Here is a 57671-nt window from a genome sequence, read left to right as displayed (position 1 = left end):
TTTCACTGCTGGCAGTTGAGTCCGCCGTTGAATCGTTGCCGCCGCCGCAAGCCCCTAATAAAAGTGCTGCACTTGCTGCAAATACTCCAAATGTTACTTTGTTTGCTTTCATCTTTTACGCTCCCTCTTTATAAAACAATTTTTTGCCCACGAGTGGGTAGTATTCTTTCACCATACGGATTTTCCAGTTTTTCTGGCTTCAAGGTATGGATTGGAACCAATAGTTTAGGCTGAATCCAAGCAATAATTTGCTCCAAATCAGCAGGAAAAGCATGCCCCGACACTGCTAGACGCAGAAATTCGATTTTATGATCCGCTAATAGCGCTAAAAAGACTGCATAAGCCGGATCAAAGTCCCCCAAAGGCTGAGCATCCAAGTGTAAATAAAGTCCCCCGGCCTGCAGCTGTTCAAAATCAGCAACTGCCTGCCACAAATATTTTTCATCGTCAGCTAATAAAGTTTGATAGCTGACTTCTAACTCTGGATTTAAATCAGGATTTATTTTGTCTTTGGCATAATAATAAGGCACTTGTTTGCCAAAAATCTCCTGTAATAAACTGGCTTGATTGGCTTCCAATACCACTGTCCGTGGCGAATGCTCAACGAGTTGTAGAAAGCGTTCGACATTGGCTGGATAGCCGTTAAAGGTAATTTGCCGTTTCGGGGTTTCCAACTCAACATCAACAACTCTTTGAATCAAGTCTGTTTCACTTAAAACTTTGATTTCTTCGGGATTTTCTTCCCGCTCTGGAAAACTAATGCTGACCCCTTCCATCATTAATAAATCTGTTTGGAAGGCGGCTTTGGCAAAGGCCTCCGTAATTTCCGGATGATACCCATGCAGGCGTAAATCTCCTGTGTAAGTGATCAATTGCTCCGGCGTACGAATCAATAGCGCTGAAGCACCGAAAGCATCGTGATCCACTGGCCAAATTTCCACCGAGATTTCACCAACTTGAATGACATCCCGCGGTTTTAAGCCAATCATTTCCCTGACAAAGTTTTTTTCAGCAAAGGGCGACGGGGTTAAAAAGTCGCCGTCCCGATTTAATTCTTCTAAAATAGCTTTCGTTTCCGCCAAAGTATATAAGGGAATCGATGGATCTAAATAATTGATAATTTTTGAATGGTCCAAATGAGCATGGGATAAAAAGACCGCTGTCTCTTTAAATTCCTGAGGTGCCTCCCCTTGATAGGAATAATTCAAGCGAGCGTCGTAAATTCCCGACAGCTCCGGCACCCAGCGATGATCGACAAGTGTTTGTAAATTCTCGTCCGGCAACGGCGTTTCTGGATGATATTCCGAACCAAAATCAAAGAAGATATGCGCGTCTTGATAAGCGACTTCAATAATCGTGCCGCCAATTGTTAAAATCCCGCTGTGAAAGGTCACAGTCGTCTTAGCCTTTGATGCCATCTTTTGCCACTCCTTTGATAATTTCTTTTCTGAAAATAAGATAAATAATTAAGATGGGAATGACCGTCAAGGTGGCAGCCGCCATTTGCAATTGGACATCACTGCCGCTTTCCGTAGTGAAGGCTGACAGCCCATTATTCAACAGTCGCAAATCTTTGGTATTGGTAACTAAAAGCGGCCACAGGAATGAATTCCAACTGGAAATAAAAGTTAAAATCCCCACAGTAACTAAAGCTGGTTTTGACATAGGAATTAAAATCCGGCGAATGTATTGCAGATCCGTCGCCCCGTCAATTTTGGCAGCTTTATAAAAAGTGCTGGAAATCCCTTTAAGATAGCCGTTCAAATAATAAATATAGAAAATACTCGTCAGAAAGGGAATAATCAAAGCCGTGTACGTATTCAGTAAGCCCAGTCTGGCAATTGTGTTGTAGTTGGTAAAAATAATCGACTCATAAGGCACCATCAACAGGGAAACCATAATCGCCATCACAACTTTTTTAAAGCGAAACTCTAAGCTAGTTAATGCAAAGGAAGCTAATACGGCGGTAATCAAGGTAAAGATAGTCGTCACTGTTGAAACAAAGACGGTATTGATAAAATATTGCAGAAACGGTGCCCGTTCAAAGACCGTCGTGAAATTGCTCCATTGCAGAGCTTCTGGGATAAAGGTCGGCGGAATACTCGTCGCTTCCCGATAAGTCATCAAGCCCGCTAAAATCATATAGACAAAGGGGAAGACGGTGATAATCGCTAATAAAACAATAAAGACATAACTGATAGTCGTCAGCACTTTACTCATCTTAATTGCCCACCTTTCGCAACAATTTATTTTGGATAAAGGTGACCGCCAGAATAATTAAGAACAGCACGACCGTCGCCGCCATCGCCACACCCGGTCGACCGGCAATATGAAATTTATCATAGATATAATAAACCGCTGTGGTCGCACTGTTGGCAATCCCAGCTTTTCCGCCAAATAAAGCATAGACCTGCGTATAAACTTTAAAGGCGCCAATCACATTGACTGTCAGTAAAAAGGCAATCGTTGGAATCAATTGCGGGAAGGTGATTCGGCTGAAAATTTCCCAGCTATTTGCGCCAAACATTTTGGCAATTTTATAATGTTCCTTATCGATATTTCTGAGGCCCGCCAGCAAAATAATAATATTGAAGGCTAGACTGCTCCAAATCCCAAAAATAATCAAGGTTGGCATGCTCATCTTGACATCGTCCAGCCAATTGACTCCGGGAATTCCGAAAAATCCTAAAATATAATTGACAATCCCATAAGAGCCGTTAAAGAAATAACGGAAGACAATCCCGATGGCAATTGTTGAGGTCACATAAGGCATAAAGAAAATTGTTTCAAAAAAACTTTTGAATTTCACTTTTTCAAAGATGACCCAAGCAATTGCCAAAGAAATAATCAAGGCAATCGGCACCACAGTAAAGGTGTAGAGGGCCGTATTTTTTAGCGCCCGAAAAAAGACCGGGTCGCTGAGAATTCTTTGATAATTTTCGATGCCGGCCCACTGCTGATTGATTAAGCTGCCGCTTTGAAAACTCATCCAAAATGAACGAATCAACGGATAAATGCTAAAGAATACAATGACAATCAACGAGGGCAACAGGAAAAGCCAAGCTTTTGGCTGGTTCTCTGGATTGTAATTCTTCTTAAATTTAAACATTAGTAGATGCGCGCCCCTTCTTTTTCAAAGATAAAGGCCTTGTTCAGATTAAAACGGAAGCCTTGGGTATTGCCTTCTTCAATGGCGACTTCAATTGGCACTAAAGACTTGGAGTGAATCTCATTAACATCAAAATTCAAAATCCGTTCCCGGCCAATCAACTCTACGCTTTTAATATTAGCCGTGAAATCCGGCTCAACATCGGCTGGAATCACATCCTCAGGTCGAATACCAATATAGTATTGGCCGTCTTGATAGCCTTTTTTAAAGCGCTCATCACTGAAGCGCTCCAGCGGAATGCTAAATTCCGGATGCAGCATCTGACCAGCTTTGATTTCCACTGGTAAAATATTGATAATTGGATTCCCGATAAATTTAGCCACGAATAAATTGCTAGGCTCCAAATAAAGATTTTGCGGATCATCGTCTTGTTGAACGACACCTTCATTTAGCAAAATAATTTTATCGCTGATGGAAAGAGCTTCTTCTTGGTCGTGGGTCACGAAAATTGTGGTGATGCCGACTTCTTTGACGAGACGGCGAATTTCTTCTCGAATCTTCAAACGCAGGCGGGCATCTAAATTACTTAACGGTTCATCTAATAATAAAACTTCAGGATTTTGGACCAAAGCCCGGGTAATCGCTACCCGCTGTTGTTGCCCACCAGATAGAGTCCCTGGTTTTTTATCCTTTAATTCTTCAATATTGGTCAGCTTCATATACTTTTCAGCAATCGGCTTGGCCTCTGCTTTTTTCATTTTTTTGTCACCGACAGTCAGTGGAAACATGACATTTTCCTCAACCGTCATATGTGGATATAAGGCATAATTCTGGAATACAAAGCCAATATTGCGGTCCTTCGGTTCAGTTTTCACAACCGATTTCCCATCAAAGCGAATGTCGCCTTCTGTTGGTGTCAACAAGCCGGCAATCATATTTAAAATCGTCGACTTGCCGCAGCCGCTTGGCCCCAGCAGACAAACCAAATCCCCTTTTTCAATCGTAAAGTCCACCGACTTCAAGGCTTCAAACCCATTTTCAAAGACTTTTTTTAAACCGACAATTTCAATCAATGTCGAATCCCCCATCTATTTATCAAAATCAAATTTATGTAAAACAAAAAATTACAGCAGCTATTTTTATTTTAAAACTTTACTTATTTCAAATGGTCTTTATGAGATATTTTTTAAAAACTTATCCTTAAAAATTTATAGAATTACCAGCTCCCCTTCGGCAATATTTCTAAAAAACGATTCAGCTTATTATCAGCTTTTTTTCGCAAAAAGAAAATACTTTATTTAAAATTATTTTGCTAAGGTGCTCGGCCAAGCCAATGTACCGCCGGCAACATTAGTGACATCATAGCCCGCTTCTGCTAAAAACTCACTGGCTCTTTGTGAACGCTGACCGCTGCGGCAAATAATGTAATATTTTTGGTCCTTTGACAACTGAGCTAAATTTTCCGGCAGCTCCTCCAGCGGCAAACTCACTGCGTCGGGCACATGCCCAGCAAAAAAGCCCTCCACCGGGCGAACATCCAGAATATGTAATTTTTTCTGTGTTGCCTGTTGATAAAAATCCTTCATCGAAATCGTTTGATACATGTTGAGCCTCCCATTTTTCTTTCTTATGTTGATAATATACAATAAGCCTAGTTATTACCACTAATTGTTCTTTGGAATGACTGAGTGCTTCCATGGAAATTGCAAACAAATTTAGGAGGAATCCCTATGAAAGTTGTCTTTCACATTGATGAAAAAGAAAAATGGCCGGAAGCCCGCAGTAATGTTAAAAATCTGCTACAAGCCACAGCCACAATTGAAGTGATTGTTTTAGTAAATGGTGGAGCTGTCACCGGTTATCTTGAACCGGCTTACCAACACTTTATCAGCAATCCCAAAATTAGTTTCCACGCTTGCCACAATGCGTTAAAAGCGAATGATATCGCTGAGGAACAACTGCCGAAAAATGTCGAGGTGGTTCCCGCTGGCGTTTTAGACTTAGTTAAGTTGCAGTCGAATGGCTATGCTTATATTAAGCCTTGAGGGAGTAAATCCCCCCTCCTTTACCAAGAAGTTTATAAAAAAAGACCAGCAACAGCGAATTTTTTAAGTTCAAGCTGTTGCTGGTCTTTTTTTAATATGAGAAATTTTCATATGGTCCATTGATTTGTTAAATTGAACGAAATTTTACTCAGCCAAAAGCTACACAGATTTCAACGCCTCATCAATCTCATCTGATCCGCCCATCATGGAAATAACCTTTTTAATCGTATTAGGATATTTCAATAATTCTGCTAAAGTTTTAGCGACATCGGGGATTGGATTGGGGCCCATCGCTCCGCTGTTTACGGAAATTTTGCCTGTTGCGGTAGTTTCTTCTAGACTGCCCGGCTGTAAAATTGTGTAGTCCAGCTGGGTGTTATCGACAAGCCAATGGTCAGCGAACATTTTGGCGATATTATAGTTCATGATTTTTTCTAGACCAGTGCCCCGCCATTTTTCCGGTTCCATGGAATACGTTGAGCTCAATTGGATATAGCGTTTGATGCCTTGTTTTTCGGCTGCCTGCATTAATTTGACTGCGCCGAATAAATCCGTTTGTAGTAAATCTTGGCCCCGAGAGCCGGCGACAAAATAAACGACTTCGGCATCCGCTAAAGCTGCGGCCATTTCGGCGACTTCCCAGTGTAAATCAAAATGGACGGGGGTGATTTTAGCGCCCGTTTTAATTTTTTCAGGGCTTCTAGCCCCAGCTAATACTTCATGGCCGTCTGCAATCAAATCGGCAATCAATTCTTCAGCTACCCGACCGGCTGCCCCTACGATAAATATTTTCATTTTCTGTCCCTCCTGTTTGACTATTTGACCTAAATTAAGCATACCCTAAAGACTTTTTTTCTTCAAAAGTGCTGTTTATTGATTAGGTGCGGACTTGGCATACGTGCGATTTGTAAAATATTTCAAAATCAACGGTGAAACGAGGGTTGTCACTAGAATAATTAAGACCAGTGAGGAATAGTAATCACTGGCAACTACGCCGGCATCTGTCCCTAATTGTAAAATGATTAAGGCCATTTCCCCTCGTGAAACCATTCCTGCGCCAATCATCCAGCTGCTGTTATTAGAAAAACCCGAAAGCTTGGAGCCGATAAAGCCGCCAATCATTTTAGCGGCAATTGCCACCAAAACAAAGGCCACGACTAGAACAATTTGGCTTTTTAATTGTCCGAAGGAAACGCTCAGACCGATGCTAACAAAAAAGACGGGAATAAAAACAGCATATCCAAGGGCCTCCACATTGCGGTGGACCTCTGTTTTATCTTTGGTTTGACTGATGGCAACGCCGGCAAAAAAGGCCCCAATCACTGAGCTAAGTCCGACTAAATCCGCCAAGTAAGCCATCGAAAGACAAATGACCAACGACACGATAATAACGGCCGCCGGTGCATACACTTTGCGGCTGAGGTTCATTAGATAAGGTGCCAACCATTTGACTAAACAGTAAATCAATAGAAAATACAGTAAATCTTCTAACACAATCAAAAGAATTGATGGAGAATTGCGGCTGTTGTCAGGTGCTAAAAAAGTAAAGCTGAAGCTGACCAATAGCACCGTCAAAATATCATCAATTACTGCCGCTCCTAAAATTGTTGAACCTTCTTTAGTATCTAAGGCCTTCAATTCCTTTAGCACCTCCACCGAAATACTGACGGAGGTAGCGGTCAAAATAATTCCAAAAAAGATTGCTTCGGTAGTGGAAATCGCCAGCGCTTGTCCTGTACCAAAGCCCAAGAAAAGCGGCAACAGGATGCCAAAAGAAGCAACGAGCAAAGCCGGTCTCAAATATTTTTTTAGCTGGCTCAGATTACTTTCCATGCCAGCAATAAACATCAGCAAAATGACGCCGATTTCTGAAAATTCATGAATCAAGGTATCCGGATGCAACCAATTGAGAACCCCTTCCCCTAAGATTACGCCAATCAGCAGCTGCCCGACGACTGCCGGGATGCCAATTTTTTGCGAAAAATGGGAGGCGATGGTAGTTGCTAATAAAATAAGACATAAGACTCCGATAAATTCCATTATCATAACTTCCTTTTTCTATATAATTCATCACCAAAAGCATAGCACTTCTTGATTAAAAAGACGAAAAAAATCCCCCAAACTTGAAAATGTTTGCGGGATTTTTTCTATTCACATTTTTTAGCGATTATTTCGCGGAAAGTTTTCCTGCAGCCATTGAATCAGCATCGTCGCCACTTCAATTTGTTGCTCGCCATTGGACATTTCCGCTGGATTGTCCCCTTTTTGTTCACCGTAACTGCCAAAGCCGGCATGATTGCCGCCAACAATTGATTGGTAATTGGTATCACTTGGCAGATATTCCTTTGCCGCTTCATAATTATCCCAGTCTAGGACACCATCATCACTTGCGGTCAAAGAAAGGACCGGCAAATCACTCGTAGCTAAGCTCCCCTTTTCATCAGGGTAGCTGGCCAAATAAATCATACCCGCTACTTGATCCAAGTGGTTGGCAGTAAAACGGCTCGCCATCACACCACCTAAGGAATGTCCCGCTAAAATATATGTGTCGGCGGGATTTTCTTCGATAATTTTTTCAGCTGCGTTTTCTCCCAGAACAGCGAGATTCAAGGGGAGTTTCAAAAGGTACACATTGTAGCCGGCTTGGGCCACCTGCTCGGCCCAGATACTGTAGCTATCCGCCTCCACCAGTGCTCCTTGATAGAAAATTAAGTTGATGTTACTTTTCTCCGGTGCGGAAAAATAATAATAATCCTTTGATTCTTGGCTCACTTGCTCCGCATTCACAGCTGCCGTTGAGGCACTGTAGGTACTTTTTTCGAGGTACAAAAAGCCCCCGGCAAAGACTAAGACAATCGCCAATAAAGCACCAAGCAGAACTTTTTGCCATCTGGCTAGTTTTTTCATTTTATTTCCTGACTTTCTTTAGATATTTTCCAACTGCCAGATGATCGTAGCACAAAAAACAATTTCTGACAGCAATTGTGACTGCTAATCCGTTTGTCTCAGACCATAATTTTTTGATTGTCTTAGCAAGTAAAACGTGCTCACTCAACTTCAGTAAATATCAAAGAAAATAAAAAAATGAAGAAAATTTCCACTTGGCTCACCTGTCAACAGTTAAAAAACGGCTGCACAACTAGTTTAAATCGCGCTGAACCTTGCGATTTAACGAAAACATCCAGTAGGAACAGTTAATCATTTTCAATTTGCTATGAGAACCTCCTAACTTGTAGGAGCATAGGTACTTTCTGTCTTACGCAACCACTGAACCACAAAAAAATGCAATATAATTCGGGCTTTCAGCTGCAAAAAAAGGCTAATCTCACAGCTCAGCAAAAAAGCTGCTGTTTTATCACAATAACAGCAGCTTTGTAGGGACAAAGTTTGGTACAAGAATTTGCTTGTCAGTTAAATCGGCTTTAAATTTTCTAAAGCCTGACCATCACAAATTAGCTTACTCACTTTTAATCATCCAATAATCCAATCGGGAAATAGACATCTACTTGATTTTCATCAGCTGCGACTTGACTTGGGTCAGTTTGATAAAACTCAAAAGGAGCTTCAATCAGTTGAAAATTATGCTCTTCAAGCCATTGCGACAAGGCTCCATAGACTGACGGCATCTCTTGATAATTGCCTTTAAAGATTAACCGGGCAGCTTGATAAGCTGGTAAAGTGCGAGTGGCTTTCGTTGCTTCGGCAATCGGTACCGCCCATTCCACATCGTAATTTTCTGGCGTGTATTCATCGCTGTGATAAAAAGCCATTGGGGCACCAATTGGCGTGACTCCAGTGGCACCAATTTGTTCAAATAATTCCTGCAGCAAATTCCCGAAATCTTTGACATCCATCGTTTTTCGCAGACTGAATAAATTCATGGCGGGGCTATTTACAAGTTCAATTTCATTTTGGTAAGACATAAAGTCTCCTCCTTCAGCTAAGGTTTGCAAATCTTTGGTCAGTTGTAGTTGGAGGGTCTGATAATTTGCCATTTTTTCCTGCAATTGTTTTTCCTTCTCAGTCAACAGTACAGGCAGCTGCGTTGCATCAAGGAGTACTCCTCGAATCTCCGCCAGACTGCAGTCATAAATTTTCAAACGCTGGATTAAGGCAACATCGGCTAATTGGGTGACCGCATAATAACGATAGCCATTGTCCGGATTAACTTTCTGCGGCGACAATAACCCAATCTCATCGTAATACCTTAATGTTTTGGCGGTAATCCGCCCGGCTTTTGAAAATTGACTGATGGTTAACATCTTGCTCCTCCTCTTTAACTGCCACATTCCTAGCTTAAGCCTTCCTGTTACTGGAAGGTCAAGGGGAAAATAATCTTTTTTTCAGTATAGCAAAATTTAACCAGCTATCTGAAAGAAATCGTAACCACCCTTCGTAAAATAAATTTTTTCAAAACTATTATTCGACAAAAAAACTGCGCCGTTGAGAAACTAGCCAACGGGCGCAGGATAAATTTTTATTTTTAATTTTAATTAATTAGAGTACCGCCAGTCACGCCGTAAATTTGGGCGGTAACATAGCTGGCATCATTCGAGGCTAGAAAAACATAGACTGGGGCCAATTCAGCGGGTTGGCCAGCCCGTTCCAACAGGGCTTCTTGTCCAAATTCTGGCAATGCATCCGGCAGCTGGCCGCCATCTAATTGCAATGGTGTCCAAATTGGGCCTGGGGCAACTCCATTGACGCGAATGCCTTTTGGCGCTAAAGACTGCGCCAAGTTCATGGTGTAGTTGGCGATGGCAGCTTTGGTTGCTGCATAATCCAATAATTGCGGGCTAGGTTGATAGGCTTGGACCGAGGTCGTCGTAACAATCGCACTACCGGCTGGTAGATGAGGCAGCGCCGCTTTGACCGTCGCAAACATCGAAATAATATTGACCATAAAACTATCTTTAACTTGTTCCAACGGTAAATCTGCAACATTCGGCTGGGCAATTTGCTGAGCCGCATTTAAAACTAAAGTATCAAGACCATCAAAAGCGGCCACCGTTTTTTCAACCATGGCTGCCGGAGCGGCTTCATCCCGTAAATCATAAGGTAGCAGCAAGCTTTTTTGACCAGCCGCTTCAATTAGCGCTGCAACTTCCTTGGCATCTTCATCTTCTCCGGGCAGATATTGAATGGCAACATCAGCACCTTCTCTAGCGTAGGCGATTGCCGCCGCCCGACCGATCCCCGAGTCGCCGCCGGTAATTAAGACTCGGCGACCAAATAATTTTTGGCTGCCGACATAGCTGTCCTCGCCACAATCTGGTTTGACCTTCATTTCATCTTGAAGGGCCGGTGTCTCTTGCTCTTGTTCAGGAAATTGCCAATCGTGAAATAACTTTCTCGGGTCCTTTAAATCTGGTTTTGCCATAAAAAATCTCCTCCCATTCTGCTATTAGCCTAATTTAAAAAAACATTTTCTCCTAGTTAGCAAATTCTGAGAAGTTAATTTATTGACAGCAATTACTTCATAACAGTGGTATAGATTTTAAACATGTCCTCAATAACAAAGAATTAAAGATAACAAAAATACCCTCTCAGTCAGCTTCAACATTTCTTTTCAGCTGTTAAAAAAAGAGCGTCTGTTTTTTTAACGACTTTTACTGAAAAATTTTTTGACAAATAAAAAAGCATTTGAGACTGTCCCCACTGCTAAGCCAAAGATTGAGCAGGGCACAGGTCAAATGCAATTTGTTTGGTATAAATTATTCTTTAATCGAGCCGAATAAAACATTGAAGAAAAAGCCTAGCCCGATGGTGATAATAATGTGACCCAAGCCGGCAATACCAGAAATTGCCGCTGAATCAGCGTAGCCTAGAACAGTCAAAGTGCCGTGAACTAACAGCATCAACAAGGTGACACCCAAGCCGATATTATAGATGATAAAAAACTTTTTGAAATTTTTGTGTTGGCTGAGTTGAAAATTTTTCTCCAAGAGCAACACGATTAAAAAGAAAAACATCCCTAAAATCAACGTATGGGTGTGGAGCACACTCAATTGTGTCTTGTCTGTAAAATCATTGAACTTGGTAAACTCCCGATAATAAACACCAAACACCAACCCTAAAATCATGTAGGACATACTAACCCGTGCTAATTTTTTCATTGTACTCTCCTTTAGATAATAATTTTTCTAATCTAAGAAAAGCCTAGCATATTCAATTTTGACTGTCATTTTTTTTAAACACATTTGCAAAAAGTGTTTATTTCCACTAAAAAACTTGAAGCCTCCTATAGCTGAGACTTCAAGTTGCCATTCATTCTTTGCTTTGCGTTGTGCCGCCTTCAACAAAAGCCACCGGCAAGACGGTCCGTTGTTGCACGTCTTGTCTGTTGATGACCTGCAAAATTAAGTCCACGGCCGTTTTCCCCATTAACTCTACCGGCTGGGCAATGGAAGAGACTAGATATTTTTCACCTTCACGATCCCGCTGACCATCAAAACCGATAATCTGCACATCTTCTGGCACTCGTCTACCTAATTTTGTTAAAACCCGTCGGACATCTAACGCCATCGAATCATTGATGGTGAAGATACCGTCTATGTCGGGATGTGCCGTTAAAAATTCGCTTAAACGGTCTGCTAAATCCGTCAAAGGCTCTAGCATATCTAAAATTTCATAGCTTTGTTGCAAACGTTGGCATTCAATTTCAAAATACTTGCGGCGGTTCTTGGTTTCATTCGGGGTTTCTTGATAGCCTCCGATATAGGCCAGCTTTTGACAACCACGAGCTCGCAATTCATCAACAGCCAAGCGGCCGCCAGCTGAATTATCGGCGGTCACATAGATAACATCTTCGGTAAAATAACGGTCAATACTGACAAAGGGCAGATTGCTGGAAATATATTGGTCAATATCCGAATAGGTGATGCCAATGATGCCGTCAACTTTATTTTGGACGACCATCTGAATATATTCTTGCTCCTTGTCTGCATTGCCGCTTGAATTACAGAGATATACTTTGTAATTATTTTTTTCTAACTGATGCTCCACATGCCAAGCAAATTCTGAAAAGAAGGGGTGCCAGACAGTCGGAATAATTAGCGCAATCGTGTTGGTGCGGTTGGTTTTAAAGCTGCGGGCATATAAATCCGGCTGGTAGTTTAATTCCTTCATCGCCGCTTCAACTTTTTTGCGGGTGCTCTCCTTGACTGAGCCGTTATTTAAAACTCGTGAGACTGTGCCGACACCAACGCCGGCTAATTTTGCGACTTCCTTCATCGTAATCTTCATTATTTTCCTCCAAAAGTCCAATCACTTCATTATAACGAGGAAAATTTAAAAAAACTAGCGGTTCGCCATTTTTGTTGGCGACAGTTGCTGTTGTGCCAAAGCGATACAGCCCAATAAGCCCTGTAAATCAGCTAAGCTGTCTGTTTGCAGATAGTCATCTAAATTTGGCAGGCTCAAATAATTTTGATTGAGCAGCGCCAGCTTTTGGCGGATTTTCGGTAGCAGCTGCGCTTGTTTCATCACACCACCGCCAAAAATAATCACCTCTGGACTGAGAATCAAGGACACATTAAAGGCCGCCTGAGCTAGATAGTCGCTGACAAATTCCCACGTTTGGTCAGCTTCTGCTAATAGATGACCGGCTTGACCAGCTCGAGCCGCAATCGCCGGACCACTGGCTAAGCCCTCCAAACAATTTTGGTGGAAGGGACAATTTCCTGCATATAAATCAGCGGGATGTTGCCGCAACAGCATATGACCCATTTCCGGATGGGACAGACCTTGAATAAATTGCTCTCCTTGGATACCGCCAGCGCCCACTCCTGTGCCAATCGTAAAATACACTAGACTAGTATAGTCTTGAAATGCGCCAAAGGTTTTCTCTCCCAGACAAGAGGCATTCACATCTGTCGTCAGAAAAACCGGCACATTTAAACTGCTTTTTAAACTGCCTAATAAATCAAAATTTTGCCAGGCCAATTTCGGCGTATTAGTGATAGAGCCATAGCTTTTTGAGCTGGGATTTAAATCCAGCGGACCAAAGCTGCCGACGCCAACGGCAGCCAGCTCGTAGTCGGTAAAAAAACTTTTTATTTTCGGCAAAAGCACAGCTGGACTTTCTGTTTTTAAGGTGGTTTTAGCGATAATTTCCCCTGCCGGAGTGCCGACACCTAAAACAAATTTCGTCCCGCCAGCTTCGATTGCACCTAAGAGCATTAAATCACCCGACCAATCTCAAGGGACTGAATCGTTAATTGGCCTTCTGCTTCAAAGGCCATCTCCTGACCAGCTGTCTTTTCATAAAAGGTCATCGTCAAAGTTTCCAGTGCATTGGCAAAAATTTCTAAACTAGCAGTATCCCGGAAAATTTCAAGCGTCAGACATTGATTGATTAAAGGTACCTGCACACTGCGGCTAACCAGCGGCTCTTTTTCTGCACCAAGAAGCTCATAGCCGAAGTTTTCCCGACTTAAAGTTAGAATTTCGCTCCCTTTATCATAGCTGAGACGAATGGCGGATTCTTGATTTTTTGCCAATTCTAAAACAAATCCTTGGCTGGCAGATAAATCACAGACCAGCTGCAGATAAGTATTATCCCCCATAATTTTTTTCAAGCGGAGGGCTTCGCCGGCCACCACCAAATTTTCAACGCCATATAAATATTCGATATTGGCATAAATTTCAGAAATCGGCTTTTGGATTAAGCGCTGATTTTTAACCTTTAATTCTCGCGGCAAAGTCATCGCTCCTGACCAGCCATGTCCTAAATCGTGACTAGGAATTGCTCGATCCCACAGCTGCATCCAAGCAATCATAATTCGCCGTTTCTTATCATCTTCTAAAGTTTGCGGGGCATAAAAGTCAAAGCCCCGGTCAATCTCGTGGTAATTTTCAGTCTGGAATTTCCCTGTCTGCCAATCCATCTCCCCGATAAAAGCCACCGTCGAACTGATATTATGATATTCTAAACCGTCCTGCGGCATTTGAATTGGCGAAATGATTAAGACATCTGAGCCATCTAAATGAAATAAGTCGGGACATTCCCACATGATACCCTGCTCTGGAGTGCCTTCTAAAACTACTGAAACAAACTGCCAGTCCGTCAAATTATCTGAAGAGAATAGCAAAATTCGGCCCGTTTCCTGCGGCGTTTTACTAGCTACTACCGTATAATATTTATCCCCTTTTTGAAAAACTTTCGGATCTCGAAAATCTTTTATTTCTCCATGTTGGCCTAAGAGTTCTTCGGCAATCACCGGATTTTGTGCTGATTTGCTAAAATGAATGCCGTCATCAGAAACGGCTAAACACTGGCGTTGATAGGTTTGTCCGTCAATCACTCGATGACCAGTGTAAAGCAGATACAGCTTGCCCTCTTTTTCAATGGCGCTGCCGGAAAAACAACCGTCAAGGTCATACCATTGATCCGGCGCCAAAGCGATGGGCAACTCCTGCCAATGGATTAAGTCCTTTGATTTGGCATGGCCCCAAAACATCGGGCCCCACGCAGAATCAAAGGGATTGTGTTGATAAAAAACGTGGTACTCGCCTTTAAAATAGACCACACCGTTCGGATCATTAATCCAACCAATTGGAGCCATCAAATGAAATTGATGGCGATAGCGGGGGTTGACCCCCGCCTTATTTTTTGCCACATAGCGATTGGCTTCCTGCAATAAATCTTCAGCCGTTGTTAAATTCATCAATTTGCTTCAGTCCCCTCAACAAAGCGGTCGTAGCCGGCTTGTTTAATTTCTAGCCATTCGTCAATGCCGACCCGCTCTAATTCTGCTAAATACTCGTCCCATTCCTGATCGATAGTGCCGTTGGTAATCCATTCTGCCCGTTTGCGGTAAATGTAATCCCACATATCCGTTTCGATTTTGGCTAAACGATCAGTCTCTTCTTTTTCTAAAAAGACTTTCGGATAATTATTTTCATTGGAAATATATGGTAAATAGTTTTCATGCATCAAATCTAAACGCCACGCAGCATCATCTGGCATCGTAGTCACCGTGCCGTAGTAGCTGTCAAGAATTGCTAATGGTCCAGCAGCTTCTGTTCTTTGGCGTAATTCCCCGGGTGCTTCGCCGTCTAAAGGCAAATGGGTCAGCATATCGCCATTTAATTCAAAAATATTAGCCTGGGTGTCATCGCCGTAAGTGCCCCAGTTATTTTGGACAGACTGTAAAGGCTCATACATTTTATCGACCCATTTAGCGGTTAATTCTAAATTCTGATTGGCACTGGTAATCACAAAACGGTCACGGGAGAAGCCAATCCCGTTGGTTCTTGTAACATGTTTCGTGCCATCAGGTCCTGCTAAAACTGGCAGGACATCATAGCTCTCATTGTCGCCTGAGATATTGGCTTTATCCCAGCTAAAGTAAACGCCGTATTCGTGCTCTTTACCTTTTGCCACATACGTATTCCAATCCTGCTCAAAGGCCTCTGCGTCAATCAAGCCTTTGTCATACATTTCATTAAAATACTTAATCGCTTCTTTATAACCCTCTTTATCTGCGGTAAATTGGGCGTTGCCGTCATTGTCGACAATTAGATGGTCATCATTGTCCCCTTCGCCAAAGGCCGCAAATAAGAATTTCAAATCTTCATTGCCACCATCGTTGATAAAGCTGAAGGGAATCTCATCGGCTTCACCATTGCCATTAGGATCTTGCGTTTTAAAGGCCTCTAAAACCGTCATCAGCTCATCCGTCGTCGTCGGCATAGCCAAGCCTAAATTATCCAACCATTCAACATTAATCCACGCCATATCATTGACGGTATGAATTGACTCTTTGCCTTCTCCTAATTCTTCAATCCAAGGGAATGAATAAATATGGCCATCCGGTGCGGTTGACAATTGGCGGTATTCAGGATTTTCATCAAAAATCTTTTTCAAGTTGGGCATGTATTGGTCAATCAAATCCTCCACCGGCACAATCACGCCGCTTTCAGCCCAGCTGAGTAAATCATAATCACTAGCCCCGGCATTAAAGATGGCATCCGGTAATTCTCCGCTGGCAATATCGAGATTTCTTTTTTCCACGAAATCGGCATTGTAATTTGTCCAATCCACATGTACATTTGTATCCTCTTCAATTCGTTGGAAAATTAATTTATCGTTGGGATCATCCGGCGCCAACGCCGCTCCTTGTGAGAGCATTTTTAGTGTGACTTTTTCTTCTAAAGGAAAAGTCACATCCGTTAGTTCATAATCTGGACTTGAAGTGGCGCTGTCAGAACCCCCACAGGCGCCTAAGACTAGACTGGAAATTAATAATGCACTGAAGATCATCGGTTTTGTTTTCATTTTATCCTCCTGAGAAATTTTTTAGTTTATCCTTTAACTGAGCCGACTAAAACACCTTTTTCAAAATATTTTTGGAAGAAGGGATACATCACAATCAGCGGCAAGCTAGAAATGACAATCGTTGAATACTTAATCAACTCCGCAATTTGTTTCATCTCAGCCATCGCTGTGTTAGCGCCAACCATGTCTGTTGACGGTTGATTCTGAATTAAAATATTCCGTAAGACTAATTGCAACGGTTGTAAATCGGGATCCTTCAAATAGATCATCGCATCAAAGTAAGAATTCCATTGGCCGACAAAGGCATATAGGAATAAGACGAACATAATTGGCTTGGCTAACGGCAGCATCACCTTAAAAAGAATCTGCAATTCATTAGCGCCATCAATTGTCGCAGCTTCTGACAATTCCTTTGGCAGACCGCTAAAATAAGTCCGGGCCATAATGATATTCCACACATTAACAGCCCCCGGAATAATAATTGACCAAACAGAGTTCAACATACCCAAGTCTTTGATTAATAAATAAGTCGGTACTAAGCCGCCGCCGACAAACATCGTGATGACAAAGAAGGTCATCAAAATCTTGCGTCCATATAAATCCGGTTTCGATAAGGGATAGGCGGTAATCATGGTGATAAAAACTGTTAAAACGCTGTAGGTAAAGGAATAAAACAGCGAGTTAACAAAGCCACGAATAATCGAATCATCGGCAAACACCCGTTGATAGCCTTGAATTGTCCAATCGGCTGGATTCAAGCTGATGCCCTGACTGATTAACGTTGACGGATCCATAAAGGAGGCAATCACCACGTAGCCCAAGGGTAAAATCGTAATCGTCACCAGAAAAAAGATAATGATGCGGTTAACCCATAAAATTCTTTTATCAAATTGCGAATACATCTGCATATTCATCTTGTTTCCTCCTATAAGCCTTTGCCTTCATTCAGTTTCTTGACGATTCCATTAACCAGCAGCAATAAAATCACATTGATAATCATGTTGAACAAGCCAACTGCCGCCGAATAGGCATAATCACCAGATTGCAGCCCGACTTTATAGACATAAGTTGAAATGATTTCCGAAGTAGGAATATTCATGGACGTCTGCATCAGATAAGCTTTTTCATAGCCGATATTCATAATGTTCCCCGCGGCTAAAATGAAACTAATTACCATCACTGGCTTTAAGGCCGGTAAATCGATATGGCGAATTTTTTGCAAAATATTCGCGCCATCAATATTGGCCGCCTCATATAAATCCGAGCTGACACCGGCTAAGGTTGCCGTATATAAAATGGATGACCAACCCATTCCCTGCCAAATACCAGACAAAATGTAAATGGTCCTGAAGTACGCTGGATTAGACATGAACATGATGGGCTGTCCGGTAATTTTTTCTACTAGGCCGTTAATCGGGCCGTTAGCAGAAAGAAATAAGAAGAGCATCCCAACAATAATCACCACCGAAATAAAATTCGGTGCGTACAAAATTAATTGCAGTTTCTTTTTAAGCTTCTTGTTTAAGATTTGGTTTAAAGCCAGTGCCAAAAAGATTGGCGGGATAAAGCCTAACAGCAAACCATAAACACTTAGCTTCAAGGTATTGCCTAATAAATTTGTAAAATTCGGAGAAAATATAAAATCTCTAAAATGTTCTAACCCAACCCAAGGACTACCTAAAATTCCCAATAATGGATTGTAATTTTTAAAGGCGATTAAGGCGCCGTACATCGGAAAATATTTAAAGACTAGCGTCAGCAAAATTCCCGGTACCATTAAGAAATACAACCACTTATCCCGCTTTAAGCGTTTTTTGATTTTCTCCCGTTTCTGGGCTTTTTCCTTTTTTTTATCAACTTTTTCAATCGGCAGAGCTTTTTCCATCAGACTCCCTCTCCTCGTTTTAGAAACGTTTCCATTTTGGTTTTAAAAAAATAATAGCTGCAACTTTCCCTCATAAAAATCTTTTAAAACCTTTTTTTGGAAACGTTTCTATTTTATGGATTTAGAATAGCACGGTAGCGCTTTCCTGTCAATTGTTTTTTGCAAAAAAGTTTACCGTGCTTTTGTTTTTAGCTGAAAATCAAGTGATTAAACATCGCAACAGCAATAAATTCTGCCTGCTGGCTGGCTTTTTCCTCCAAGTCAAACATCGCTTCCTGCCATGCTTTTGTATATTTGACTTCGGTATTTTGACTCAAGCCAAAAAAAGTTCGCAGGCCAAAACGCTCCGCTAAGTTTAACGGCTGTAATACTTCTGCCAGCCACTCCGCTTCATAGACCGCCACTGTTCCAAAATTGGCGGAACGGGAAGCACCGCCGTTAATAATTGACAAAGCTAGTGCTGGATCATCCTGCAGGACCGCCTTAGCAAAAATTGTTCCATTGCGATTGTGCTTGACGATAGACATTTTTCCGCCCGGATTTAAGCGGGATTGCAGCAGAGCTAAAACTTTGGGCCGCTCTTCAAAGGCCACATACTCCAGCACATTATGCAGCAAAATTCCGTCAAATTTTGCCTGTTGACTAATAGCTGACTCAAATTCGGCAAAACTACCCGTCAACTGTTGGTATTGGTCAGCGGCCAGTCGCAGCGGCAGCATTTCAGCATTAGGTTCGTAGGCGACTACTTGATGAGTTTGGCTTAAAAAGCCCGCCGTTTTGCCGAAGCCTGAACCAAAATCTAAAATCCGGCCGCCAGCAGGCAAGCTTTGTTCCAACTGTTGAAACAATAATTTGTAAAATAATTCGCCCCAGGGCTGCTGTATTTCCTGATAATAATCTTTGACTGTCATTTATTTTCTCCTTATTTCGTAAAGGACCCAGCCACGATGCTGCTGAGTCTGCTGCAAAGCTAAGCCGAGCTTTGCCAAATAGGTTGCAAATGCTGCGCCTTTACTGAGCTCCTTCAAGTAATAGCTGACCTTAGTAGCCTCACAACAAATTAAAATTTTTCCTGATGGCGTAACTAAGCGCTCTAATTCTGACAAGCCCTGCTCTAAATTTCCCCAATGAAAATGATTTTGATAGACAGTAATCAAATCAAAATGATTGTCCGGATAAGGTAACGCTTCAACATTGGCGACTGTAAAAGTCAGACCAGCAACCGCAAATTCTTCTTGGGCCAGCGCGATGCCGGTTTCAGAAATGTCGATGCCCACTACCTCCGCTGTTGGAAATAGTTGTGTAAGATAATGACTGGAGGCGCCGTTACCGACGCCGACATCTAAAATTTTCCGGGGTGCTGATACGCTCACCTGCCGCAAACTCCAAGCAACCATCGGCAAATAAACCCGATTCCATAACCGCATCATCCATTTCCCTAATAAACCGCTGGGCTCCTGGGATTGCTCTAGCAACGCTCGATAAAACCAAATTAAAAGACCAACTGCTAAAATAGCAACAACAAAAATAACCATAGACAACCTTTCTGATCCCTTATTCTAAATAATCCTCTTCAGAAAATTCACTATCTTCATAGGTTCCTTTATCTTTAAAGAAACGATTGTAACGCTGCTTAAAGCGGCTGAAGAGGTAAACGACAACTAGCTTAATCAAGGTATAAATCGGGATACCAAAAATCACGCCGACAAAGCCTAAAAGATCTCCCATCACCAATAACACCACTAGAATTGTGATTGGATGAATTTTCAGCCGGTCCCCCATCACCCGTGGCACGACTAAATCGCCGTGGAGCAGTTGGACGGCAAACCAGACAATCAAAAATTTAATGACCATAAAGCTGCTGTCTTGAAAGGCGATAAATAACCCTGGCAAGAAAGCGATAAAAGGTCCAACATAGGGAATGATACACAAAATTCCCGCCGCCACCGCCAAGACGGTCGCATAATTCAAACCGATTAATAGGAAAGTAATCCAATACATGACACCTAAAACCAGTGAAGCAATCACTTGCCCTTTAAGATAATCCCCCAACTGCTGATTGGCAATTCTGGTCAATTTTTTAAAATCAGGACGAAAGCCCGGCGGAATCATCCGTAAAACCGCTTGATAAAATTTCTGTGGGTCCTTCAGCAAAAAGAAGGCGATAATCGGTCCCGTGAACAAGGTCACCAAGGTGGAAGAAACCGCGGAAAAAATATTGCCCAAACTTGAAGCTCCCGCCTGCCAGTTATCTGCCACGTAACCTGTGACATCTGTGACAATTTTATCCATCGAATCCACCAATTGTGTTACTTGATTGTCAAAGGGGGTTGAAGCAAAGAAGCTTTCAATCTCCGCTTGAAAATTATCAAATAAATCCGGCAGCTGCTGAACTAATTCCTGCGCTTGACTACTAATCACTTGAACCGCCTGTACACCTGCTAAGCCGAGAATCAGTAATGCCAATAAAAAGACAATGGCGACGGCCCAAGTCCGGGATATTTTCTTTGAAAGCCGACTGACCAAGGGATTAAATACATAGTACAAAACTCCCGCAAAAATCACCGGTGGCATGACAGTTAAGACAATTGTCACCAAGGGATTAAAAATATAGGAAATTTGGTTCAGTAAAAAGACAGCTAGTGCCGACAGCGCCACTAAGCCAATCACAAAATAGGAAGTCTTTCCCCCTAAGAAGGCCATTAAACGATTTTTTTCCATAATATACTCCTGTTTTCATTGTAATATCTCTATAGTATCAAAAAGTCCGTTTTCCTGCTCTAAATATACTCCCGCTGTTTTGTCCATTTGAAAACTAACGCACTTTGAACTCAGCCTACTCAAAAATTTCCCGAAATTTCGTCTCGCTACTGAAAATAGCATCACCTATTTACATTGTAGAAAAATCATCTTTCAAGCAAAAAAGTTTTAGCGCTGTTTTTTTAATCAAACAAAGACGTTTTGCTATAAAATAGTCGCATGTTGTCTTAGCGATATTTTTGGTAAACTAGAAGCAACTAAAGCTGACATTTTTTGTTAACAGCGGGTGGTGTTCGACTGTTAAAAATTCAAGTATAGTCAAAGTATGAAAGGTGTGAAAAGTATGAATAATCAAACAAAAATTATCGCCGCAAACCTCCGTTATCTGCGGCAAAAGAATCAGTGGTCCCAGGAATATGTCGCTGAAAAAATTGGTGTTTCCCGCCAAGCGGTTGCCAAGTGGGAAAATGGCGACAGCCTGCCAGATTTATTAAATTGTGCGGCTTTGGCGGATTTATACACCGTCTCATTAAATGATTTGGTGCGCCACGATAGCGATCAAGCGGGCCTGCCAATCGCCCCTTTGAACAAACATATCTTTGGCGCAGTGACTGTCGGCAACCGGGGCCAAATCGTGCTACCAAAAAAAGCCCGTGAGACCTTTAATATCAAAGGCGGCGATACTTTAGTCGTCTTAGGAGATAGCAATCCCGCCACAGCTGGCATTGCTATTTTAACTGCCGATTCTTTTTTCCGCTGGACCGGCCATAGCCTTGAAACCCTGCTAGCTAAAAAGGAGGACTAACGATGGAACTTTTAACAGTCGAAAAGGTGACTAAAAAATACCCTAGTTTTACATTGGCGGATATTTCACTGCAAATCGCTGCCGGCAGTATCGTTGGCTTGATTGGTACAAACGGCGCCGGCAAGACCACCTTGTTGAAGGCCATTTTAAATTTGATTCCCATTGACCAAGGCAACATTGTGCTATTAGGTAAAGACCAGCTCAGCCAAGAAATTGTTTGGAAACAGCAAACCGGTGTCGTCCTTGGAGGTGTTGATTATTATCAAGAAAAAAAGCTTAAGGTGATTACAGCTACCACCAAGCGTTTTTATCCCAACTGGCAAGAAGCGACCTATCAAAAATACATGCAGCTGTTTGGCTTGAATCCGGAAAAAAAGGTCAAGGAGCTTTCCGCAGGCATGAAGGTCAAATACAATATTGCTTTGGCTTTGTCCCATCAAGCAAAACTTTTCATTTTTGACGAGCCGACAAGCGGTCTTGACCCGGTCTCCCGTGATGATTTATTGGCTATTTTTAAACAATTAACGGCCGACGGTAGCCGAGGAATACTCTTTTCCACCCATATTACCTCTGATTTGGAAAAATCTGCTGATCGAATTGTTTATTTAAAAGAGGGGCGGCTGATTCAAGCCGCCGAAAAAGCCGAATTTGTCGCTTCCTTTCAATACTTAAAGGAAGCGCCCACTAAAGCCGACCTCTCTTTAGAAGAAATTATGGTCCGAATGGAGGGTAAACATTATGATTTTTAATTTATTGGAAAAAGAAATCCGCTTAGCCGGGCACCCGAATCTCTTTGTTTTCTCTTTGATGGGCGCCTTGGTGTTGGTCCCCGGCTATCCGTATAGCATGGTGTTTCTCTTTGTCTGCATCGGCAACTTTGTCAATCTGCTGTATGCCAGAGAAACCCACGATATTTATTACACTGCCCTGTTGCCGATCAAAAAAGTCGATGTTGTCACCAGCAAATTTACCATTTTAATTGCATCAGAAATTTTCGCTTTACTCTTCACGGTCCCCTTTGCTTTTATCCGCCTCTTATATCTGAGAAGCATTGGCAATCCAGTGGGAATCGAGGCTAATGTGGCCTTTTTTGGGATTGGTCTGTTGATTTTTGCCGTTTTTAACTGGTTGTTTTTGCCGCTCTTTTTTTTAACGGCCTATCAAGCTGGCAAAAGCTTTATTTTGGCAATTATCCCCGCCACTATCGTAGCTATTATCGGAGAAAGCCTAGCTCATCTGCTACCTTGGCTGGATTCCATCGCTTGGGCTGACCAACTACGTCAGCTGCCAATTTTAGCAGTTGGCAGCCTGTTGTTTATCCTTTCAAGCTACGCTGCGAAAAAAAGGGCTTCGCGAAATTTCTTAGCGGTGAACTTGTAAACGTCAGGTTTATTTTCTTAAAACGATTCTGTGTTGACTTACGTTAAAATTAACTTTCCTAGTTAGACTAGGTGTTAAGCCAAGAAAAAAATTTTCGACTATTAACTCCCGTAAATTCTATAATTGCTGCCATAAATTTAGAATTTGCGGGATTTCTGTGCTGCTACGAATCGCAGCAGCTATCGGATTTTCTAGTTTGACTTGCGGGATTTGCAGAGGGATTAGAGTTCCTGTTGCCAATTCAGCGGCAATCAGAACCTCCGGCAACACTGCGATGCCGACACCATGCAAGGCCGCTTCAATCAGCGCCTCTGAGTCATTACTTTCCCACGCCGGTCGCAGCTGAAAGTTTCGCAGGGTTACACTGGCCTCCAGCGCTTCACGGACAGCACTGCCCCGCTCCCTTAATAACAGCGGCTGTTGCAAGACTTCCGCAAAAGAATATTTTCCTTTATGGCCATCGATAAAATCCTGATTGGCATAAAAACCGATGGGGTAGCTGGCTAGTGGTTTTTGCTGATAGCCCTCCAGCGTCCGTTGCCCCTCTAAAAAAGCAATATCAATCTGACCTTGCTCCAGCAGCTGCGCAATTTCCCCAGCCGGTCCAACGGTTACCTTGCAGCGGATATTTTCCTGCTGCAGCTGTTGAATCAGAGGTGATAAATCACTTTTGGCATAGGTCATACAGGAGCCAATTCTCAGGGGCAGCTGTTGGGCCAGCTGCGGCAGATGGTTTTCCACTCGTTCAAAATTTTCCAAAATAGGCAGAATTTCCTGCAAAAATATTTCCCCTGCTGGTGTTAAACGAACTCCTCGATGCAGCCGCTCCAATAGTTGGGTGTTGGCTTCTTTTTCTAAATCCCCCATCGCATGAGAAACAGCAGATTGGGTCATAAAAAGCTGCTTCGCCGCCTTGGTGAAATTTTCTTGGCGGGCAACTGCCCTAAATATTTCGCATTGTCGATAATTCATAATTGATTGCCACTCACTTTCCCATGAAAATAATTCATGCCTTCTCCTGCATTTTATCATTTCACTAATCATTAATACACCTTTATACTGATTAGATGAGGTGAAAAAATGAAAACGTTGAAAGATTATCTATGGTTAATTCGCATTAATTTAATTATCAGCACCTTTACCTTTGGCGGCGGCTATGTGGTGGTGCCGATGATTCGTAAATATTACGTGGGGCGCTTCTTCACTGAAGCCGATCTAGTGGAAATGGCAGCCGTAGCGCAATCCTCTCCCGGAGCGATTGCCATTAATCTATGTGTTTTAGCCGGTAAAAAAGCAGCTGGTTGGGCGGGCTTTGTTATTACTCTAGTCTGCGGCATTTTACCGCCGCTGGTAATTATCGGCGTGATTGCCCAATTTTATCAAGCCTTTGCTGCCAATCCAACAGTCAATGCCGTACTAACCGGCATGCAGGCCGCCGTCGCCGCTTTGATTTTAGAAGTTGTGGTGGATATGGTCACGGCTATTCGCAGTCAGCGTAGCCTGTTGTTATTAATTATCGTGGCCGGCAGCTTTATTCTCAATGCCTTTTTCCAAGTCAATGTCGCATTAATCTTAGTCTTCTCCTGTCTGCTAGTCGTCTTTAACCGGAGAAAGGAAGTGCAAGCATGATTTGGCAACTGTATTGGAACTTTTTAAAAATTGGTTTATTTAGTATCGGCGGCGGATATGCCATTATTCCGCTAATACAAGCGGAAGTCGTCGAAAAAAATGGCTGGATTACCCAGAAGGTCTTTACCGATGTTATCACGATTTCCCAGATGACTCCGGGACCTTTAGCCGTTAATACCTCAACCTTTGTCGGTATGCAGCTGGCAGGAGTTCTTGGGGCGCTTGTGGCTACATTAGGTGCCATTACCGCCGGCGTCATTATCTCAATGGCTTTATATCAATTTTTCCAAAGCCATCAAGAGTCAGTTTTAGTCGGCAATATTTTCCAAGGATTGAAGGCTGCTTCCGTTGGCCTGATTGCCTCAGCCGCCTTGACGATTATTTTGCTGACCTTTTACGGCAGCTCTGAGCTTTCAAGTATTCCTTGGCTTAATATTGATTTCAAGGCACTTATTCTCTTTGGCATCGCCTTTTTCGCCTTAAAAAAATATAAAGTCAATCCAATCTTACTGATGTGTGTAGCTGGCGTTATCGGGTTAATCATTTATTAAAGGTTTTAAAAACTTAACAAAAATCATCCAAAAGTAGTTTGCTGCATAAAGAAAAACCCTTTTTCAGGACCACATTCATCACTGAAAAAGGGCTGCCTCTTTAAGCAGCAAACTATTTTTTTATCGCCAAACCGGTTGCCAAGTCACGCCAAATTTATCAACGACCCAAGCACACTTGCGAATATCGCCAATTGCTTCTGGTCCCATCATGATGCTGCCCTCTTTTGCCAAGGCAGCAAAGATTAAATCAAACTCCGCTTCGCTGCGGCACTCAAGGTATAAAGAAGAGGACCAATTAAACGCCGGCGCTGGATTCTGGCTGTCCATATCTAAAAACATAATTTTCTGTCCTAAGAGTGACAGCAGTCCGTACATAATCCGTTGTCCTTCGGCTGCTGGCATATGAGGATTGTCGGTGCCATATGGTTCCGCCAATAAAATCTCAGCTTCCGGCAAATTAGCCGCATAAAACTCCAATGCGGCCTTCGCTTCCCCATTAAATGTTAAAAAGGGCACTACTCGTTGTTCATCCATCTCATTTGCTCCTTTAAAGTTAGATTTCTTCTGCTAAGATTTCCACTGTCTCATGGCTGACTAATTCCCGAAAATCTAAAAAGCCTGCCGCCAAGCCGCGGATTAAAACCTCGGCGGTCCCGATATTGGTGGCCAAAGGGATTTCATAGACATCGCTCAAGCGAATCAAGGCATTGACATCCGGCTCATGGGGCTGAGAAGCCAGTGGGTCCCGCAAAAATATCACCAAATCCATTGAGTCTTCTGAAATCAAAGCACCAATTTGCTGGTCGCCTCCCAGCGGTCCCGATTTAAATCGATGGACCTTTAGCTTTGTTGCCTCCATGATTTTTAAGCCGGTCGTTCCCGTTGCAAACAATTCATGCTTAGCTAAAATCGGTTCATAAGCGGTCGCCAATTTAACCATGGCGGCTTTTTTGCGATCATGGGCAATCAATGCAATCTTCATGCAAACACTCCTCAAAAATTTTATTTAGCTAAATGGTAGCAGGAAACCTGCTCTCCTGTAAAGAAATCGACTATGTTTATTGGGTTAAATGTAAAAAATTTGTCAACAAGTAAATTGATAACTCACGTAGAAGCTACTTCCATCTTGCTAAATTACTACTTAAATCAAAAAAATCACCACTTAAAAAAATTAAAGACACCAGTTTTGAAGTGGCAATTCAGACAGCTCTTTTATAACTCAACCACTTTTTCCATACTGCCATCAATATCCACAAAATAATTTTTCAAATTGGTCTTATCATAATAGACAATCACCTCTCCATTTGGTAAATACGGAGTGGGGTCCCGCCGCAGTAAAGGGCTTTTGAAATTTAGATGCTCGCCGCTTTTTGCCTGATAGGAACAAATCAGATAGGTCGCCCGCCGATTATTGACCGTCACACCAGAAAAATTATAATCGACTACCTCGGCCAGCACTTTTTTACCAGTGGCTCGCAAGTTTTCGATGCGGCGGTTTTTGCGGGCTGACCGGGCAAAAAGAATCACCGCCACCAAGAGCAAAACGCCGCCGATACCACCAAAAGCTGCCAAAAAAATCAGCCGAAAAGTGCGCAAATTCTCACTATTATAGGTCTGGCGAACGCCATTAACCGACAGATTAAAATGATCTGAGTCTATCGGTACAACCTGCATAATTACCGCTACTCCTATGAAAATAAGACTTAAAGCCGCCAGTAAAATTGCTACCCAGCTAAAGCGATATACAAAACTTTTTGGTTTTATCTGATTCATTGCTACTTCCCCTTTTTTAATCCCGATTCTAGTTAAGATTAGCAGTTACTTAATCCTACTGTTTATACAAGTTTATCTTTTTTTCTATTATTAGTTTACCATCTATAGCAGCATTCTTCTTGCTTTTCCAAATTTATTTTTATCTCTTGGAATACAAATTGCGTCAGCGGTTTCCCTTCTATTCTCCGTCAGACAAAAAAACAAGCCCCTCAAAGTGCGAGGGGCTTGTTTAAAAAGCAATTTAAATATTTTGGCTGTTTAAAGCATCTTCAGCCGCCATTTGTGCTTCAATGTCAGAAATGCTGTAGACATTTTCGCTGGCAATAACTGTTTCTTTTGGTTCCATATTGCGGTAGCGAGCCATACCAGTACCAGCCGGAATAATCTTACCGATGATAACATTTTCCTTCAAGCCTAGTAATGGATCTTTCTTACCCCGGATGGCAGCGTCTGTTAGGACACGGGTTGTTTCTTGGAAGGATGCAGCAGATAAGAAGCTGTTTGTTTCCAAGGAAGCTTTTGTGATACCTAGTAGAACTGGACGGCCAGTAGCTGGCACACCACCAGAAATTAGCGTTTCATAGTTACGATCTTTAAAGTCAGCAATATCTAATAAAGTACCTGGTAAGATGTCAGAGCCACCTGGGTCCATAACGCGGACTTTACGCAGCATTTGACGAACCATTACTTCGATATGCTTGTCGCCGATTTCTACCCCTTGCATCCGGTAAACTCGTTGAACTTCTCTTAATAGATAGTTTTCAACAGACAATACGTCACGAACAACTAATAATTGTTTCGGATCGATTGAACCTTCAGTCAATGGAGCTCCCCGGTGAATAATGTCGCCTTCAGCAACTTTCATGCGGGCTGTAAATGGTACAGTGTAAGTCCGGGTATCAGTTTCACCTTTGACGGTCACTTCTTTAGTCCGAGTCGCTGCATCTTCAGAGATGTCGATGACTTCACCGGTAACTTCGGTAATGACAGCTTGCCCTTTAGGATTCCGAGCTTCAAAAATTTCTTGAACCCGCGGCAAACCTTGTGTGATATCGTCGCCGGCAACCCCGCCGGTATGGAATGTACGCATGGTTAACTGAGTACCAGGTTCACCGATAGATTGGGCAGCGATGGTACCAACTGCTTCACCCACTTCAACTTCAGCACCAGTTGCCAAGTTGCGGCCATAACAATGTTTACATACACCATGTTTAGTATTACATGTGAAGACGGAACGAATGGTCACCGTTTCAATACCAGCATCCACGATTTGGCGAGCCAAGTCTTCAGTGATGATTTGATCTTCACCGACTAAAACAGCACCCGTTGCTGGATCGATTACGCTCTTACGAGTATACCGACCAACTAAACGTTCTTCCAATGATTCGATAATTTCATTACCTTCACGAATCGCTTGGATATCTAGACCACGGTCAGTACCACAGTCTTCTTCACGAATGATAACATCTTGGGCCACGTCAACTAGACGACGAGTCAAGTAACCTGAATCGGCAGTCTTCAAGGCGGTATCGGTCATTCCTTTACGAGCCCCGTGAGTTGAGATAAACATTTCCAAGACGGACAAGCCTTCACGGAAGTTAGAGATGATTGGCAATTCCATGATACGACCATTTGGAGCGGCCATCAAACCACGCATCCCAGCAAGCTGAGTAAAGTTGGAGATGTTACCACGGGCTCCAGAGTCTGACATCATGAAGATTGGATTCTTAGCATCCAAACTTTCCATCAGTTTTTGTTGGATTTCATCTTTGGCAGCATTCCAAACGGCGATAACCCGTTCATAACGTTCGTCATCAGTGATTAAACCACGACGGAATTGTTTGGTAATATTTTCAACTTGTTTGTGGGCTTTTTCGATGATGTCGTGCTTTTCAGCAAGTACCATGATATCGGCAATCCCCACTGTGATACCAGCCATTGTTGAATGACGGTAACCCAAGTCTTTCATTCTATCTAACATCTTAGAAGTTTCGGTAATTTTGAAACGTTTGAAGACTTCTGCGATGATGTTCCCTAAGTTTTTCTTCTTGAATGGCGCAATTAATTCTTGTTCTTTGATGAAGGCCGGAATATCTGTCCCAGCTTCCACGAAGTACTTGTCAGGCGTTTTTTCCGTCAAGTTGGAATTAGTTGGTTCGTTCAAGTAAGGGAATTCTTGTGGCATGATTTCGTTAAAGATAACTTTACCGACAGTTGTCACCATCATGCGTTCTTTTTGCCAGTCTGTAAATGGTTTGTCACCAAGACTGTTTGGATTAACGGCAATCCGTGAATGTAAATGGACATAGCCATTACGCCAGGCAATTACTGCTTCGTTCATATCACGGAAGATCATGCCTTCGCCTTCACGACCATCTTCTTCCATCGTTAGGTAATAGTTACCTAAGACCATATCTTGAGATGGCGTTACTACTGGTTTACCATCTTTAGGGTTCAAGATGTTTTGAGCTGCTAGCATTAACATGCGGGCTTCCGCTTGCGCTTCTTCATTTAACGGTACGTGAACTGCCATTTGGTCCCCATCGAAATCGGCATTGTAGGCTTCACACACAAGTGGATGCAAACGAATAGCACGACCTTCAACTAGAACTGGTTCAAAGGCTTGGATACCTAATCTGTGAAGCGTAGGTGCCCGGTTCAAGAGAACTGGATGTTCTTTGATGACGTCTTCTAAAACGTCCCAAACTTCATCTTCTTGGCGTTCGATTTTACGTTTAGCATTTTTGATGTTAGAAGCTAGTTCCCGAGAAACTAATTCCTTCATCACAAATGGTTTGAACAATTCAATCGCCATTTCTTTTGGTAGACCACATTGGTACATTTGTAAAAATGGTCCGACTACGATAACTGACCGACCTGAATAGTCAACCCGTTTACCTAGTAAGTTTTGACGGAAACGACCTTGTTTCCCTTTTAACATATGGGAAAGAGATTTCAATGGACGGTTACCTGGTCCAGTGACTGGACGGCCACGACGACCATTATCAATCAAAGCGTCAACGGCTTCTTGCAGCATCCGTTTTTCATTTTGCACAATGATGCTTGGTGCATTTAAATCTAATAAACGTTTCAAGCGGTTGTTACGGTTGATTACTCGACGGTACAAGTCATTTAAGTCAGAAGTCGCAAAACGACCCCCTTCTAATTGAACCATTGGACGTAAGTCTGGCGGGATAACTGGAATAACATCCATAACCATCCAGCTTGGTTGGTTACCAGAAGCTCTGAAAGCTTCTAAGATGTCTAAACGACGAATCGCGCGGGTCCGTTTTTGGCCTTGAGCAGTCTTCAATTCTTCTTTTAATTCCGCAACTTCACCATCTAAGTCAACTAAGTCCAATAATTTCTTAATGGCTTCAGCACCCATGGCAGCTTGGAATTCTTGACCGAATTGATCACGTTTTTCCCGGTATTCACGTTCAGTTAATAATTGTTTCTTTTCTAAGGTCGTATTACCTGGATCGATTACCACATAAGAGGCAAAATAGATAATTTCTTCCAAGGCACGGGGACTCATGTCTAAAACAAGACCCATTCTTGAAGGAATACCTTTAAAGTACCAGATGTGGGAAACGGGTGCAGCTAACTCAATATGACCCATCCGTTCACGACGAACTTTTGAGCGAGTGACTTCCACACCACAGCGATCACAGACGATACCTTTGTAACGAATACGTTTATATTTTCCGCAGGCGCATTCCCAGTCTTTAGTTGGACCAAAGATGCGTTCACAGAACAACCCTTCACGTTCGGGTTTTAAAGTACGATAGTTAATGGTTTCTGGCTTTTTCACTTCACCATAAGACCAGCTTCTGATTTTTTCTGGAGAAGCCAAACCGATTTGCATACTTTCGAATTTATTTACATCGATCAAAAGGGGTTCCCTCCATTTCATTTGATGACCCACTAAGCAAGATTAGCAGAGTCAGCCAAGGGACTTCAACGAATGAAGTCCGCTTAGACTAACCTAACTGTCTCTCGACTCAGTTTTTGAAAAGCTGACACTTGCGACAGGTTTTCAAGATTATTGTTCGAAGTCTTCTGCTGTTTCGATGCTTTGGACTAGGTCCTCTTGTGCTTCAGCAACAGCTTCAGTACCTTTTTGTGCCAATTCTTTTGCTGATTGTTGTTCAGCAAATTTTGTTAGAGCATCGACAGTAATCAAGTCATCATCTTCGTCATCCATATCACGAAGTTCGATTTCTTTTTCTTCAATGTCGAGAACTCGCATATCCAAACCAAGGGATTGTAATTCCTTCACTAATACGCGGAAGGATTCAGGCACACCTGGTTTTGGAATTGGTTCACCTTTGACGATGGCTTCGTAAGTTTTCACCCGACCGACAACGTCATCTGACTTGTAAGTTAAGATTTCTTGAAGAGTGTAAGCTGCACCATATGCTTCTAGGGCCCAAACTTCCATTTCCCCAAAACGTTGTCCACCAAATTGCGCTTTACCACCTAATGGTTGTTGTGTAACCAGTGAGTAAGGTCCAATTGAACGGGCGTGCAATTTATCATCAACCATGTGGGCTAATTTAATCATGTACATAACCCCAACAGAGACCCGATTATCCATCGGCTCACCAGTCCGGCCATCGTATAACACAGTTTTGGCATCGCTAGCTAAACCAGCTTCCCGAACTGTATCCCAAACATCATCATCATTGGCGCCATCAAAGACTGGTGTTGCCACATGAATCTTCAATTGACGAGCAGCCATACCCAAGTGCAATTCCAGCACTTGTCCGATGTTCATCCGAGATGGTACCCCTAAAGGATTCAACATGACATCAACTGGCGTGCCGTCTGGTAAGAATGGCATGTCTTCTTCCGGCATAATCCGTGAGACAACCCCTTTGTTACCATGACGTCCGGCCATTTTATCGCCTTCATGAATTTTACGTTTTTGAACGATATAAACACGAACTAACATGTTCACGCCTGGTGACAATTCATCACCGGCTTCACGGGTAAAGATTTTCACATCGTGGACGATACCGCCACCGCCGTGAGGAACTCGTAATGACGTATCACGAACTTCACGAGCCTTTTCACCAAAGATAGCGTGTAACAATCGTTCTTCTGCTGATAATTCCGTTACCCCTTTCGGAGTTACTTTACCAACGAGTAAGTCACCATCTTTGACTTCAGCACCGATACGGATAATACCCATTTCATCTAAGTTTTTCAGGGCATCTTCCCCGACGTTAGGAATTTCCCGAGTGATTTCTTCAGGTCCTAATTTTGTATCACGGGCTTCTGATTCATATTCTTCAATATGAATGGAAGTATACACATCATCTTTAACTAAGCGACGGCTCATGATAATCGCATCTTCATAGTTGTAACCTTCCCAAGTAGTGAAGGCAACTAAGACGTTTTGACCTAAAGCCAATTCGCCTTCTTCCATTGAAGGTCCATCTGCTAAAGTATCGCCAACTTCAACTTCTTCGCCTAAATGCACGATTGGCCGTTGATTGTAGCTTGTACCAGAGTTTGAACGACGGAATTTAGTCACAGAATATTTATCTAAAGCGCCATTGTCCCGACGAACACGGACTTCAGAGGCGTCAACAAACTCAACAACGCCATCATGTTTACACAATAAGGCAGCACCTGAGTCATGGGCTGCTTTAAATTCCATCCCAGTTCCCACAAAAGGTGAACGAGGTTGGATCAACGGCACAGCTTGCCGCTGCATGTTGGCACCCATCAAGGCCCGGTTGGAGTCATCGTTTTCCAAGAAAGGAATACACGCTGTCGCCACGGCAACTACTTGTTTAGGTGAAACGTCCATGTAATCAATTTTATCAATCGTTACTTCTAAGTTTTCACTTTGAGAACGAGCCATTACTAATTCTTCTTTAAAACTGCCATCTTCATTTAACGGTGAGTTCGCTTGCGCTACGATGTAGTGGTCTTCGATATCAGCTGTTAAATAGTCAATGGTGTCCGTCACATGACCAGTTTCCCGGTTGACACGACGGTAAGGCGTTTCGATAAAACCAAATTCATTGACCTTCGCATAGCTGGATAAGCTATTGATCAAGCCGATATTCGGTCCTTCAGGCGTTTCAATCGGACACATGCGGCCATAGTGGGAATAATGCACGTCCCGTACTTCATAGCCGGCCCGGTCTCTAGTCAAACCACCAGGTCCTAAGGCTGAAAGACGGCGTTTGTGGGTTAATTCCCCTAATGGATTGGTTTGGTCCATGAACTGAGACAACTGAGAAGAACCAAAGAATTCTTTAATGCTGGCCACAACTGGACGAATATTAATCAATTGTTGTGGGGTTAAAGTTTCTTGGTCTTGAATTGACATTCTTTCACGAACAACCCGTTCCATCCGTGCCAAACCAATTCTAAATTGGTTTTGCAGCAATTCACCAACGGAACGAATCCGGCGATTTCCTAAGTGGTCGATATCATCAACATTGCCGATACCTTCCATTAAGTTTAAGAAATAGCTCATTGAAGCGATGATGTCAGCTGGACGAACTGTTTTAGTGTGGGTATCAGGATAGCCGTTACCAATTACGTTGACTTCCCGTTCAGGGTCTTTTGGTGAATAAACCTTCACCACTTGAACAGTCATCGGTTCAGTAACAACCCCATCTTCACTTGGGTAATAAGTAATCGAGTTCAAACCATTGTCAATGTGCGGTGCTAACTCATCCATCACTTGGTGAGTTAAAACAGTGCCTTTTTCGACAAGGATTTCACCTGTTTCTGAATCAACTAAGGTTTCAGCCAAAGTTAAATTCAACAGACGAGTCTTTAAATCTAATTTTTTGTTGACTTTATAGCGACCTACGTTAGCTAAGTCGTAACGTTTTGGATCGAAGAAACGAGCAGTTAATAAGTTTCTAGAACTATCTGCTGTTTTAGGTTCGCCTGGACGCAATCTTTCGTATACGTCCTTCAAACCTTCTTCAGTCCGTGAGTCGCTAGCATTTTTGTGTAAATCTTTTTCAACAGTATTGCGTAAGCTGTCACTGTCACCGAAGATTTCAAAAATCGTATCATCAGAACCAAAACCTAAGGCCCGTACTAAGACGGTCAACGGAATTTTCCGAGTCCGGTCAATTCTGACATAAGAGATATCTTTGGCATCTGTTTCCATTTCTAACCAAGCGCCGCGGTTAGGAATCACAGTTGAACCAAAACCTTCTTTACCATTTTTATCGACTTTCCCATGGAAATAAACCCCAGGAGAACGCACTAATTGAGAAACGATAACCCGTTCAGCTCCGTTGATAATGAACGTGCCTTGTTCAGTCATTAATGGGAAATCACCGAAGAAAACATCTTGGGATTTGATTTCACCTGTTTCACGATTGGTTAAACGTAAAGTGACATGCAATGGTGCAGAGTAATTGGCATCATGAGCCCGTGCTTCTGCGACCGTATACTTCGGTTCTTTTAATTCATAGCCAACAAATTCTAAAGACAGGTTTCCGTTAAAATCGTTGATCGGCAAGATATCTTCAAACATCTCCTGCAGTCCTTGATCTAAGAACCACTGATAAGATTTTGTTTGAATCTCAATCAAGTTTGGCAATTCTAAAACTTCACTAATTCTAGCAAAACTTCTACGTGTGCGGTGTTTCCCGTATGCTACGTCTTGTCCAGCCAAGCTATTCACTCCTCTAGATTAATTTTCAAAAAGGAAGCTAAATTGTTACGAAATAATTTCAAATATTATTTTTACGTAACAAAGAGCATTTTTTGCGGCTTTTGGGCATAAAAAAAACCAAAAGACAGAGGCGTTTTGAAAGATTAAAAATCTTAGTGCTTCTACTTTTGTTTCCTATGCTAAAGCCGGAACGGACAATATTTCGCTCCTGCCTTTTTTAATTCACTTCGTTTTTGCGTCTACATATAATATAATATTTATAGCAGAAAGTCAACTGTTTTCTGGTTGTCACGCTGGGCTTAACAAAAGCTTTTAGAATTCAAAAAATGAGGAATAAATAAGTTTCAAATTAAATGAATTCAACGAATTTTCAGAAAATTTTAACTTTTCTATTGACAATGCCATTTAACTACAGGTATACTTTTAGACATTCAACAAGAAGGAGAAATTATTATGCAGACACTTCAAAAAATTTCGACACAACAGTTGAATCAACACACATACTTTAGCTATTTTAGATAGGTTTGTATTCATACGTGGATACAAACGGCAAGCAGTTCGGTTTGTATCTATGATGGCTAGGGAAATTCGCAATGAGCAAAAAGCCGCGTAGATTAATTTCTAAGTGGCGTGATACGATAGTTTATTTTCGTCCATTTAGAAATTATCTAAATGGACGTTTTTGTTTGATTGAAAAAATGGAGGACGTAAAAATGAAAATGAAAAAATTAGTTTTAACAGCAGCCGCTTTATTGGCGGCAATCAGTTTAGGGGCCTGCGGATCATCAGACAATGACTCTTCCGGCAGCTCCACTTCGGGAAGTGCCGGCAACAGTGAAAATGTCACAGTCGGCGTCTTACAATTAGTCGAGCATGACTCTTTAGACGCTTCTTATGAAGGTTTCTTAGAAGGCTTAGCAAATAACGGCTACGTTGAAGGGGAAAATCTCACCGTCAATTATCAAAATGCCCAAAACGGCCAAGATAATTTAATGAGTATGAGCCAGCAATTAGTCAGTGAAGACCCTGATTTATTGTTAGGGATTGCTACTTTAGCGGCTCAATCTTTAGTCAATCAGACAACTGAAATTCCAATTACCTTTACTTCAGTTACTGATCCAGTCGATGCTGGCTTAGTGGCTTCTGAAGAAGAACCTGGCGGCAATGTCACCGGTACAACTGATATGGTGCCAATTGATAAACAAATCGCTTTACTCTTAAGTATTGTGCCAGACGCTAAAACTGTGGGCATTATGTATAACTCAGGCGAATCCAATTCAAAAATCCAAGCTGATTTAGCCCAAGCGGCTTTAGAAGATGCTGGCATTGAAGTCGTTGTGAAGACAGCCACTTCTACCAATGATGTGCAACAGGTAACCGAAAGCTTAACTAGCCAAGTCGATGCAATCTACATCCCAACTGACAATACATTTGCCAGTGCTGCGGCTATTATCGGTGACGTAGTCAAAGAGAGCAAAACGCTAGTGGTCACTGGCTCGGTTGATCAAACAACAAACGGCGGATTAGCAACTTACGGTATTGACTACCATTCTCTAGGCGTGCAAACCGGCGAAATGGCAGCCCGCATTTTAAGCGGCGAAGCGACACCGGCAGACACCCCGGTTGAAAGTGCCACTGAATTAGAACTAGTAATCAATGAAGACATGGCGGAAGCTTTAGGAATTGATCCAGCGACCATCGTTGCCCCAGAATAATTATTGCAGAGTCTGTGACATTAGTTAGAACAGAGTTGAACTTTACGAACAAGTATCTAGTAAAAACCACTGAATATGGTTAATTTGCGATTCGGACCTACTGAACCGCAGAAGCAAATATAATATAGTTCAGGACTTCATCTTTTAAAAAGACTAATGTCATAGGCCCCTCGTACATATTTCATTACAAAAAGGAGTTTTTCCAATGGATATTTTATCCCTGATAACAAGTTCATTAGCCCAAGGGTTGCTGTGGTCGCTATTGGCGATTGGTGTTTTTCTGACTTACCGAATTTTAGACGTGGCGGATTTAACGGCTGAAGGCAGCTATCCTCTAGGTGCCGGCATTGCCGCAATTAATATTGTCAACGGTACGCCTCCACTGCTCGCCTGCGTCTATGCTTTTATCGGTGGGGCCGCAGCGGGAGTAATCACTGGCCTTTTGCATACAAAATTAAAAATCCCCGCGCTACTAGCCGGAATTATTACAATGACTGGGTTATATTCAGTCACTCAGAGGGTCATGGGGGCTGCGAATATCGCCCTGTTAGGCCAAGATAATATTTTTAACTTCTTTCAAGAAATTCTAGGGACTAAACAGCTGTCAATTATTGTGACGGGGGCTATCATCGTTTTAGTAGTTATCATTCTTCTTGTGCTCTTCTTTAAAACAGAAATCGGTTTGGCGATGCGTTCCACCGGCGACAATATCGAGATGAGTCAGGCTAACGGCATTAACACAGACAATATGAAACTAATCGGCTACGCCCTCTCCAACGGCTGCATTGCGCTATCTGGTTCTCTGCTGGCGCAAAATAATAATTTTGCCGATTTGAACTCCGGAACCGGCACTATCGTTATCGGTTTGGCTTCGATTATTATCGCTGAAGTTATTTTCCGTAATCAGCCATTATTAATTCGTCTTTTGACAATTGTTTTAGGAGCTAGTATTTATCGTTTTATCTTGGCATTGGTTTTCACAACAAATGTTCAAGCCAGCAACTCAAAATTAGCCTCAGCCATTGTGTTGACGATTTGCTTGGCCTTGCCGGAAGTCCGCAAAAAACTCGGCCTCAGCAAAAAAGCCCCTAAGAAAGGAGCTGCCTAGATGACGACTATTTTAAAAATTGAAAATTTGCATCAAATTTTTGAACAAGGAACCGTCAATGAAAATCACGTCCTACGGGGCATTAATTTAACGATGAACCAAGGGGAATTTATTACGATTATAGGCGGAAACGGTGCCGGAAAATCGACTCTTTTAAACAGCATTGCTGGTACATTGCCGGTCAATCAAGGGAAAATCATCGTCAATGGTGAAGATGTCACCCGCAAATCCGTCATGCGCCGCTCCAAACAAATCAGTCGCGTCTTTCAAGATCCCCGCATGGGCACGGCTGTCCGGCTGACTGTTGAAGAAAATTTGGCCTTGGCGTTAAAACGCGGCCGTCCACGAAACTTCGGTGCCGGTGTGAAAAACAAGGATCGCAATTATTTTAAAGAACAGCTCGCGACTTTAAATCTTGGTTTGGAAACGCGCTTAGGTGCCGAAATCGGCCTGCTTTCCGGCGGTCAGCGCCAAGCGATTACTTTACTGATGGCTACCATGCAAAAACCAGAATTAATTTTGCTGGATGAACATACCGCCGCACTCGATCCCAAAACTTCGATTACAGTGATGGAGCTAACAGAACGTTTGATTCGTGAACAAGCTCTGACCGCCTTTATGGTGACGCATGATATGGAGGATGCCATTCGCTACGGCACTCGTCTTATCATGTTGCATCAGGGCCAAATTGTTGTCGATGTCAAAGGTGAGGAAAAACAAAATCTGACCGTCGCCGAGCTGATGGAAATGTTCCATCGCAATAGCGGTGCCGAATTGAAAGACGACCAGCTTTTGTTAAGCTAATTTTTGAGTGTTAGATTAACTTGTAACGTTATAGTTGATTTTTATTATCGATGTTGAAAAATTCTTTCATTGCGACAAAATAAAATGTGTCCCCAGAATCAGGCCATGTAGTGACCAAAAAAGTTAGACCAAAAATCTAACTTTTTGAGGTCGGTACACAAGCAAGCCGAACATGGGAGCACATTTTTTGAGTAGAAGTGAGCAGTCTTGGTTAACCGCCCATCAAGAAATCTAAGATATTCCAGCCATCGCTGGTGCTACCTTGATATAGCTCAGTGAAGCCACAACGACTACAGCTGATAGTGATAAATTTTTTATTTTGCACATCGAAAATTTTGGCAAAGTTCCCACCGGTTGCTTGAAACTGATCGGCCTCGTAATGGTTATTGCCACATTTCTCACAGACATACTGCTTTTTCTCCATATTTTTCACTCCTGTTTAAAAGATACTTTGATTTTTAATGAATTCATTATATAAATATTTTCTTAAAAAAACATCTGTCTAAAGTCGGATATTTTCCTAAAATCTGCTAAACTAGGAGAAATGAAACTAGCGGAGGAACCTATGACCACTAAAGAAAAAGTTTTAGACTTATTAATGACCAGCGACAGCATTTTATCCGGCGAAAAAATGGCCCAAGACTTAGCCGTTTCCAGAACCAGTGTCTGGAAAGCCATCAAAACCCTTGAAAAAGAAGGTTTTGAAATCACCCATGAAGCAAACGGCTATCGCTTAGAAGCTGCCCCTGAGCATCTTTCAGCCACTGAAATTCGCCAACTTTTCACAGCTGATAACCAAATTGAGCGTGTAGCGGTGTTAAAAACCTCCGAATCAACTATGAAGGACGCCAAAAAAGCCGCGATTGAAGACCATGTCGAAGCGACACTTTTCGTAGCAGAAACCCAAACAGCCGCAAAAGGCCGTTTTGGTCGGCCCTTTGTAGCCAAGCCTAAAGAGGGAATTTATTTAAGTCTACTATTAAACCCTTATAAGAAATTTTCCGAGCTGCCACAATACACGGTTGTGATGGCAGTCGCCGTCGTTAAAGCCGTTGAAAAATTAACCGGCAAACAAGCCCAGATTAAATGGGTCAACGATATTTACTTAGACGGCCGCAAGATTTGTGGCATTTTATCGGAAGCCATGAGTGATGTTAATACAATGGAAATTGCTCATATTATCATTGGTTTAGGCTTCAACCTAGCAATTCCGCAAACAGATTTCCCTGATGAATTGCAGGCCAAAGCGACCTCACTTTTCCCGGATGGCAAACCAACGATTACCCGCAACCAATTAATTGCAGAAATCATGAATCAGTTTTTCTTTTATTTGAACCAGCCGCAAATTACCATTGATTTGTATCGGGAACATTCCTTTGTTTTGGGCAAAACTGTTAGTTACAACCGGCAGAACCAAACCTATGTGGGTACCGCCGTTGACATCAATGACTTAGGTGAATTGATTGTTGACTTAACCGATGGCAGTCAGCAGGTCTTAGCTTCAGGCGAAATCAGTTTAGCGACGATTGGCTAACCGAGGCTGTGACATTAGTTAAAACAGAGCTAAAATTTTCTAACAATATCTAGTGAGAACCACTAGATATTGTTCATTTGCAACGAGGACCTACTGGACCACAAGAGCAAATATAGTTCGGGTTTCAGCTGTTAAAAAACTAATGTCACAGGCTTTTTTGCAGGAAATTAAGGGCAATTTGTTAAGGCCGTCAAGAGCCAAGTGGAAAATTTAGCACTGTCCAAATTGACACAAACTTGGCAATTAGCCGGCTTTTGGTAAAAATCAGTAAAGTCAACAATTGTCGCTCCGGCTGTGTACTCCCCTTGAGTTTCAATCTGAACCGACAATTTTTCCACAGTAAACATTGAAGGGTTTAATAAGTAGGCGATAGCGGTGCTGTCATACATTTCCAAGCCGCTATCCAGTGAACCGCTGCGATAATGCTGCAGCAAAGAATAAAGCATTTGTCCGGTCTGATTAAGGTTCGCCATTTTCTGACTCTCCTCTGGATAAATTTTAGCGATGCTGCCCATCTCCAAGGGCACCATTGTCAATTTCAGTCCACTATCAAAAACAATCCGGGCCGCCTCTGGATCAACTCCGATATTAAACTCTGTATAAGCACCAAAATTTCCCCGACCAAAGGCGCCCCCCATCAGCACAATCTCTGCAATTTTTTCTTTAAATTCAGGATATTCCCGCAGCAATAAAGCAATATTCGTCAGCGGTGCCAAAGCAACAATCGTCACTGGCTCTCTAGCAGCCATCAACACACGCTTCATCGCTGCCACAGCTGATTCTGGCAACAGATTTTCCTGATACTCATCAGGAAAATCAAACCCAGCTAAACCAGATTCACCGTGAACCTCACTGGCATCACGGGCAGCTCTCAACAACGGTTGACTGGCTCCTTTGGCCACTGGAATTTTTAAATCCCAAAAAGTTAACAACCGTAAGAGGTTACGGGTGACTTTTTCTAAAGAAACATTACCCGCTACAGTAGTCAAAAGCTGAACATCCAGCTCCTTTGAAAACAAAGCCGCAGCTAGCGCCATTGTGTCGTCAATACCTGGGTCTGTGTCGATGATGATAGGACGTTTATTAGTTTTTTCCATTTTTTTACTCCTTATAGTGATATAGTAAGTAGAATTTATCTATATAAGAACCATTTTTTTGCAAATGTTGAGCCTTTAATCAATTTATACTGGCTATCAAGCGTATCTTAATATTTATATTATAAGCCACTTTAAATACGATGCGAAAGTTTTAAACAGCACAATTAATTTCAGATTACCATCTGATAATTACTCCCCAACCTCCACACCATCCTTCCCCTTTTCCAACATCACCAAAAAATCATTTTTCACCTGCTCATTAATAATATATATTTCCATACTCTTGCCCGGCACATACATGCGAATCCGATTGCACCAATAGCGGTACTTAGCCCCCGCTCGCACCTTGTCGACTTGTATACGAGAAAGCTTGGCCTTCTTTAAAAATACTTCTTGAAAAGGCTCAGGATTCAAATTGATAATAAAATTAGGTCCGACACAGACAGATTCAAAATATTGACTCGCTTCATCTTGTAATTCTTCTTCTAACAACTGAAATAGCTGTTGCGAAACGCGCTCATCAAAAAGTTGTTTTCTTCTGCTAAAGGCCTTTAGAGATACTTTAGCAGTAAAAATAACGATGGTCGTAGCAAATAGTGTTAAAACTAACATCACAATACTGATACCGAAATCTCCTGCCGTCATCGTTTGAAAAGTGATATATCCACTAATAATTGCGAAGAAAATTAGGAATAACAGGATGACTAAACCTGATTGGGCATTTTTATAATAATTTCTTTGAACCCTTTTCATATTGTAGCGCCGTTTTTTCATTGAGCCTCATCCTCCTAATCTGCTTCAACATTTAAAACTCTCAATTTATCATAGAATAAATTTTAGGCCTTGGAAATGATTTTTCAGCTTTATTCTATGTCTGTTACTAACAAAAACAGAAATAACCCGTTAATCACTGAGAACCAATGATTAACGGGCTTTTTTATTTTCAACTTAGCACAAACTAACTATCCAAATTATTCTTTTTCACTAACAGCTAGAAAATTGTCTACGGCTAAGTCTGTGCCGCGACTGGCAATGACTTGCTGATACCAATAGAAGGAATCTTTGCGGATGCGGGCGCAGTCTTTAGGATCTTCATCCGTGCGGTCAACGTAAATCAGACCATAACGTTTACGGTAACCATTACTGGTGGATAATAAATCCAAAGCCGACCACGGCATATAGCCGATGACCTCAACGCCCCGATCCATTGCCCGTTTGGTCGCGGCAATGTGCTCCTTCAAATACTTAATGCGATACTCGTCGTGAACCTTGCCATCAGAGGTCAATTCATCATAGGCCCCCAGACCATTTTCAGTAATCATAAATGGAATTTTGTAGCGGGTATATAAATCCCGATAGACAAATTCCAAGCCAGTTGGATCAATCGCCCAATCCCAATCAGTTGTTTCTAGTTCAGGATTTGAACACATTTGATAAAAGCCAGGATGGGTTTCAAAGCCGGACATATCGCCTTTTTTACCACTGAGATTATAGCCGGACCAACGGCGTTCAGCATCTTTTGGACAAGCTTGTGCACAACTGCTGTCATAATAATTAATGGCGAAGAAATCAGAAATATTTTCTGCGAAGAAGGCTTCATCCCCCGCCTCCATAACAGGTGCTAAATCATTCTCTTGTAAATAATTCAAAGCAGCGACATTGTAATAGCCTTTGAAATAAACATCCAAGTAATAGGTATTGCGCAAATCGTTGGCGTTGATGGCTGCCAATTGATCTTCTGGTTTGCAGGTACGGGCATAGACCGGCGCATAGCCCAAGGCCGGGCCAGCCAAGCCGCCAACTTCGTGAACCAATTTAACTGCGACTGCCTGCGCCAAATTCATATGGTGATTAATTTGGTAACGCAGCTGATTATTATCTTGGAATTCCGGTAAAATATAGCATTTTTGAGTCCAATATTGCACGATAATACTTTGTTCATTTAAGGTAATCCAGTATTTAACATCATCTTTGAATTCATTCACCACATACTTGGCAAAGATTTCAAAATCTTTGACGACTTCTCGGGAAAGCCAACCGCCATATTTTTCGACTAGAGCCCACGGCAAGTCATAATGATATAGAGTGGGAATTGGTTCAATGCCGTTGTCTTTTAATTCTTTAATCAAGTCCCGATAAAATTGGATGCCGGCTTCGTTTACTTGATCGTCGCCATTTGGAAAAATGCGGGACCACGCAATGGAGAAGCGATAGCTGGTAAAGCCCATTTCTTTGAATAAGGCGATGTCTTCTTTGTATTTATGATAGTGGTCGCTGGCAATGCTGGCATCAGCAAAGCCGTATAACTCATGGCGTTCACGATTAATTACGTCTTGTTGAGACAGTCCTTTGCCGTCTTGTAAAGCTGCACCCTCCACTTGATACGCACTAGTTGCTGCTCCCCACAGGAAGTCTTTTGGAAATTCTTTATTCATTGTCTCGCTCCTTTAAATGTATTGTTGCTTAAGGATGAAGCCAATAGCGGACTGCATCAATTGCTACTATGTTTTAAAATTTAATGAGGGAACTGGCTGGCATCTGACATTTCTGCTTTATATCTAAGCCGATTTCGTCAGCGGCTTTTCTCAAAAGCATTTATTAGGGTTTAGTCACTAGCCGCTGTTAGTAATGCTTTTTCCAAGTTCCACTTCAAATTAACTTTCTACCAGCCTCTTTAAAAGGCTGGTTTAAAAGCAGATAAACTTTTGTTTGACTTGAAAAAATTGTTTTTATCTTCGACAATTTCCTAAGTTACTCGCTCTTTTGTTTAGCTATTTGCTAAAAATTTAAAACGCTGGAAACAAAATTGATTGCTGCGTTTCAATAATGGTCCAATCAGGATAACGCCTAAAATTGGTCCAATCATCAAGCCACCGCCTAAAATCATCCCCAGAATAAAGCAGATTAAATCCATCACTGAACGCACTTTCGCTAAATCAAAGTGCAGCTTTTGGCTAATACCAAAGCTCAAGGCGATGTAACCTTCTTTGCCGGTGTTGGTTGCTGAAGCTAAGCCATTGCCGATGCCAATCAAGGAAATGCCGAAGATCAAAATCAGCAATAGTAACACTTTTAATTGCGGTAATTGCACCGTTTGAATCGTCCAATCTGTCACCAGACTAGTCACCAAAGGATTAATAATCGTCGACAAACCCAATTCTTTTTTATCGATAAAAAAGACGATGACTAAACAAATACCAGTGATACATAAGGACGCTTGACCGACTGTCAGGGGCAGGACATTGGCCACACCCTGCCATAAAAGACCTAACGCATCGGCGCCAAAGCCGGTTAAGACGCATAAGCCGACCCCGATACCGACAATTGCAGCACCGATTGCTGAAAATAATTGACGCTTAATTAAGGACATCCAGCTGCACCTGTGTTTTCAACGTTTCAACTTTCATGAACCAGACCTGCTTTTTCCATCACTAATTCAAAAAGCTCTACTAAATCTTTGGTTAACGTGACCTCACTGGAAATGGTCATCAAATGATCTTGAGCGTGGGTAAAGAGTAGACAAGGCGCATAGGTTATCCCACGGGCTTCATTTTGAATCACGTCGGTCTGAGCCCGATGTGCTAGCGTGATATTCTCTTTGGCTTCCTTCAATAACTGATGGGCGGCCTCAAAATCACTGGCTTTTGCGGCTTTGATGGCCTCTTGGGCTTTCGTACGACCATTGCCAGCGTGCAGAATAATCTGCATCGCCACCGGAATCAATTCATTTTCTTTTTCTTCAAATGCTTCCATTTTTTTCACCTATTTCATTTTTTATTTTATTCAGTGGTTGGATTTTTTTAAGCCACTGATTCAGTTGTGTTAATAAAAGTTGGTTCTTTAGCTTCTTCAATTTCTTCAGCTAAGACTTCTTTTTCATACACCTTAAAGAATGGGTACCAAACGCCGAAGTAAATGCCGAATAACAAGACATACCAAAGGACGGCTCTAAAATCGCTAGTTAAAATTACACTGGAAATCGGTGCAGGAATCTGTGCCAGCTGCATTAATTCACTTGGAATATTTAATAGGCCGCCCTTCATCACAAACCAGACCACACAGCTACCGACAATTGAATTAATCCACATTGGCATCATCAATAATGGGTTCATAACCACTGGTGTACTGAAGACTAATGGTTCATTGATATTAAAAATCGATGGCCAGATACAAATTCGACCCAACGTTTTCAATTTTTTCGATTTTGAAAAGAGCATCATAATGTTTAAAGCTAAGGTGGCACCCGTGCCCCCCATCATGATTAAGCCTATGCTGTAAACCACTTCATTGGTGACAATATTGCTCGGGTCCATGCCCTGTTGCACCGCCAAAGTATTCGCCGCAATGCCGGCAATAAAAATCGGATTTTGAATGGCTGACCAAAGCCAAGTTGAAATTCCCATTGAATAAAAGAAGGCGGGAATTAAAACTAAGAGAATCAAGCCTGGTAAGGATTGGCCAAAGCTTTGAATCGGCTCAAAGGCCCCGATAATGACAGCAAAGATATCGATTTTCAGGCCAAAGGTTAATGCCGCCCAAAAAGCTAAGCTGGCAAAAATCGGAATGATATTATTAATCCACTCAATTACAAAGTCTGGCACATTGCTTTCTTTAAATAATTTCAATTTAGCATAATAATGGAAAATCACGCTGACGCCCATCCCGACGATAACGCCGATTAAAATGCCCGTCGGTCCGATGCGGTCCATCTCGTAAACACCTTCTTCAGCTGCTACCGGATGTAAAAACATCATCAAGGAACAGATGGAAACAATGCCAGCAGTGATGGCATATTGCCGATGGTTGAATTTTTCCATATATTGATTGGCTACCATAAAGGCGGCAATCAAGCCAATTAACCCAAAGGAATAATTTGAAATATTGCTTAGATCTGGTAAGACCGGAATATATGACCGAAACACATTGTAAAAGAAGACGATGGAGCCTGTTAAGATAAAGGGAATTAATTTTTGCATTGCACTGGACAAGCCTGCCACTGAGGGCCGCTGCGTTAATTTCTTCGCCTTCGGGGCAAAGGAATTCGATAACCAATCCATAAATTTCTTCATGAGTTTACTCCTCCTAAGTATGTTGCCTAATTTTATTTAGCGCCAGACTTTTTTGATCAGCTCTAGTCTGTCAAAAAGTCTGGCTGATTTTCCATTAACTTTTAGCGGTTGCCAGTTGTGCTAGGGCAAAATCCAGTAGGCCATCACCATCTAACATGCCGTAAATATCTTGGGGAATGACGTTGACTACTACGTTGTGGGGCCGTGCTGTTTCCGCCATTTCATCTTTAAAGGCCGCATAATGGGGGCCTAGTAATAAAACATCAATCGTTGGCAAATATTGCGCAACTTCGCTTTCGCTGCGGGCTTCCACCGTTGCAGTCAAGCCTCTTTTTTTAGCGGCCTTCCGCGTTTTTTGAGCTAAGAAACCACTGGACATGCCAGCTCCACAGCAGAGTAAAATATTCACGTTTTCCATTTTTGTTTCCTCCTGATTTGTCTGATGCCGGAAAATTTTACTTTGTCTGAAGAGCTTCGCGACCGGCAATCAATTTGTTTTGATGAGCCTATTATGCTCCCTCAAAGGGAGGCAAACAATTATTCATTTGCCCTCAAGCGGTGCAAATGAATGTTATTGTAAACGACTACATTTTAGAAGGAATGATGTTATAATCAATATGCAAGACTTTAATAAAATAGTCGGTGTTTTTTTATTTGGAATTATTACTAACTGTAGGAGTGACGCTTATGAAAGACAAACAAAAACACCTCATCACATTTCTCTTGAAACAAGACAAGCCCGTCTCCGCCAAAGTCACTGCGGCCAGTTTGAATATTTCCCCCCGCACTGTTAAAAATTATGTCAAGGAAATCAACGAGTTAAGCAGCGGAGTGATTCAATCCTCCAACAGCGGCTATCTAATTGATAAGGATTTAGGCCGAAAGCTAGTCAGCGAGTCGCAAAATGAAGTCAATGAGATGCCGGAAACCTTTACCGAGCGCAGCAATTATTATTTGCGGGAGGCCTTGATTCAAAAGCGCAGCCTTAATTTATTTCAACTGGAAAATGAATTGTTCATTAGCGAATCGACCATTCGCCAAGATATTGCCCGCATGAATAAAACCTATGGCAATGCTGATTTGCAGTTTTGCCTGCGGGGAGAAGAATTTGTGATTGAGGGAAATGAAAAGGAGCGGCGGCGGCTGATTTCACTATTGGTCTTTGAGGAGATGCCCAATCATTTTATTGATTTAGCAATTTTAGCGGAGCATTTTGACCCGGCGGATATTGAAATCATCGCCACGGCGATTACCGAAGTCACTGAGGAAAGCCGCTATTCCCTCAATGAATTTGCTTATACGAATTTGGTGCTGCACCTTTTAATTTTAGTCGACTCGATTCGCCACCACCACACCCTCGTCGCGCGGGAAACCTCTAGCGTCTGGCTGGAGAAAGAAAAAGCCCTGCTGGTCAATCAATTAATTGACCGGCTAGAGGTGGCCTTTTCGATTAAATTGAATCCCTCTGAAAGGGAAGAACTCCATGTTTTATTTCAGGCCAACGCCAATTTTGTCCCAACGAATAATCTGGCAGAAGTGGAAGAAATTGTTGGCACCATCCTCTTTGAGCAGATTCGCGAAATTGCTGCCGAAATTCAAGAAACCTTTGGCATCAGCTTAACTGATCGCAGCTTTATTGTGCCTTTTTCTCTGCATCTGAGCGGCTTGATTGCCCGGGGCAAGGAAAACAGCTTTATCAAAAATCCGATGGTCAACACCATCAAAAAAGATTATCCAATTGTCTTCACCGTGGCGGTCGCCATCGCCATAAAACTAGAGGAATTCTATCCCTTCTCTGTGACCGAAGACGAGGTGGCCTATATTGCCATGCACATCGCCTTTGAGTTGGAAAATCAACAGCAGAATCTCTATAAAATCCGGACCGTGCTCCTGTGTCCTAAATATATGAAGCTGGATGTGGAATTGTATCAATACCTCAATGATAATTTTAGCCACGAGCTGAATATCATCTCGGTGATTTCCCAATTGTCCGAAATTCAGCAGGAGGAATTTGATTTGCTGATTACCACCTTGGAGGTGCCCTTAAGTTTAAGTCAGAGCTATCAAGTTCTGCCGATTGCGCCGATTTTAAATCGGCAGCAAAAACGCCGACTGACGATGGAAATTGCTGAACTGCGGACCTATCAAAAGCGCCGCATTTTGCTGGATAATTTTACCGATTTTTTTCAAGAAAAATTCTGCTACTTCCATCCAGATGTCACAGAAAAACACGATTTAATTCAACTGATTTGCGGGAATTTCACCCGAGCAGAAATCGTTTCAGAAAGCTTTTTCGAACAAGTGTTAGAGCGGGAACAAGCGGCCTCGACAGCCTATGACGGGATTGCCATCCCCCATTCGATTCATTCGGCGGCCAATCAGACGAAAATTGCCTTGGCTTTTTTGAAAAAGCCCTTGGACTGGGGCGGCCAAAAGATTTCCCTAGTGATCTTACCCGCCATCAGCAAGCATGATAAAAAACTGTTTTTCAATATTTACGAAGCCTTGATTTCCTTTTTTGATGACCCTGCTATTTATCCAGAGCTGCTAAAAATTAATTCCTATGAAAAATTGCAGGAATTTATCCAACAACAAGCCAAGATGTAGTTTACTTAAAGGTCAATCATATTAATCTCTTACGGTTTTCCTTTACATCAAAAAAGAAGCAGAAAGCTAAGTTTATCAGCATTCTGCTTCTTAAATTTTTAATTCTCTTTTAAAGCAAAAAAAGCGACTCCTAGATTTAAGGTGTCGCTTTTTTGCCGTTAACTAACTGAAAAGGCCGCCCTAATCTAGCGAAAGCGGCCTTCAATCTATCAAAATAAAATAAATTAACTCAAATAATTTAACGCATCGTCACAAATTCTTCCGAACCAGTCGGGTGGATCGCCACTGTGTTGTCAAAATCAGCTTTTGTTGCCCCCATCTTAATGGCTACGGCAAAGCCCTGCAGCATTTCATCGACACCGACACCAATACCGTGGAGACCGACAATTTTTTCTTCTGGTCCAACACAGACCAATTTCATCATGGCTTTTTGCCGGTGTTCATTTAAGGCAAAATACATCGGCGTGAACTTAGACTGATAAATTTTCACCTCTTGTTCGCCGTATTTGGCCCAAGCAGCTTCTTCCGTTAGGCCGATTGTGGCAATCGGCGGATGGGTGAAAATCACCGTCGGAATCAAATCATAATCTAAAAAGAGCTTTTCCTGACCGTTGAACAGCCGCTCTGACAAGCGGCGGCCAGCGGCAATCGCGACTGGTGTCAAATCCACTTTGCCAATCACATCACCAATCGCATAAATCCCTTTTTGGGTGGTATTTTGAAATTTATCAACTTTAATAAAGCCTCGTTCATCTAAGGCAACTTGCGTTTTATCCAGACCTAAGCCTTTGATATTGGCTTTGCGCCCGCCGGCAAAAATTACACAATTTGCCGTTAAACTTTCGCCATTTTCAAAAAAGACGGTGTACTCATCTTCATGTTTTTCAATCTTAGCCGCCACCGAACGACTATGGAGATGCAGACCAGCCTGTTCGTAAATTTCCACCAAGCCTTCTTGCAGCATTTTATCAAAAGTCCGCAACGGCCGTTCCTTGCGGTAAGCCCAATGCACCTCAGCACCTAAACCATGCAGCACACCGCTTAACTCAGCCGCAATGTAGCCGGCGCCAAGAACCACCACTTTTTGAGGCAGTTCAGTCAGCTCAAAGAAACCATTGGAATCAATTGCATACTCGCCACCGGGAATTTTCATCCCACTGGCATGGCCGCCAGTAGCAATTAAAATATTCGGTGCTGTATATTGGACACCTGCTACTTCAACGGTTGTTTCATTGACAAATTTAGCATGACCCTCTAGGTAGGTGACATGATTGCTATCCAGGCCACGATGGTAAGCGGTATGTAAAAAATCAATATATTTTTCCCGACGCTCTACTAAACCTTGGAAATCCAAGCCTTTTACTTCCACATCAATCCCGTAACTCTTAGCATCACGATTCATCATTTCCAGCATATCACTAGCCTGCCACATGACCTTTTTGGGAACACAGCCGACATTGACACACGTACCGCCAATTTTGTGGCCTTCAATCAACAAAACTTTAGCGCCGTGCATCCCAGCCCGATTTGCCGAAGCAATCCCACCGCTGCCGCCGCCGATAACTATATAATCGTAGGTTTCCATGTTCTTCCTCCTGTTTGCTGGGCTCTTTGCTTGCTGTTAAATCCGTGTTTGTAAAAATAAAATCCGTAAAATTTTTTATTTTTGCAACTACTAAGTTGTTGCACTTTTTCTCGCTTTTCACAGCGCAAACAACTGATTTACAAGCTTTTTTTGCCCTATTATGGCTTCATTATAACATTTCATTTGAAAAATCTATATTCTCAAGATTAGCTCCTTTACAAAAAAACTGCAGCATAAGCAAACGTTTGCCTAGCTGCAGCTGTTCAGAACTTAACTAATCATTTTTCTTTTTGCGAATCATATCGCCAGCTTTGACTGGCTGCGTCACCGGCATCGTCAAAATCATCATCGGATTCGGAGCCCGGTCAATTGCTTCTCCCTCATCATTTTTCATCTCTGTTACACTTTGAGAAAAATGCGTAAAATTCGGACCATAAAATTCGATTTCATCCCCAACAGAAAAATGATTACGCTGACGAATCGTGGCAATCTGAGTCGCTTCATCATAACTCAGCACTTCACCGATAAATTTATAAACAGGAATCTTACGGCGAGCGCCAAATAATTGCTCCTCCTCAGATGGCGTGTGGTAATAAAATCCAGTCGATAATTCCCGTTGCGCCACCTTCCACAGCTCGTCAATCCATTCCTGCTTGCAGACATAATTTTCCGGATCGGCCATGTAACTGTCGACGGCCGCTTTATAGACATTTGCCACCGTTGAAACATAGTGAATCGACTTCATCCGGCCTTCAATTTTCAGGCTGTCCACGCCATTTTCAATCAGGTCGGGAATATGTTCAATCATCGTCATATCTACGGCACTCATCGAAAATTCTTCTGTGACTGGACCCGCTGTTGTCAAAGAACGCTTTTCACCACCAAAAGGCAGATCATACAATTCATATTTCCAGCGGCAAGACTGAGAACAGCCGCCACGATTGGCATCCCGCATCGACATATGATTGGAAAGCGTACAGCGTCCCGAATAAGAAATACACATCGCTCCGTGAATAAAGGCTTCAATTTCCACATCCGTATGCTGGCGGATTTCCGCCACCTCCGCCATCGAAACTTCCCTGGCCAAAACCACCCGCTCTAAGCCTTCTTCCTTCCAAAATTCCAGTGTTTCATAATTGGTCGCCGAAGCTTGAGTCGATAAATGAATTGGCAATCCCGGTGCTTCCGCTGCACAAATTTCAATTAAGGCTGGATCAGAAACAATCACCGCCGAAATACCCACATCCCGCAATTCTCGGAAAAACTCGCCGGCACCTTCTTCATTGCCTTCATGGGTCACCATATTGGCCGCCACATAAACTTTAGCGTCATGGGCTTTGGCAAAAGCCACCCCTTCAGCCATTTCCTCTAAGCTAAAATTTCCGGCACGACTGCGCAAACCGTAAGCATTACCGCCAATATAAACCGCATCGGCGCCATAGTGAATCGCCGTTTTTAATTTTTCTAACGTCCCTGCCGGTGCTAGCACTTCAGGTCGTTTTAATTTTTTTGCCGTTGTCATGTTCCACCTCTTATTTAATATCGGCTCCTTGAATATGGAAAAAGCCGCTGTCTAATTCCCGCTGAGCAGGATGCAAATGTTGAATTTGTTCAGTCCAAGCATCTGCCAAACTCTCGGACCAAGCTCCCGTCTCTAAAGCCGCTTTGGCAGCGACAAAAACTTTAGCCACCTCGACAAAATTTTCCCCCGGGGCATAAATGCCGTCTAACTTCCAAGTTGTATAGTGATTTTCAAACAGCTGTGGCAATTCCCGCAGCAAATTGACATCATTATCCGCAAAAATATGCGTGCCATGACTGTCTTCGAAAATTGAATAGTGGGTGTCCGCCTTCTTAGGTTCAGACAAAAATAAATCCCGCTCTCTTACCGTCGCTTCATCAAGGCCTTTAAAATTATAATAATTTTGCAATAGCGGGCGTTTCGATTGATGAATACAAGTCGCCCCGTAAACTAAAATCTCCGCCGGCACCGCTAAATTATCCTTCATCGCCACTAGCTCGTCAAAGGGAACCTCCCGGGCTAAGACAGCGCCCACAGCACCTTTCTTACTCCAAAAATTAATTTGCCGGGAACTTGTAACCAAAGTTTCCCCATCATAAATAAAAGGCAGCTGATAAGTATTTTTACGGATTAAATAAATAATCCCCGGATCTCCGACAACTACTTGATCAACACCTGTCGTCGCCAGAAAGGCTAAGTATTCCGGAATTTTTTTCATTTTTTCCGGATGCATAATACCATTGACGACAATGATGGCTTTTTTGCCAAACGAATGAGCCAAATCTACTAATTCCTGCTGTTCAGCGCGGGAAAATGAATGGGGCAAACGCAGACCAAACTCCGCCTCGCCAAATTGAATGGCATCCACGCCAGCCTCCAGCAACGCCTGCGCCTGCGCCACTGATTCCACAGTACTGCGAATCTCAATCACAGCTATTCCTCCTGTTTCCTTACTAAGTTATCTTTACTTTTAAAAATGATTAACTTATTCTCAAAAAATTACTACGGCTAAGTCTAACTGATTCTCATTTCAACAAATCAGCTCTCAGCAGCTATCTCTTAAAGCAATTTCATAAATTGCTGAGTTTAAATAACTTTTGAACTTTTTTATAGTATCACAGACTCACAAACTTTCCAATCTTTTATAATGATTTTAAATTAGCCTTTAAGCTTAACCCATACCTAAACTTTTTTTCACAACGATGCCAACCCGTATTTTTCAATTGATTCAGAACTAATAGAACATCTTCTTCAATAAAGTTATGGAGAGGTGCCATCAATTTAAAATAAAGCAGAATTTAATGAACCATACCTAGTGAGAACAAATTAATATTGTTAGTTTGCGACAAGAGCCCTTTGACCGCAAAAGCAGACATATTATAATTCGAAATTTCATCTATAAAAAGGCTAATTGCACAGTCCCGATTAAAAGCAATATCAAATTACTCACAACGCTTAAGCCAATTGCAAAATATTTACTAGATGCTCAATATCTTAGAAGTAATTGTCCTACTGTAAAGCAAATAAAAGATTCTGAATCTCAGGTATACTTAGCTTTCCGATTATTTTTTATAATCTCTTTAAAATTAAAAAAAGCAGTACCCAACACAGACACTGTGCTGGATACTGCTTTAGATTTTCGATTGGTTTTGGTTTTACATCAATACAAATTGATAAACGCCAAAATTTTTAAACTGGCTGAGCTTCACGATCGACAACTGGGTCTTTTACGTTAACCGTAATTTTTCCTTTGGTTGCGCCAATCGTCACGGTATCACCTAAATTAATTTGCCCAGAAAGCAAAGATTCACTGAGGCGATCTTCAATTTCTTTTTGCAAAGCCCGGCGAATTGGCCGTGCACCATACTCCGGATCAAAGCCAACTTTAGCAATGACTGCGATTGCTGCGGCCGTGATTTTAACTTTGATATCTTGTTCCGCCAAACGTTTGATAATACTCTTGCTCATGATTTTCACGATATCGTGAATATTGTCTTCACTTAGAGAATGGAAAACAACCGTTTCGTCAATCCGATTCAAGAATTCAGGACGGAAACCTTTTTTCAATTCTTCTAAAATCCGTTTTTGCATTGCATCATGATCTTTGGTCAAATCCTTCACGTTAAAGCCAACATTCTTTTCTTCACGAATCGCCGTTGCGCCAATGTTAGAGGTCATAATCAAAATAGTATTTCTAAAATCAACCTTACGACCTTTAGCATCTGTCAAGTGACCGTCATCTAAAACCTGCAGCAAAATATTAAACACATCCGGATGGGCTTTTTCAACTTCATCTAGCAGAATGACTGAGTAAGGTTTTTGACGAATTTTCTCGGTTAATTGTCCACCTTCATCATAACCAACATAACCTGGAGGGGAGCCAATCAAACGGCTGGTACTATATTTTTCCATAAATTCTGACATATCAACTCTGACTAATGAATCTTCACTGCCGAACATCGCTTCAGATAAAGCTTTAGCCAATTCCGTTTTCCCAACACCAGTTGGTCCCAAGAACATAAAGGAGCCAATTGGTCTTTGTGGATCTTTCAAGCCGCTGCGGGCCCGGCGAATGGCCCGAGCTACCGCTTTGACGGCATCGTCTTGACCAACAACTCGTTGATGTAGAATTTTTTCTAAATCCAGCAGACGTTCGCTTTCTTTTTTCTCCAATTGTTGCAACGGGACACCCGTCCATTGGGAAACCACACCAGCGACATCCTCTTCCGTCACCTTATCAGCGTAACCGGAAGCTTCCTTTTCTTCTTGTTGTAAAAGAGTTTGCAGCTTTTGATCCAGTTTCTTTTCCTTCTTACGCAAACGGGAAGCATTTTCAAAGTCCATCTGTTGAATAGCCAACTCTTTTTCAGTAGACAAAATCATAATATCTTCCTGCAGTTGAGCCAATTCAGAAGGCGTATCTGATTTATCTAAACGAACTTTTGCTGCCGACTCATCCATCAAATCAATCGCCTTATCCGGCAATTGACGAGAATTGATATAGCGAATCGACAAATGAACCGCCGCATGTAGCGCCTCATCAGTAATTTCAACACCGTGATGCTCTTCATAGCGAGCTCGCAAGCCCCGCAAGATTTCCTCAGCTTCATCAGCTGTCGGTTCATCGACTTGCACACGAGCAAAGCGTCGTTCCAACGCGGAATCTTTTTCAATATATTTTTGGTACTCATCTAAAGTCGTTGCACCAATTGTTTGCAGCTCACCTCGAGCCAAAGCTGGTTTTAAAATGTTAGAGGCATCAATTGCTCCTTCAGCCCCACCAGCACCGATTAACGTATGCAGCTCATCAATAAAGAGAATGATCTGGCCATCATGATAAATTTCATCGATGACTTTTTTCATCCGGTCCTCAAATTCGCCACGATATTTTGTACCAGCGACTAAAGCCCCCATGTCTAGCATCATCAAACGTTTTTGCTGCATATCCTCGGGCACTTCACCCTTAATAATCTTTTGTGCTAAACCTTCCGCAATCGCTGTTTTACCGACACCAGGTTCACCTACTAAGACTGGATTATTTTTTGTCCGGCGGCTTAAAATTTGAATCAAACGGCGGACTTCTGAATCCCGACCAACCACTGGATCTAAACGGTTTTCCCGAGCTAATTTTGTTAAATCCCGAGCCAAACTATCTAAAGTTGGCGTTCCTTGTGGTGCTGCTGCTTTAGCATTATTAGGATTGCGACGGCGGGCTTGCCCATTTTGGTTGTTCCCTTGCACATCACTAATACCCATTTTTTTCCGTAACAACTGGCGCATTTTAGGCAAACTTAGACCAATATTTTGCAAAATACGGGAGGCTAAAATTTCGTCATCCCGCAATAGGCCTAATAAAATATGCTCGGTCCCAATTTTTGGTGCTCCCAAGCGCTTGGCTTCATCTCCAGCGTAAGCAAAAATTTGTTTTGCCCGTGGAGAATACGGCAAATAACTGCCTTCAGGATATTTTTTAACTGTTCCATAACCAGTCAAATGTTCAATTTCTTCGCGAACATCGCCTTCTTCAACATTCATTTGGCGCAATGTCTTGCCGGCAATACCATTTGGTTCTAAAATTAATGCTAATAGTAGATGTTCTGATCCAACAGATTGATGTTTAAAGTATTTTGCTTCCTCTTGAGCGATATTAAGTACCACTCGGACGCGTTCTGTAAATAATTCATCCATATTTACCTCACTCCTTTTCTTCGTAGCTAAGTCGCTCTAAAAATAAGTGCATCAGCTGAGCCCGAATTTGATTTTCCTTTGAACTTAGGCTCAAAGCATTTTTGGAAATAGCACTGAGCATCAGATTACCTTCTTTACGGCCAATTACTTGTTCCTCGTACAACTTTTGAATCAAGGCTACTGCGTTTTTTTCTGATAATTCCAACCCGACTAGCTGATCCAATTGCTCCAAGAAAACATGTTTATCGGTAATTGTGACCTTAGCAATCCGAATATAGCCACCGCCACCTCGCTTACTTTCAACAGTATAACCCCGCTGAATCGTAAAACGAGTATTGATCACATAATTAATCTGAGAAGGTACACAATTAAATAGTTCAGCCATCTCAGTTCGGCGAATCTCAATTATTTCACTATTTTCTAAAATTTGCTTCAAATAAGCTTCAATTAAATCTGAGGTATTATGAGAGCTCATAATAATCATTCCTTTGACTAATATTGACCTTAATTATAGCTGATTTAACAAGGAATGCAAAGGAAATAGCTTGTTTCACTTATGTTATTTTCTCGCAGTTTTAGAGGCTTTGCAAGGTTTAACGTTAAAATTGACCAATTTTTTTTAATCATAATTTAAGAAATCGCATTTTAAAGTCAAAAAAATAGGTCAATCTACTGATTAACCTACAATCGGGAAGACAGGATTCGAACCTGCGACCCCTTGGTCCCAAACCAAGTGCTCTACCAAGCTGAGCTACTTCCCGTTTAGTAACTATTTAAAATTGGATAAATAAAAAAACTACTCCTCTAAGTTGATTCGTAGCTAAAAGTTACAATGCACCCAAAGGGAGTCGAACCCCTAACCTTTTGATTCGTAGTCAAACACTCTATCCAGTTGAGCTATGGGTGCATGGTGTTTTCACACTATGCCGAGGACCGGAATCGAACCGGTACGGTGATCACTCACCGCAGGATTTTAAGTCCTGTGCGTCTGCCAGTTCCGCCACCCCGGCTTGTTTTTACTTAAAGCGGAAAACGGGGTTCGAACCCGCGACCCCCACCTTGGCAAGGTGGTGCTCTACCACTGAGCTATTTCCGCAGTTTTCCTATGCCGGCTAAAGGACTTGAACCCTCGACCCTCTGATTACAAATCAGATGCTCTACCAACTGAGCTAAGCCGGCTTCTATGCGGGTGAAGGGACTTGAACCCCCACGCCGTAAGGCGCTAGATCCTAAATCTAGTGCGTCTGCCAATTCCGCCACACCCGCATCGTATGAGTCGTACAGGGCTCGAACCTGTGACCCTCTGATTAAAAGTCAGATGCTCTACCAACTGAGCTAACGACTCATATGGAGGTTAACGGGATCGAACCGCTGACCCTCTGCTTGTAAGGCAGATGCTCTCCCAGCTGAGCTAAACCTCCAATGATTAAGACAAAACAACTGCGTGGCGACGTCCTACTCTCACAAAGGGCAACCCTTCACTACAATCGGCGCTAAGAAGCTTAACTTCTGTGTTCGGCATGGTTACAGGTGTATCCTTCTCGCTATCGCCACCACACAA

51 protein-coding genes, 8 tRNA genes and 1 rRNA gene (1 of these 60 running past the window's edge) are annotated in these 57671 nt (G+C 42.3%); 11 read left to right on the top strand and 49 right to left on the bottom strand.

The features are described from left to right. From AC1Z3S_RS08540 to AC1Z3S_RS08515, 6 genes are all read right to left on the bottom strand, one after another. Positions 1-112: the beginning of an extracellular solute-binding protein gene (locus AC1Z3S_RS08540; RefSeq protein ID WP_461740017.1), read on the bottom strand. Its footprint begins 1178 nt before the window's first position; the window shows 112 of its 1290 coding nt (coding positions 1-112); it begins with the start codon at positions 110-112; its stop codon lies beyond the left edge, outside the window. Between the two features lie 16 nt (positions 113-128). Further along, complete coding sequence (locus AC1Z3S_RS08535) at positions 129-1418, bottom strand: MBL fold metallo-hydrolase (RefSeq protein ID WP_461740016.1); 1290 nt, start codon at positions 1416-1418, stop codon at positions 129-131. Further along, positions 1402-2220: a carbohydrate ABC transporter permease gene (locus tag AC1Z3S_RS08530; protein WP_265457882.1), complete on the bottom strand. Its 819-nt coding sequence runs from the start codon at positions 2218-2220 to the stop codon at positions 1402-1404. The genes AC1Z3S_RS08535 and AC1Z3S_RS08530 overlap by 17 nt, the downstream gene beginning before the upstream one ends. Before the next feature lies 1 nt (position 2221). Continuing rightward, the gene (locus AC1Z3S_RS08525; protein WP_265457881.1) at positions 2222-3109 is read right to left on the bottom strand and encodes a carbohydrate ABC transporter permease; all 888 of its coding nucleotides are present in this window, start codon (positions 3107-3109) and stop codon (positions 2222-2224) included. Continuing rightward, positions 3109-4182, bottom strand: a complete 1074-nt coding sequence (locus tag AC1Z3S_RS08520) for an ABC transporter ATP-binding protein (RefSeq protein WP_461740015.1) — start codon at positions 4180-4182, stop codon at positions 3109-3111. Before AC1Z3S_RS08520 ends, AC1Z3S_RS08525 begins: the two co-directional genes overlap by 1 nt. Positions 4183-4413: 231 nt before the next feature. Next, the gene (locus tag AC1Z3S_RS08515) at positions 4414-4713 is read right to left on the bottom strand and encodes a rhodanese-like domain-containing protein (protein ID WP_461740014.1); all 300 of its coding nucleotides are present in this window, start codon (positions 4711-4713) and stop codon (positions 4414-4416) included. Between the two features lie 126 nt (positions 4714-4839). Between AC1Z3S_RS08515 and AC1Z3S_RS08510 the strand changes: the two genes are divergently transcribed. Beyond that, positions 4840-5154 (top strand): DsrE family protein, encoded by a 315-nt coding sequence (locus AC1Z3S_RS08510; RefSeq protein ID WP_461740013.1) that lies wholly within the window; start codon positions 4840-4842, stop codon positions 5152-5154. A gap of 159 nt (positions 5155-5313) precedes the next feature. Here the strand turns inward: AC1Z3S_RS08510 and AC1Z3S_RS08505 are convergent, their stop codons facing one another. From AC1Z3S_RS08505 to AC1Z3S_RS08435, 15 genes are all read right to left on the bottom strand, one after another. Further along, the gene (locus tag AC1Z3S_RS08505; RefSeq protein ID WP_461740012.1) at positions 5314-5949 is read right to left on the bottom strand and encodes an NAD(P)H-binding protein; all 636 of its coding nucleotides are present in this window, start codon (positions 5947-5949) and stop codon (positions 5314-5316) included. 75 nt (positions 5950-6024) lie between these two features. After that, entirely contained in the window at positions 6025-7194 is a 1170-nt protein-coding gene (locus AC1Z3S_RS08500; protein ID WP_461740011.1) for a cation:proton antiporter, read from the bottom strand. A 120-nt stretch (positions 7195-7314) separates the two neighbouring features. Beyond that, positions 7315-8061: an alpha/beta hydrolase gene (locus AC1Z3S_RS08495; protein ID WP_461740010.1), complete on the bottom strand. Its 747-nt coding sequence runs from the start codon at positions 8059-8061 to the stop codon at positions 7315-7317. Between the two features lie 560 nt (positions 8062-8621). Then, on the bottom strand, positions 8622-9416 hold the full coding sequence (locus AC1Z3S_RS08490) for a MerR family transcriptional regulator (protein WP_461740009.1): 795 nt from the start codon (positions 9414-9416) through the stop codon (positions 8622-8624). 227 nt (positions 9417-9643) lie between these two features. Continuing rightward, on the bottom strand, positions 9644-10534 hold the full coding sequence (locus AC1Z3S_RS08485; protein WP_461740008.1) for an SDR family oxidoreductase: 891 nt from the start codon (positions 10532-10534) through the stop codon (positions 9644-9646). A gap of 334 nt (positions 10535-10868) precedes the next feature. Then, complete coding sequence (locus AC1Z3S_RS08480) at positions 10869-11270, bottom strand: DUF2871 domain-containing protein (protein WP_461740007.1); 402 nt, start codon at positions 11268-11270, stop codon at positions 10869-10871. A gap of 151 nt (positions 11271-11421) precedes the next feature. Further along, on the bottom strand, positions 11422-12399 hold the full coding sequence (locus AC1Z3S_RS08475) for a LacI family DNA-binding transcriptional regulator (RefSeq protein WP_461740006.1): 978 nt from the start codon (positions 12397-12399) through the stop codon (positions 11422-11424). 54 nt (positions 12400-12453) lie between these two features. After that, positions 12454-13335, bottom strand: a complete 882-nt coding sequence (locus AC1Z3S_RS08470) for an ROK family protein (protein ID WP_461740005.1) — start codon at positions 13333-13335, stop codon at positions 12454-12456. Beyond that, positions 13335-14822, bottom strand: coding sequence for a glycoside hydrolase family 32 protein (locus AC1Z3S_RS08465; protein ID WP_461740004.1), 1488 nt, complete (start codon positions 14820-14822; stop codon positions 13335-13337). The genes AC1Z3S_RS08470 and AC1Z3S_RS08465 overlap by 1 nt, the downstream gene beginning before the upstream one ends. Next, positions 14822-16435 carry an ABC transporter substrate-binding protein gene (locus AC1Z3S_RS08460; RefSeq protein WP_461740003.1) on the bottom strand — a complete coding sequence of 538 codons (1614 nt, stop codon included), beginning with the start codon at positions 16433-16435 and terminating at the stop codon, positions 14822-14824. The genes AC1Z3S_RS08465 and AC1Z3S_RS08460 overlap by 1 nt, the downstream gene beginning before the upstream one ends. A gap of 26 nt (positions 16436-16461) precedes the next feature. Next, positions 16462-17349 (bottom strand): carbohydrate ABC transporter permease, encoded by an 888-nt coding sequence (locus AC1Z3S_RS08455; protein WP_461738259.1) that lies wholly within the window; start codon positions 17347-17349, stop codon positions 16462-16464. Positions 17350-17360: 11 nt separating this feature from the next. After that, positions 17361-18320: an ABC transporter permease gene (locus AC1Z3S_RS08450; protein WP_461738260.1), complete on the bottom strand. Its 960-nt coding sequence runs from the start codon at positions 18318-18320 to the stop codon at positions 17361-17363. A 188-nt stretch (positions 18321-18508) separates the two neighbouring features. Beyond that, a complete protein-coding gene (locus AC1Z3S_RS08445) occupies positions 18509-19231 on the bottom strand; it encodes a class I SAM-dependent methyltransferase (protein WP_461740002.1) in 723 nt (240 codons plus the stop codon). Next, positions 19232-19855: a class I SAM-dependent methyltransferase gene (locus AC1Z3S_RS08440; protein WP_461740001.1), complete on the bottom strand. Its 624-nt coding sequence runs from the start codon at positions 19853-19855 to the stop codon at positions 19232-19234. 19 nt (positions 19856-19874) lie between these two features. Next, on the bottom strand, positions 19875-21041 hold the full coding sequence (locus AC1Z3S_RS08435; protein WP_461740000.1) for an AI-2E family transporter: 1167 nt from the start codon (positions 21039-21041) through the stop codon (positions 19875-19877). A gap of 382 nt (positions 21042-21423) precedes the next feature. Here AC1Z3S_RS08435 and AC1Z3S_RS08430 point away from each other — a divergent pair, with 382 nt between their 5' ends. The 3 genes from AC1Z3S_RS08430 to AC1Z3S_RS08420 are packed head-to-tail and all read left to right on the top strand — an operon-like array spanning position 21424 to position 23265. Then, positions 21424-21885, top strand: coding sequence for a helix-turn-helix domain-containing protein (locus AC1Z3S_RS08430; protein WP_461739999.1), 462 nt, complete (start codon positions 21424-21426; stop codon positions 21883-21885). Between the two features lie 2 nt (positions 21886-21887). Further along, positions 21888-22634, top strand: coding sequence for an ABC transporter ATP-binding protein (locus AC1Z3S_RS08425; RefSeq protein WP_461739998.1), 747 nt, complete (start codon positions 21888-21890; stop codon positions 22632-22634). Further along, positions 22624-23265 (top strand): ABC-2 transporter permease, encoded by a 642-nt coding sequence (locus tag AC1Z3S_RS08420; RefSeq protein WP_461739997.1) that lies wholly within the window; start codon positions 22624-22626, stop codon positions 23263-23265. The genes AC1Z3S_RS08425 and AC1Z3S_RS08420 overlap by 11 nt, the downstream gene beginning before the upstream one ends. A gap of 117 nt (positions 23266-23382) precedes the next feature. On the opposite strand, the gene AC1Z3S_RS08415 is transcribed toward AC1Z3S_RS08420, so the two are convergent. After that, positions 23383-24237: a LysR family transcriptional regulator gene (locus AC1Z3S_RS08415; RefSeq protein ID WP_461739996.1), complete on the bottom strand. Its 855-nt coding sequence runs from the start codon at positions 24235-24237 to the stop codon at positions 23383-23385. A gap of 108 nt (positions 24238-24345) precedes the next feature. On the opposite strand from AC1Z3S_RS08415, the gene AC1Z3S_RS08410 reads away from it, so the two are divergent. Both AC1Z3S_RS08410 and AC1Z3S_RS08405 read left to right on the top strand, forming a co-directional pair. Further along, complete coding sequence (locus AC1Z3S_RS08410) at positions 24346-24894, top strand: chromate transporter (protein WP_461738444.1); 549 nt, start codon at positions 24346-24348, stop codon at positions 24892-24894. Continuing rightward, on the top strand, positions 24891-25445 hold the full coding sequence (locus AC1Z3S_RS08405; RefSeq protein WP_461739995.1) for a chromate transporter: 555 nt from the start codon (positions 24891-24893) through the stop codon (positions 25443-25445). The genes AC1Z3S_RS08410 and AC1Z3S_RS08405 overlap by 4 nt, the downstream gene beginning before the upstream one ends. Positions 25446-25565: 120 nt before the next feature. Here the strand turns inward: AC1Z3S_RS08405 and AC1Z3S_RS08400 are convergent, their stop codons facing one another. The 5 genes from AC1Z3S_RS08400 to rpoB form a co-directional block, all read right to left on the bottom strand. Continuing rightward, on the bottom strand, positions 25566-25979 hold the full coding sequence (locus AC1Z3S_RS08400) for a VOC family protein (protein WP_461739994.1): 414 nt from the start codon (positions 25977-25979) through the stop codon (positions 25566-25568). Positions 25980-25998: 19 nt separating this feature from the next. After that, positions 25999-26427 (bottom strand): methylglyoxal synthase, encoded by a 429-nt coding sequence (gene mgsA / locus AC1Z3S_RS08395; RefSeq protein ID WP_265457837.1) that lies wholly within the window; start codon positions 26425-26427, stop codon positions 25999-26001. Positions 26428-26657: 230 nt separating this feature from the next. Further along, complete coding sequence (locus tag AC1Z3S_RS08390) at positions 26658-27218, bottom strand: hypothetical protein (protein ID WP_461739993.1); 561 nt, start codon at positions 27216-27218, stop codon at positions 26658-26660. A 241-nt stretch (positions 27219-27459) separates the two neighbouring features. After that, on the bottom strand, positions 27460-31113 hold the full coding sequence (rpoC, locus tag AC1Z3S_RS08385) for a DNA-directed RNA polymerase subunit beta' (protein ID WP_461739992.1): 3654 nt from the start codon (positions 31111-31113) through the stop codon (positions 27460-27462). 150 nt (positions 31114-31263) lie between these two features. Further along, positions 31264-34881 (bottom strand): DNA-directed RNA polymerase subunit beta, encoded by a 3618-nt coding sequence (gene rpoB, locus AC1Z3S_RS08380; protein ID WP_461739991.1) that lies wholly within the window; start codon positions 34879-34881, stop codon positions 31264-31266. Positions 34882-35594: 713 nt separating this feature from the next. On the opposite strand from rpoB, the gene AC1Z3S_RS08375 reads away from it, so the two are divergent. From AC1Z3S_RS08375 to AC1Z3S_RS08365, 3 genes are all read left to right on the top strand, one after another. Then, positions 35595-36596 carry an ABC transporter substrate-binding protein gene (locus AC1Z3S_RS08375; RefSeq protein WP_461739990.1) on the top strand — a complete coding sequence of 334 codons (1002 nt, stop codon included), beginning with the start codon at positions 35595-35597 and terminating at the stop codon, positions 36594-36596. A 205-nt stretch (positions 36597-36801) separates the two neighbouring features. Continuing rightward, complete coding sequence (locus AC1Z3S_RS08370; RefSeq protein ID WP_461739989.1) at positions 36802-37704, top strand: ABC transporter permease; 903 nt, start codon at positions 36802-36804, stop codon at positions 37702-37704. Further along, positions 37705-38508 (top strand): ABC transporter ATP-binding protein, encoded by an 804-nt coding sequence (locus tag AC1Z3S_RS08365; RefSeq protein WP_461738435.1) that lies wholly within the window; start codon positions 37705-37707, stop codon positions 38506-38508. A 211-nt stretch (positions 38509-38719) separates the two neighbouring features. On the opposite strand, the gene AC1Z3S_RS08360 is transcribed toward AC1Z3S_RS08365, so the two are convergent. Continuing rightward, entirely contained in the window at positions 38720-38932 is a 213-nt protein-coding gene (locus AC1Z3S_RS08360; protein ID WP_461738434.1) for a zinc ribbon domain-containing protein, read from the bottom strand. Positions 38933-39073: 141 nt separating this feature from the next. Here AC1Z3S_RS08360 and AC1Z3S_RS08355 point away from each other — a divergent pair, with 141 nt between their 5' ends. Next, positions 39074-40042 (top strand): biotin--[acetyl-CoA-carboxylase] ligase, encoded by a 969-nt coding sequence (locus AC1Z3S_RS08355; RefSeq protein WP_461739988.1) that lies wholly within the window; start codon positions 39074-39076, stop codon positions 40040-40042. Positions 40043-40209: 167 nt separating this feature from the next. Here AC1Z3S_RS08355 and rihC read toward each other — a convergent pair whose 3' ends face one another. From rihC to AC1Z3S_RS08320, 7 genes are all read right to left on the bottom strand, one after another. Next, positions 40210-41139, bottom strand: coding sequence for a ribonucleoside hydrolase RihC (gene rihC, locus AC1Z3S_RS08350; protein ID WP_461739987.1), 930 nt, complete (start codon positions 41137-41139; stop codon positions 40210-40212). 189 nt (positions 41140-41328) lie between these two features. Then, a complete protein-coding gene (locus AC1Z3S_RS08345) occupies positions 41329-41913 on the bottom strand; it encodes a hypothetical protein (protein WP_461739986.1) in 585 nt (194 codons plus the stop codon). Positions 41914-42110: 197 nt separating this feature from the next. Further along, positions 42111-43574: a glycoside hydrolase family 1 protein gene (locus AC1Z3S_RS08340; RefSeq protein WP_461739985.1), complete on the bottom strand. Its 1464-nt coding sequence runs from the start codon at positions 43572-43574 to the stop codon at positions 42111-42113. Between the two features lie 332 nt (positions 43575-43906). Beyond that, positions 43907-44509, bottom strand: a complete 603-nt coding sequence (locus tag AC1Z3S_RS08335) for a DUF6198 family protein (RefSeq protein WP_461739984.1) — start codon at positions 44507-44509, stop codon at positions 43907-43909. A gap of 26 nt (positions 44510-44535) precedes the next feature. Next, the gene (locus AC1Z3S_RS08330; RefSeq protein WP_461738412.1) at positions 44536-44892 is read right to left on the bottom strand and encodes a PTS sugar transporter subunit IIA; all 357 of its coding nucleotides are present in this window, start codon (positions 44890-44892) and stop codon (positions 44536-44538) included. 47 nt (positions 44893-44939) lie between these two features. Then, the gene (locus AC1Z3S_RS08325; protein ID WP_461739983.1) at positions 44940-46208 is read right to left on the bottom strand and encodes a PTS sugar transporter subunit IIC; all 1269 of its coding nucleotides are present in this window, start codon (positions 46206-46208) and stop codon (positions 44940-44942) included. Between the two features lie 94 nt (positions 46209-46302). Beyond that, positions 46303-46626, bottom strand: a complete 324-nt coding sequence (locus AC1Z3S_RS08320) for a PTS sugar transporter subunit IIB (protein ID WP_461738410.1) — start codon at positions 46624-46626, stop codon at positions 46303-46305. Between the two features lie 269 nt (positions 46627-46895). On the opposite strand from AC1Z3S_RS08320, the gene AC1Z3S_RS08315 reads away from it, so the two are divergent. Next, complete coding sequence (locus AC1Z3S_RS08315) at positions 46896-48815, top strand: BglG family transcription antiterminator (protein ID WP_461739982.1); 1920 nt, start codon at positions 46896-46898, stop codon at positions 48813-48815. A 238-nt stretch (positions 48816-49053) separates the two neighbouring features. Here the strand turns inward: AC1Z3S_RS08315 and gor are convergent, their stop codons facing one another. The 14 genes from gor to rrf form a co-directional block, all read right to left on the bottom strand. Next, complete coding sequence (gene gor / locus AC1Z3S_RS08310; RefSeq protein WP_461739981.1) at positions 49054-50400, bottom strand: glutathione-disulfide reductase; 1347 nt, start codon at positions 50398-50400, stop codon at positions 49054-49056. A 274-nt stretch (positions 50401-50674) separates the two neighbouring features. Continuing rightward, complete coding sequence (locus tag AC1Z3S_RS08305) at positions 50675-51922, bottom strand: peptidase U32 family protein (RefSeq protein ID WP_461739980.1); 1248 nt, start codon at positions 51920-51922, stop codon at positions 50675-50677. A gap of 10 nt (positions 51923-51932) precedes the next feature. Then, positions 51933-52853: a peptidase U32 family protein gene (locus AC1Z3S_RS08300; protein WP_461739979.1), complete on the bottom strand. Its 921-nt coding sequence runs from the start codon at positions 52851-52853 to the stop codon at positions 51933-51935. Positions 52854-53611: 758 nt separating this feature from the next. Beyond that, positions 53612-56110 (bottom strand): ATP-dependent Clp protease ATP-binding subunit, encoded by a 2499-nt coding sequence (locus tag AC1Z3S_RS08295; protein ID WP_461739978.1) that lies wholly within the window; start codon positions 56108-56110, stop codon positions 53612-53614. Positions 56111-56117: 7 nt separating this feature from the next. Beyond that, on the bottom strand, positions 56118-56585 hold the full coding sequence (locus AC1Z3S_RS08290; RefSeq protein ID WP_265457797.1) for a CtsR family transcriptional regulator: 468 nt from the start codon (positions 56583-56585) through the stop codon (positions 56118-56120). 212 nt (positions 56586-56797) lie between these two features. Continuing rightward, a tRNA-Pro gene (locus AC1Z3S_RS08285) sits at positions 56798-56871 on the bottom strand. Between the two features lie 72 nt (positions 56872-56943). Continuing rightward, a tRNA-Arg gene (locus AC1Z3S_RS08280) sits at positions 56944-57017 on the bottom strand. Positions 57018-57034: 17 nt separating this feature from the next. After that, a tRNA-Leu gene (locus tag AC1Z3S_RS08275) sits at positions 57035-57120 on the bottom strand. 14 nt (positions 57121-57134) lie between these two features. Further along, positions 57135-57206, bottom strand: a tRNA-Gly gene (locus AC1Z3S_RS08270). 10 nt (positions 57207-57216) lie between these two features. Further along, a tRNA-Thr gene (locus tag AC1Z3S_RS08265) sits at positions 57217-57289 on the bottom strand. Positions 57290-57294: 5 nt separating this feature from the next. Then, positions 57295-57376: transfer RNA gene (locus AC1Z3S_RS08260), tRNA-Leu, on the bottom strand. Between the two features lie 6 nt (positions 57377-57382). After that, positions 57383-57455 (bottom strand) — tRNA-Lys (locus AC1Z3S_RS08255). 3 nt (positions 57456-57458) lie between these two features. Continuing rightward, positions 57459-57531: transfer RNA gene (locus tag AC1Z3S_RS08250), tRNA-Val, on the bottom strand. 21 nt (positions 57532-57552) lie between these two features. After that, positions 57553-57668, bottom strand: a 5S ribosomal RNA gene (rrf, locus tag AC1Z3S_RS08245). Positions 57669-57671: the final 3 nt, after the last annotated feature.

The organism is Enterococcus sp. LJL90, from assembly GCF_056924355.1.
Note: the sequence above shows the minus strand (reverse complement) of the source record. Positions and strands in the feature narration are given on the sequence as shown.

Bases quoted from the DNA above. Each gene is read 5' to 3' on its own strand.
- AC1Z3S_RS08335 (WP_461739984.1), bottom strand. From the start codon at position 44,509: ATGTCCTTAATTAAGCGTCAATTATTTTCAGCAATCGGTGCTGCAATT.
- AC1Z3S_RS08445 (WP_461740002.1), bottom strand. From the start codon at position 19,231: ATGACAGTCAAAGATTATTATCAGGAAATACAGCAGCCCTGGGGCGAA.
- AC1Z3S_RS08290 (WP_265457797.1), bottom strand. From the start codon at position 56,585: ATGAGCTCTCATAATACCTCAGATTTAATTGAAGCTTATTTGAAGCAA.
- AC1Z3S_RS08435 (WP_461740000.1), bottom strand. From the start codon at position 21,041: ATGGAAAAAAATCGTTTAATGGCCTTCTTAGGGGGAAAGACTTCCTAT.
- AC1Z3S_RS08365 (WP_461738435.1), top strand. From the start codon at position 37,705: ATGACGACTATTTTAAAAATTGAAAATTTGCATCAAATTTTTGAACAA.
- AC1Z3S_RS08375 (WP_461739990.1), top strand. From the start codon at position 35,595: ATGAAAATGAAAAAATTAGTTTTAACAGCAGCCGCTTTATTGGCGGCA.
- AC1Z3S_RS08400 (WP_461739994.1), bottom strand. From the start codon at position 25,979: ATGGATGAACAACGAGTAGTGCCCTTTTTAACATTTAATGGGGAAGCG.
- AC1Z3S_RS08390 (WP_461739993.1), bottom strand. From the start codon at position 27,218: ATGAATCAGATAAAACCAAAAAGTTTTGTATATCGCTTTAGCTGGGTA.
- AC1Z3S_RS08490 (WP_461740009.1), bottom strand. From the start codon at position 9,416: ATGTTAACCATCAGTCAATTTTCAAAAGCCGGGCGGATTACCGCCAAA.
- AC1Z3S_RS08420 (WP_461739997.1), top strand. From the start codon at position 22,624: ATGATTTTTAATTTATTGGAAAAAGAAATCCGCTTAGCCGGGCACCCG.
- AC1Z3S_RS08340 (WP_461739985.1), bottom strand. From the start codon at position 43,574: ATGAATAAAGAATTTCCAAAAGACTTCCTGTGGGGAGCAGCAACTAGT.
- AC1Z3S_RS08325 (WP_461739983.1), bottom strand. From the start codon at position 46,208: ATGAAGAAATTTATGGATTGGTTATCGAATTCCTTTGCCCCGAAGGCG.
- AC1Z3S_RS08370 (WP_461739989.1), top strand. From the start codon at position 36,802: ATGGATATTTTATCCCTGATAACAAGTTCATTAGCCCAAGGGTTGCTG.
- AC1Z3S_RS08465 (WP_461740004.1), bottom strand. From the start codon at position 14,822: ATGAATTTAACAACGGCTGAAGATTTATTGCAGGAAGCCAATCGCTAT.
- AC1Z3S_RS08485 (WP_461740008.1), bottom strand. From the start codon at position 10,534: ATGGCAAAACCAGATTTAAAGGACCCGAGAAAGTTATTTCACGATTGG.
- AC1Z3S_RS08530 (WP_265457882.1), bottom strand. From the start codon at position 2,220: ATGAGTAAAGTGCTGACGACTATCAGTTATGTCTTTATTGTTTTATTA.
- AC1Z3S_RS08535 (WP_461740016.1), bottom strand. From the start codon at position 1,418: ATGGCATCAAAGGCTAAGACGACTGTGACCTTTCACAGCGGGATTTTA.
- mgsA (WP_265457837.1), bottom strand. From the start codon at position 26,427: ATGAAGATTGCATTGATTGCCCATGATCGCAAAAAAGCCGCCATGGTT.
- AC1Z3S_RS08495 (WP_461740010.1), bottom strand. From the start codon at position 8,061: ATGAAAAAACTAGCCAGATGGCAAAAAGTTCTGCTTGGTGCTTTATTG.
- AC1Z3S_RS08480 (WP_461740007.1), bottom strand. From the start codon at position 11,270: ATGAAAAAATTAGCACGGGTTAGTATGTCCTACATGATTTTAGGGTTG.
- AC1Z3S_RS08425 (WP_461739998.1), top strand. From the start codon at position 21,888: ATGGAACTTTTAACAGTCGAAAAGGTGACTAAAAAATACCCTAGTTTT.
- AC1Z3S_RS08315 (WP_461739982.1), top strand. From the start codon at position 46,896: ATGAAAGACAAACAAAAACACCTCATCACATTTCTCTTGAAACAAGAC.
- AC1Z3S_RS08355 (WP_461739988.1), top strand. From the start codon at position 39,074: ATGACCACTAAAGAAAAAGTTTTAGACTTATTAATGACCAGCGACAGC.
- AC1Z3S_RS08430 (WP_461739999.1), top strand. From the start codon at position 21,424: ATGAATAATCAAACAAAAATTATCGCCGCAAACCTCCGTTATCTGCGG.
- gor (WP_461739981.1), bottom strand. From the start codon at position 50,400: ATGGAAACCTACGATTATATAGTTATCGGCGGCGGCAGCGGTGGGATT.
- AC1Z3S_RS08510 (WP_461740013.1), top strand. From the start codon at position 4,840: ATGAAAGTTGTCTTTCACATTGATGAAAAAGAAAAATGGCCGGAAGCC.
- AC1Z3S_RS08470 (WP_461740005.1), bottom strand. From the start codon at position 13,335: ATGCTCTTAGGTGCAATCGAAGCTGGCGGGACGAAATTTGTTTTAGGT.
- AC1Z3S_RS08415 (WP_461739996.1), bottom strand. From the start codon at position 24,237: ATGAATTATCGACAATGCGAAATATTTAGGGCAGTTGCCCGCCAAGAA.
- AC1Z3S_RS08330 (WP_461738412.1), bottom strand. From the start codon at position 44,892: ATGGAAGCATTTGAAGAAAAAGAAAATGAATTGATTCCGGTGGCGATG.
- AC1Z3S_RS08475 (WP_461740006.1), bottom strand. From the start codon at position 12,399: ATGAAGATTACGATGAAGGAAGTCGCAAAATTAGCCGGCGTTGGTGTC.
- AC1Z3S_RS08305 (WP_461739980.1), bottom strand. From the start codon at position 51,922: ATGACAACGGCAAAAAAATTAAAACGACCTGAAGTGCTAGCACCGGCA.
- AC1Z3S_RS08440 (WP_461740001.1), bottom strand. From the start codon at position 19,855: ATGGTTATTTTTGTTGTTGCTATTTTAGCAGTTGGTCTTTTAATTTGG.
- AC1Z3S_RS08345 (WP_461739986.1), bottom strand. From the start codon at position 41,913: ATGAAAAAACGGCGCTACAATATGAAAAGGGTTCAAAGAAATTATTAT.
- rihC (WP_461739987.1), bottom strand. From the start codon at position 41,139: ATGGAAAAAACTAATAAACGTCCTATCATCATCGACACAGACCCAGGT.
- AC1Z3S_RS08460 (WP_461740003.1), bottom strand. From the start codon at position 16,435: ATGAAAACAAAACCGATGATCTTCAGTGCATTATTAATTTCCAGTCTA.
- AC1Z3S_RS08500 (WP_461740011.1), bottom strand. From the start codon at position 7,194: ATGGAATTTATCGGAGTCTTATGTCTTATTTTATTAGCAACTACCATC.
- AC1Z3S_RS08360 (WP_461738434.1), bottom strand. From the start codon at position 38,932: ATGGAGAAAAAGCAGTATGTCTGTGAGAAATGTGGCAATAACCATTAC.
- AC1Z3S_RS08405 (WP_461739995.1), top strand. From the start codon at position 24,891: ATGATTTGGCAACTGTATTGGAACTTTTTAAAAATTGGTTTATTTAGT.
- AC1Z3S_RS08515 (WP_461740014.1), bottom strand. From the start codon at position 4,713: ATGTATCAAACGATTTCGATGAAGGATTTTTATCAACAGGCAACACAG.
- AC1Z3S_RS08455 (WP_461738259.1), bottom strand. From the start codon at position 17,349: ATGAATATGCAGATGTATTCGCAATTTGATAAAAGAATTTTATGGGTT.
- AC1Z3S_RS08525 (WP_265457881.1), bottom strand. From the start codon at position 3,109: ATGTTTAAATTTAAGAAGAATTACAATCCAGAGAACCAGCCAAAAGCT.
- AC1Z3S_RS08320 (WP_461738410.1), bottom strand. From the start codon at position 46,626: ATGGAAAACGTGAATATTTTACTCTGCTGTGGAGCTGGCATGTCCAGT.
- AC1Z3S_RS08505 (WP_461740012.1), bottom strand. From the start codon at position 5,949: ATGAAAATATTTATCGTAGGGGCAGCCGGTCGGGTAGCTGAAGAATTG.
- AC1Z3S_RS08410 (WP_461738444.1), top strand. From the start codon at position 24,346: ATGAAAACGTTGAAAGATTATCTATGGTTAATTCGCATTAATTTAATT.
- AC1Z3S_RS08450 (WP_461738260.1), bottom strand. From the start codon at position 18,320: ATGGAAAAAGCTCTGCCGATTGAAAAAGTTGATAAAAAAAAGGAAAAA.
- AC1Z3S_RS08295 (WP_461739978.1), bottom strand. From the start codon at position 56,110: ATGGATGAATTATTTACAGAACGCGTCCGAGTGGTACTTAATATCGCT.